This window comes from Marinobacter sp. B-12, from assembly GCF_056857915.1.
This window is the reverse complement of record NZ_JBSXOB010000063.1, coordinates 1-57671: the sequence shown is the minus strand read 5'-3', so window position 1 is coordinate 57671 and position 57671 is coordinate 1. Positions and strand designations below refer to the sequence as shown.

Genomic DNA, 57671 nt, shown 5'->3' with positions numbered 1-57671 from the left:
GCAGAGAGCACATTGGCACAGCTCTACAAGGTACGTGATGGCAAGGGACAGTACCGGGGTGGTCCGGCGGTCTATATAACCAAGGGCCTGAAGGCGCCCTGGGCAGGCAGTGTTTTTGCCGTCTGCCTGATCCTGTCCTTCGGACTGGTCTTCAACGCTGTTCAGGCAAATTCCATTGCCGATGCCATGCAGGGTGCCTTTGGGGTGCCCAAGTTGTGGGTTGGCATCGTGATCGCCGTTCTCGCGGGCACCGTCATCTTTGGAGGCCTGCGCTCCATCGTCCGATTCGCGGAACTGGTGGTGCCGCTGATGGCAGGTATCTATGTGCTGATTGCCCTGGTGATAATGGCCATTCACATCACCGAAGTGCCGGGCGTGCTGATCACTATCGTAAAGAGCGCCTTCGGGCTGGAAGAAGCCGCCGGCGGCGCGGCGGGCTCCATTACCGCCGCCATGCTCAACGGCATAAAGCGCGGGCTGTTCTCAAATGAGGCCGGTATGGGCTCGGCACCCAATATTGCTGCAACTGCCACACCAGCGCCTCACCACCCGTCATCCCAGGGATTGGTGCAGGCCTTCGGCGTATTTGTCGACACCATCATTATCTGCACCGCAACAGCTGTGATGATCTTGCTCTCCGGCGTCATGGAACCGGGCTCGGGCATTACCGGAACCCAGCTTACCCAGGATGCCATGCAAAGCCACATTGGTGAGTCCGGCGCCTATTTCATCGCCATTGCCATCCTGTTCTTTGCATTCACGTCCATCGTCGCCAACTACACCTACGCAGAGAACGCCCTGATTCATCTTGGCGGTGACAACAACGCTGCCATTACAATGCTTCGCTCTGCTGTCCTCGGGATGGTTGTCTGGGGTAGTTACGAGGCGGTGGTGACTGTTTTCAACGCCGCCGACGCATCCATGGGTCTGATGGCAACCATCAACCTGATTGCCATTGTCATGCTTTCAGGCACGGTGGTGAAGCTGACAAAAGACTATCTTGCCCAGCGCAAACAGGGCGAGGTACCGCACTTCAAATCAAAGGACTACCCAGAGTTGCACGAAAAAATCGACAGCAACATCTGGCACTAGCCCCTCTTTCGACGCTTACGAAATTTCTACCCGGTCCCTGCCCGCCTCCTTGGCGCGGTACAGGGCCCGGTCAGCAAGTCCCAGTAAGCTGTCTGGGGAATCGCTGCACTCGGGCCAACTGGACACCCCCACCGATATGGTTACATAGCCCAATTCAAAGCCACCATGTTCCACCGGCATGGCACGGACGGCGTGAGCGAGTTCTCGCGCCTTATCGCAAGCGGCCTTTGCGGTGGAGCCGGCCATGATGATGACAAACTCCTCGCCTCCAAAACGACAGACCACATCGCTGTCGCGGAAATGCTGCGCCAGCACACCAGCCACGGCTTTCAGGGCAGAGTCGCCAGCTTCATGACCATGAGTGTCGTTGAAGCGCTTGAAATGATCGATATCCACAATCAGCAGCGACAGCGGCTGGTCACCGCGCAAGGCCACGGCGGATTCGTGCTCCAGAAGCTGATCAAAATAGCGGCGATTCTTCAGGCCGGTGAGCGCATCTTCGTATGAGTACTTCTGTAACTCTTCCCGCAGACTGATGCTCGAAAGCGCGATACCGATTTTCTGCACGCCCTGGCTGAGCGCCTGGAACAATCGGGCCGCACCGTAATCGGTGCCGTCGGCAGCAAACCCTTCCGGCACTTCCACAAACAACAGAGCCATCGTCAATGACCCCTCGGTTGCCGACTGCAAGTTAATCCACAGACACAACGATTCATTCACGCCCTTCTGCCACTCGGACCACGGCTGACCCAAACCCTGGATATGGCGTTCGGGTATCTGGCTATGTAATGGCGGGCCCTCAAGGGTTTCGATGCGGGGCGGTGATTCCGGTTCTCCCGCATACCCCCAGCGTGTCAACAGTTCATAGGCCTTGCCATTGTCCACACGCTGGTAGAGCCTTCCCCGCAGAGGACTGCACAGGTCAGGGAGCCTCCGCGCCAGCACATGGAACGTTTGGTTGAGACTTATGCAATCCTGCAGTTCCGCATTGATGTCGTTCAGAACACGGGTTTTTTCATTCTCGAAGGTGAGCAGCCTCACCCTGGCCTGCTCACGACGTGCCAACGCCTCCGCCTTCTGGGTTCGCTCTGTTACCTGCTGTTCCAGCGACAGATTTAACCGATGGAGTGCCTGCTGGGTTCGTGCATAATGCCAAAGGGAAATCATTACAACCGCCAGCGAAAAGATCAGCGTGCCCCAACTGACCGGCACCCTCCGCCAGGGCAGGACGCCATGGGCAACGGCCATGTCCACCACCAACAAGGTGCAGAACACGGCGTAAGCGGCGAGGATGATCTGTTGCTCAATTTTCAGATGCCTGAACCGCTCTACGACAACGATCGTGATGGTAGCCAGGGACACTAAAAGCAGCGCATCAAACAGCGGGTATGTTGATGACAGGTCAACCAACCCCGACAACGCCAATGTGATCGACGCTACCGCGTAGGCCAGATGGATTTTCCAGACCAGATTGATTAACCAGGGCCTGCGATCACTGAACCACTGTTCCAGCAACAGTGCCATGGCCACCGGCAACATGTAGTAGGAGCCGGCGGCCAGATAGTCCCACATCAATGGCACGTTCCAGAGCAATTGGCTGGCCTGGCTTTCGGACAGAAGCAGAATGGCGGACGACAAAGAGAACAGAGCAATACTCCCGAAACTCTTCTTTTCCGTTTGCAACATGGCGAAAAACATCGCTAGCAGGGCAATGAGGGCGGAGAAACCGGAAATGACCAGTGCTTCCAGGGAGTTTCTTACGATAAACAGGATTAAGGCCGGCCGCTCCACAATGGAGATTTCACCCCAGAGGCCAATGTCGCTGTAATCAGAGAAAATGCGAAAGTAGACCGGCTTGCCCTCAAAATTCTCGGGCAGCGGAACCGCGTGCCAGGGCCAACCTTCGAAACGGCCCCGGCCCAGATCATCGAAGGTGCCGTATTGGTATATGTTCTTGCCATCGAGCCAGACCTGGACAATCAGGTCGACACTGTAGATATACAGGACCGGCTCCTGCCACTCGCCCTCCGGAAGGGTGATCCGATACCATACATGTTCTTGCCCATTGCGATCAGGCGGGTTGGATGGAAAGCCGATGGCGCTCCATTGCCCAGGGTCCTGACCCAGAACCCACTCCGGCACCCCCGCATCGGACAATGGAGAGTCGCCCCACCGATATTCCCAGCCATCATCCAGATCCACTGCCGCATAAGTCGCCGGAGGCACTAAAAAGATCAGAGCGATCAGGAGTATCAGCCTTACGGTATTGAAGAGGTACAGCGTCTGCATACAGTGGCTTGCCTGTCGCCAAAAATTACAGTGATACAATTATAGAACATCTATGAGATTAAATTGGCTCAGGCGGGCAATAAACACAAGCACTAACCATTGCTTTAGACAACGCTTTCAGCGTCTTTCGGGCTGCGCCTGTCACAAAACCATTCAGCACTCCGAATGGGTTCCCGCAAAGGTATCCCAAGCGGTACTCTAGACGGATGATCGATACCCACCCGACATCCTACAAAGGCGTTATCCCAACCCCTACCTGGGCTTTCCGGCAATACGAACGAATCCGGCACTGGCTGCCGGACGGCTTGCCGATGGACCAACGACCGAATCCGCAACTGCTGGACAATCTGCTGCCACTGGCCAACTAGTTCCAGGTATACGTATTCGATGCCTTCGGCGTGCTGAATGCTGGCCCCAGGGCCTTTCCCGCTGCCATTCAACGGTTTCGGGAGCTACAGCGGATGGGCAGGCACGTCCAGATTCTCTCCAACGCGGCGACCGCCAGCCACGCCAAACTGGTGGAGAAATATCGGCACATGGGGTTCGACATCACGCCGGATCAGTTGATCTCAAGCCGTTGGTTGCTGGAACAATCCCTTGCCAATCGCGCCAGGGAGGGCCTCTGGGGTGTGATTGCCCCGGAAAACTCCGAGCCAGGATTCTTCACCCACCGGGCCCGTGAGGCCGGCGGTACCCTACCGCAGTTCTACGGCAAACCCTATGCACCCGCCTTCCAGGCCGTTATTGAGCGCTTCACGGACATACCCCCGGGACAGATACTCATGGTGGGCGACACCCTTCATACGGATATCCTGGGCGGGCAGAACGCCGGCATGAAAACCCTGCTGGTGACGGCCGAGGGATCCCTGCAGGGTATGGATATACCGAACGGCATCGCGCAGTCCGGTATTGCACCCGACTTTATCGCCCCGAAGATCTGATTTCCGGGGCAAATCGGGGCGTTTACAGGTTTACTGCCCGGACTTCAACATTTCCCAGTATCTGGTATAGACCTGCATGGCGTCGTCACCCACGTCCTTCTGGAACTCGGCATTGGTCAGGTCTTCCGGCGTCGGATAGCTGGTACGGTCATTAGCCACTTCGTCACTCAGCAATTCCCGGGCCGCAAGATTCGGCGTGGCATAGCCAATGTCTTCGCTGATCAGCGCAGAGATCTCCGGGCGCATGACAAAGCTGATGAACTGGTGGGCCGCTTCAGCGTTCTCGGCATTTTTGGGAATCACAAAGCTGTCCAACCAGACAATGATGCCTTCCTCCGGGTAGACGTATTCCAGAGATGGCATGTCTTCTTCCCCCATCACCGCTTCGCCATTCCAGATCATGCCAATGTCGGTTTCACCTTCGAGATAGGGCATTCGCGGTGCATCTGAGTTGAAGGTACGCACCGACGGCATCAGTTCCGTGAGTTTCTCGTAAGCCGCCTTAATTTCTTCGGGGTCGGTACTGTTACCGGAGTGGCCGAGCACCCGCAAACCAATGTGGAAGACCTCACGCATGTCGTTGGTGAGCATCACCCGGCCTTCGTACTTGTCATCCCACAGATCTGCCCAGGCCTTCACCTCATTTCCCTCAACATCGCTGGCGTCGTAGGCAAGCCCTGTTGTACCCCAGAGGTAGGGCACGCTGTATTGGTTATCGGGATCGATCTCCAGATTCACCAGGTCCGGGTCCAGCTTTTCGAAGCCTTCCAGTTTCTCGTGGTTGATCTTTTCAAGCAGCCCTTCCTTACGCATTTTGTTGACGTAATAGGTGGAGGGCAGTGCAAGATCGTACTGGCCGCTTTCATCCAGAAGTTTCAGACGCGCATACATGGCCTCATTGCTGTCATAAGTGGTGTAAACCACCTGGATACCGGTTTCTTCCTCAAAGCGGTCCAACACTTCCTGCGGCATGTATTCAGACCAGTTGTAGAGGTTCAGTACCTGCGGCTCTTCCTGCGAGCTGCATCCGGTCAGGGTTGCAGCCAACAGGCCCGCCAGCGCCAGTTTCTTCATCGCTTGCTCCTTGTCAGTATCCATTGGGACAGCATCAACATTGCCAGGGAAAACACCAGTAGCAGAGTGCCCAGGGCATTCACTTCCGGTTTCAGGCCCACCCGCACCATAGAGTAGATGCGCAGTGGCAGAATTTCATAACTGGGACCGCTCACAAAGGTGCTCACCACCACATCGTCCAGCGACAGGGTGAAACCCAACAGCCACCCAGCCAGCAACGCTGGCATGATTACCGGAATCAGTACCGTACGGGTCATGGTGAAATCACTGGCGCCCAGATCCCGCGCCGCTTCCGGCAGGCTTTCATCAAACCCGCTCAATCGCGCCATCACGGTGATGACAACAAATGGCAGGCAGAAGGTTACGTGGGCCAGCAGCAGAGAGATAAAGCCCAGTTGCAAGCCCACCAACAGAAACAACGCCAGCAACGAGATGGCCAATACAATTTCCGGTGACATCATCACCACAAACAGCATGCCCCGCAGCACACGCTTGCCACGAAAGCGATACCGGTGAAGGGCCAATGCTGTCAGCGAGCCAATAATGGTCGATATCGTGGCTGCCGTCAGTGCCAGCCAGAGGGAGTTCCACATGGCCTGTACCATGGCGTGGTTATTGAACAGCGACTCATACCATTGCAGGCTAAGCCCGCCCCAGCGGTAACCGGTACGAGAGCTGTTAAACGAGAACACCACCAGCACCAGGATCGGCAGGTAGAGCAACACATACACCAGGGTAAGATAGGTTTTCGGCAGCCAGCGATTCATGCCCTGGCCTCATCGCCGAGTCGCCGCTGGCTGAGCCGGTGCGCAAACAGCAGGACAGCCATGGCAACCGTCAACAGGATGCTGGCGGCGGCTCCAAAAGGCCAGTCACGGGCATCCAGGAACTGGTTCTTGATGACGTTGCCGACCAGCAAATTGCGGGAACCCCCCAGTATGTCCGCCACGAAAAACAGGCCCATGGCGGGCAACAGCACCAGCATCACGCCAGCCAGCACGCCCGGCAAGGTCAGGGGTATCGTCACGTGCAGAAACGTCGAAAGCTTGCCCGCCCCCAGGTCGTGCGAAGCCATCAACAGTTCTTTCCTCAGGTCATCGAACACGGAGTACAGCGGCAGGATCATGAACGGCAGCAGCAGGTATACCAGCCCGATGACCACAGCACCTTCGGTGTAGAGCATTCTCAGCGACTCGTCGATCAGCCCCAACCCCAAGAGTGCATTGTTGATCAGGCCGTTGGTGGCCAGCAGCAGTTTCAGGGCGTAGGTGCGTACCAGGGAGTTGGTCCAGAACGGCACGATCAACAGGAAAATCAGCAGCGTCTGGCGCTGTTTACCCAGGCCGGACAGTGCCCATGCAAAGGGATACCCAATCAGCAGGCAAAAGACGGTCGTCATGCCGGCCATGTAGAGGGAATTCAGGAACACGTCCAGGTACAGCGGATCGAACAACTGCCGGTAACTGTCCAGGTTCAGCGGCAGCGAGAGGAAGGTGCCGGGGTCACGTGTCATCACGCTGGCACCCACCACCAGCAAGTTCGGGGTGAGCACAAGAAGCAACAACCAGCCCCAGACCAGAATCAGTATCGCGGTTTTGAAGGGCTGCTGTAACACCCTATGCATTCGTACTCAGCCCTTCTTCTGCATCGTTATTGACCGGCTCCAGTTCAACCGGCAATAACCATTCCCAGCCGTCCACCCAACTGACCCGGACCGGCTCGCCCAGCTTGTAGTCAAAGGTAGGGTCGTCTTCATCAAAAAATTCACTGGCCAGCACTTCAGTACCGTCTTCGAGGTGAATCACCGAGTCCAGCGTGCTGCCCTTGTAGTTACGCTCCACGATCCTGCCGGCCAGGCCCCTTTCGTCTTCAGGCGCCAGCACACGAATATCCTCCGGACGCAGCAGCACATTCACCTGCTCACCCTCGCGCAGCGTAAACCCGGGCCTCTGAAGGGTACGGCTCAGACCCAGGATATCCAGGGTAATGCCATCGTTTTCGACAGAGGTCAGGTATCCTGGAAAAAGGTTGGTCTCCCCGACGAAGCGCGCCGTAAAGAGATTTGCGGGCCGCTCATAGATTTCCCGGGGCGTGCCCAGTTGTTGAATCGCGCCGTCTTTCAGGACCACCACCCGGTCCGACATCGACAGGGCTTCTTCCTGATCGTGAGTCACGAATACAAACGTGATGCCCAACTCCCGTTGCAGTCGCTTCAACTCTACCTGCATGGTCCGGCGCAACTTGTAGTCAAGCGCAGACAGAGGCTCATCCAGCAACAGGAGTTGCGGACGTTTGACCACGGCACGGGCAATGGCTACCCGTTGCTGCTGGCCACCCGAAAGCTGATGCGGCTTGCGGCGGGCAAAATCCTGCAACTGCACCATTGCAAGGACATCGTCCACGCGCTGACGAATTTCGGCCCTCGGCCGCTTCTCCATCTTCAGGCCATAGGCGACGTTTTCGTACACCGACATATGGGGAAACAACGCGTAGTTCTGGAACACGGTATTCAGAGGGCGATGCTCTGGGGCGGCATGGGTAATGTCATGGCCAGACAGGCTAACTACCCCGGTGTCTGGCTGCTCAAAACCCGCCATCAGGCGCAGCAGGGTGGTTTTGCCGCAACCCGACGGCCCCAGAAGGGTGATGAACTCGCCGTCCAGGATGTCCAGGTCCAGCGAGTTCAACACGGTTTTGTCATCGAACGCCTTGGAGACGTTCTTCAGGGAGAGAAGGCTCTCGTTCATTCACCCGAAACGCTGTTCAGGTAGGCCTTATCGGAAATGTTGGTCCACTGACGGACCTGTTTCAGATAATCCCGTTGGGAAGTGATGATTTCCCGCGCCAGTTCATCCTTCTCCGCCTCTTCGGCCAACAGCTTCTCTGTGGCATCACGAAGCGCTTCAATGACCTCTGGCGGGAAGGTTTTATGGGTGACGTCCGGATAGTCTTCCTTCATACGATCCCAGGCCACGCCACTTTCATGCATGCTCTGGATATACATGTCGTAGGCGGCGGTGCGCATAGCCACCCGCAGTACTTCCTGAAGTTCTTCGGGAAGCTTGTTCCAGGTTTTCTCGTTAATCAGGAACTGAACTTCAGCGCCTGGCTCCTGCCAGCCGGAGTAGTAATACTTTGCGATCTGATGGAAGCCCATCTGGAAATCCAGTGCCGGGCCTACCCACTCCAGAGCGTCTATCGTGCCTCGCTCCAGCGAACTGTAAAGTTCCCCAGGCGGAATGTTGGTCACCGCAACACCCACTTCGGACATAACTTCGCCGGCAAACCCGGGGGTGCGCATTTTCAAACCCTGGAGGTCCTCAACACTCTTGATTTCCTCGCGGAACCAACCACCCATCTGGTTGCCGGTATTGCCACCGGGGAACGACAGCAAGCCATGGGGGCGGTACACTTTTTCCATCAATTCCATGCCGCCGCCGTAGTAAAACCAGGCGTATTGCTCAGGTGCGATCATCCCGAAGGGAACGGTGGTGAAATACATGGCATTGGGGATCGAGCCTTTGTAGTAATACGAGGCCGTATGCCCCATATCGTACTGGCCCGCCTTCACCATATCGAAAATACCGAATGGCGCCTTATGCTTGTTGGATGAGTCAATCCGGAACTGCAGGCGGCCGCCCGACATTTTCTCGGCCATCGAGGCCATGTGGCGCGTTGTTTCACCCAGAATTGGAGAGTTAGGCCCCCAGGTTTCTGCGAGGCGAAGCGTATAGGTTTCCTGGGCCGATAGCGACGCGCTTGCCAGCGCGAACACCAATGCCAGGACGGTCATAAAAGATTTGTGAATAGTCATAGCGAGGTCAGGTTCCGTTTTTTGTAGTGGTCGAATCAGATCGCCCACATCATAGCTTGCTGGCCGGCTAACGCCAATCATCGACCGGCCAGAAGCAACGGTTCTATACCTTGAACTGACCTACCAGCTCACGCAGACTCTCGCCCAGCCGCGCCAGCTCGTGGCTCGCCTCATTGGTCTGGTTTACGCCTGTATCGCTACGCTGCGCCGCGTCCACGATACGCACCACGTTCTGGTTGATTTCCTCGGCCACCTGGCTCTGCTGTTCCGCCGCTGTGGCAATCTGGGTCACCTGATCATGAATATGGCCCACAGACTTCTCAATGGTGCGCAGGGCGTCGGTGGCGTGGTTGATGCGCTCTACCGTTTCGCTGGAACGTTGGCGGGACGCATCCATCCGCTCCACCGCAGCGCGGGACTCAGTCACGAAGCCGTCAATCATACCGCGAATCTGATCAGCGGATTCCGCACTGCGTTTGGCCAGTTGGCGCACTTCATCGGCAACCACCGAAAAACCGCGGCCATGCTCGCCGGCCCGGGCCGCTTCAATCGCCGCATTGAGGGCCAACAGGTTGGTCTGGTCAGTGACGGCGTGGATGACATCCAGTACCTGGGTAATCTCGTCGGTTTTTTCAGCCAGGTTACTGATGCGGGTAGAACTGGATTCAATCTCCTCCGACAGCTGGTTTACAGAAGCCTGGGCGTTAGCAATGGTCTCGCCGCCATCCCGTGCAAGCCTGTCTGCGTCGGAGGCCGCGCTTTCCACCGAGTTGGCATTGCCGGAAATCTGCTGGATCGTGGCCGCCATTTCGTTAATGGCTGAAGCAATTTGATCCGTTTCGGAACCCTGCTCCTGCACCGAGGCCCGGGTTTCATTGGCAACGCGGCTGAGTTCTTCCGCTGCGGAAGCAACCTGGTCGGTAGTCGCGCCGACATCGCGGATGGTGTCCTGGATTTTCACTACGAAGGCATTGAAACGCCGCCCGAGCTCTGCAAGTTCGTCGCTACCTTCGTCCGGCAGGCGGTGACGGAGATCGCCCTCACCCTCGGCGATGTCCTTCATCATGGCAGTAACGGTGTTCAACGGTTTCGTCACCGTACGACCTACAAACACACCGATGAGCAATGCGATGACGACCACAATCACGGTTACCAGAACAATAAAACCGAGAGTTTCAGCGATCTCAGCTTCAATATCCGCGCGTGCGGCAGAAACTACTTCCGCGATATCGGTGACATACACACCGGTCCCGATCATCCAGCCCCAATCGGGAACAATCGTGGTAAATGACACCTTGGGCTCAACCTCGCCAGAGGCGGGGTTGGGCCAGTCATAACCAAAAAAGCCATCCTTACGTGCCGCTTCAAACAGTGATCGTATCAGCTTCTGAACATCTGGGTTGGTCGTAGGTCCTTCCCGGGAAGGATCCGGCGCGTAGGCCAGGTTTTCCAGATCTTTGGCATACGCAAAAATATAGTTGCCGCCCCCAAATTGGATAGAGCGCAGACGATCCCTTGCCGCTTCGCGGGCCTCGGCATCCGAAAGGTCCGGATCGTTCTTTGCGTCCAGCACCACGGAACGGGCGGTATCCACCAGATTCTTCAATTCTTCCTTGCGGGCACTGAGCAAACTTGCTTCCAGGCGCTCAAGCTCGGCCTCACCACCGCTTTTTATCTGGGCGACCGAAATCCAGGCGAGGGTTGCCGCCGTTATTACCACCGGGACCAGAACGCCCAGCAGAAGACGGGAACGAATGCGTAACCGGCTCAGCAATGTCATTAAGGACTTCTCCGTATGAGATCAAATATTCAGGGCAATTATCCACAACCGTGCACCAGAGTGTGTTCCAGTTTGTAATACCGTGTGTTCGGATTCGGGGTATAAAGCTGCGACACTGCCACAACTCACTCATGCATTTGCATTTATTGTTGAGAGTATCAACGGCTGGTAGGCGATGGACTTGAACCCGCGTTAGACTAAAGGTCTAGGCACAAACGTCCGATTCATCAAATCTGACCCAATAAAACCGGCGTCAAGGGCACGGATGAAACACCTCTATCTGATTCGCCACGCGAAATCCAGCTGGGCCGACGATGGTCTTCGTGATCACGAGCGCCCTCTCAACAACCGCGGGCTGAAACAACTGGAGCCAATGGGCAGGGCAATCCGTGCGGAAGGGGCGCTCGACGGAACGGTATACTGCAGCAATGCCGCCCGCGCCCGACAGACCCTGGAAGGTCTGATCCCGAGTAACCTCCATCACACCGTTAATCTGGCGCCTGTTCTCTACACGTTTAACCATGAGGTCGTGCTGGACTGGTTGCGCGACCGGAGCGAAGACAGCATTACCCTGATTGGCCACAACCCGGCGCTGGAGGATCTGGCATGTCTGCTGTTAAAACACGCACCTGACGCTTTCCCCACTTGCAGTTACATGCACATTGCGCTGCCAATAGAACACTGGCACGAGATCGGCAAAAACAAGGGCCGGCTTGAAAAGTTACTGACGCCAAACGACGTTAGCTACGAGCAGTTTCATCGCAAACGCACGAAAATCCATATCGATGAGCACCTGCCCCTGCCAGGGCATATCCCAGAATCGCTGTTACACCAGTATCAACGCATCAGGGGTCTGGAACCCGGCGTCTTGCACGGATACGACGACGAGTTTCTGCATCAGTACCGCATTGCCATCCGCCGCAGCCGGGCCATTGCTGAAGCGGTTGTCGACATCCGCGGTGACGGCGATTTACGCAAGGCCGTCAAGGTATTGAAGTGGCATGGCCAAGCCACCAGCCGGCTCAGAGACCTTCACGTATTACTGGGTGACCTGGCGCAATGGCCGTTGGAGGAAGATACCCAGTTGGCCCTGGTGAGCTCCGGCGCCCGCAGCCATTTTGCCAACCTGGCAGACGTTGAACACCAGGAACTGACCAAACGCCTGAACAGTCGGCAATACCGCAAAGACATGGATGGGTGGTACCAGCGCCTCACCTCCCGCCACTTGACAAAGGTAACCCGGAAACTGGCCACCGAAGACGTCCGCAAAGCCCTGGAAAAGCACATACACAAGCACAACGACGTGGCGCGGCAACTGAACGAACAGTCCCCGGACGATCACTTTCACGACCTGCGCAAACGACTGAAACGCATACGCTACCTGGCCGAATTGGACAAACCGGCGTTCCGCGACATGCTCAGGCAGTTAAAACATCGACAACAACGGTTCGGTGACTTCCAGGACCTGCACGTGCAGATAGACATGCTATCGGACTTTCGCGATAGCATTGCCACGGAGCCTGACATGCTGGCACCAGTGGCGGGCCTGAACACGCTGATCGCAAACCTTGCCGAGGAGAAAAACCGTCGGCGGGATGACATACTGACCCTTGGTGGCATTGGCTGACACCCCGCTATTTGGGGGCGGGATTCATCCCACGCCCCATCCAGGCCGACCAGGAATAAAGTCCCAGCGCCACCCAGATCATCACGAAGCTCGCCAGCTTCTCCCCACTCATGGGTTCATCAAACACAAACAGCGCGATGAAGAACTGCAGCGTGGGGTTGATGTACATCAGAAAGCCCACGGTCGCCAAGCGTAGCCGGCGGGCAGCACCCGCAAAGAACAACAGGGGGATGGCGGTGACGATACCGCTGGACATCAGAAGCAGCGTGGTCGAGATATTGTCATTGAAGTGGGATTCCCCGACGGAACTCAGCAACCCGAGAGCCAGCAGACCGACGGGCAACAGAAGCAGCGTCTCCACAAACAGGCCCGAAAGGCCATCCAGCTCCACCTGCTTTCGGAGCAGGCCGTAGGTACCGAAACTGAACGCAAGCACCAGGGTGATCCAGGGAACCACGCCCAATAGAAAAAGCTGGTAAAGGATGGCGATGGTCGCCAATGCAACCGCCACAATTTGTAGTCGGGAAATGCTTTCCCGCAACACCAGCATGCCCAGCCCGACATTCACCAGCGGCGTGAGGAAATACCCCAGGCTCGCCTGGAGCACATGCCGGGTTTCCACGGCATAGATATAGACCCCCCAGTTCAGTGCAATGAACACCGCACACCCGAATACGAAGCCAAGCTTCCTGGGGCGAGCCAACGCAGCAGTGATGGGTTTCCAGCGCCCCAGGAAGCTCACCACAATGGCGAGAAAAACACAGGACCAGACGATCCGGTGAACCAGCACTTCGTAGGATGGCACACCCTCGAAAAGGGCGAAATAAATAGGGAAACAGCCCCACAAGGTATAGGCGGACAGGCCGAAACCCACGCCTTTTGCCGCTTCAGGCGTAGCGTGTTTCACAGGCAACAGGCCTTATATTTTCTGCCACTTCCGCAGGGGCAGGATTCGTTCCGGCCAGGCTTGAGGGTCCCTTCGCGGGTATCGCCTGACACGTAGTACCAACGCCCACCGTCGCGAACGAAGCGGGAGTTCTCTTCCAGATACCCCCAGCCACCGTCTGCCCGGTAAAGAGCGCGAAAGTGCACCCTGCCCTCGTGTTCACCTTCATCTGACGACAGTACCTGCAGCGACACCCACTTCGGCGACTCGGTAAGATCAAGGTCTTGGGGCCGGGTGCTGGTGTGCCATGTGGCTTTCAGATAGTCCGTCAGATTCAGTACAAACGCGCAGTAGCGAGATCGCATAAGGGCTTCCGGTGAGGATGCCGGTTTGCCCTGATGGCATGGCTCGCAACAAGTGCTGTACGGTTGGCGGCTGCCACAGGGGCAGTCGTCCGGGGTAATCTCTGGCGCCATCGGGTCGTCCTTATCGCCGGTTAGTGCTGTTCACGGACCCGGCAGACCCAGGACACGTAAATGATTCATTTTAACAGTTTTAGTTGCCCTGCGGCTGTGCTATCAACAATCATCAATTGACCTGATCGAGTAGCCCGATTGTGACTGACCTTTCCCTGCTGCAGATACTACTTGCCAACCTGGCTTTGCTGGCCGGCGCCTGTTTGCAGGGCGTGGCAGGTTACGGCATCGGTACGCTGGCGGCACCATTGCTGTTCCTGATCAGCCCCATGCTGATACCGGCGCCGCTGGTTCTGAACGCCGTGGTGCTGACGATTTTCATGCTGCTGCGGAACCGGGGCGCCTTGCAGGTCCGCGAAGTGCGCTTTGCCATTGGCGGGGGCGTTGGCGGCATGATCCTGGCCGGAATTACGCTGATGCTGATTTCACCCACGGGATTTGAGCTGGCGTTCGGCGTTCTGATCCTGATTGGCGTATTATTGAGCGCAGGTGGTTTGCGACCTGCCCTGAACGCTCGCAACAGTATCCTGGCCGGCGCTGCCTCGACCTACATGGGAACCATTACCGCCGTTGGCGGCCCACCGATTGCACTGATCTACCAGAATCAGAAGGGACCACTGGTGCGGGCCAATATGTCGGCCTTCTTTCTGGTGGCGAGTTTTTTCAGTATTGCCGCCCTGGTGGTTTCCGGCTACCTGGGGCAGCGAGAGCTACAGTTGTTTGCTGTCACCTTTCCGGGGGTTCTCATCGGCTTCTGGCTTTCCGGCAAGCTGGTCAACCGCATGCCTTTTGACGGACTGAGGCCGGTCATTCTCGGCATCGCAGCCGTTGCTGGTGTGGCGGCACTGGTTCGTGGGCTGATGTCGCTCTGACCTCTGAATTACTCAGCCCACAGTCTCGCCCGGAAACGACTCTGTTTCCACAATACCGCGACCCATATCGCATGAAGATTGATCAAAAACGCCAAAACCCATTCGAAGGCGTCGTCTACCTGGCTGTACACCTCTGGCACAACGGCCGTGAGGATAACCGATAGAATACCCACCGCCAGTATCAGCTCACATAGCCACAACAGTCGCCTGCCATTGGCATGCCATCGCGGATGCCCCTTCAGTGCCGAGCTGATCAGCAACTGCGCGATGAACGTCAGCGAAAAATACAGCACGACACCAATCCGGCGAATCAGGTTGAAACCATCCCCTTCGTGACCCAGGGCCAGCGTGTAGGCGGCAAGAGACATACATGCGACAAAGCCCAGCCAGGGGACCCAGGGCCGACCGCGACTGGTGGCACCCAGTTGCAGTAGCCAACGACCGTTGAGAGCCCAGAACAGAATGCCGAGCATCGCCGCCGGCAACATGGTGCCCTTGAAAATGAAATAGCTGGTACCGTATCGGCCAGTGCGGCTGATGCTCGTGCAGCTGTCCCAGTATGGAATACACCAGGAAATGTGCCCTTCCAGTACCGACACCGCGAAAGTCGCGTGAATGGTGATCAGCGGCGTCAACGTGGCGGCCATGGCCAGCCACCACAGGGGGATGCCGTTCTTCACCGAGGTCATAACACTATTCCCTCATTACAAAATGCTCTTATAATCGAGTGCTTGCACATTGTCATCTATACTAGATTAGCAACGTATTACTCATTCGCGATGACATTGCGCGCATCATTCAGTCGCTGCTTTACCTGATTCCGGTCCCACATGATAAGACGACACCCTCTGCTTCAGCTTCTTGCAGTCGCCCTACTGTTGCCCTTCAGTTTTACGACCAATGCCGTGGGCCAACCGCCTAACATCGCGTTCTACTATGGCCATGAAGCTCCGATAGGCAGCCTGATGGCTTACGACTGGGTGGTGTTGCAACAGGACCAGGCCAGCGACGCACGTGTCGACCTGCTGGCCGGGGCCAGCACCGCTCCCATTGCCTACGTCAGTGTCGGAGAAATGGCCCGCAGCCATCGACTGTTCGGAAGCCTGCAGAAAAGCTGGCTGGTCGGCAAGAACCCGGCCTGGTCAAGCGCTGTGCTGGACCTGCGCAACCCCGACGTTCGCACCTTTCTGCTGGACAACCTCATTGACCCGGCCTTCAAGCGCGGCTTCCAGGGGGTGTTTCTCGATACTCTGGACAGCTTTACGCTTGCTGCCAGTGGCGAAGCGCAGACGCAAGCCTTCGCAGAAGCTCAGACACAACTGATTTCGGACATCCGCGCCCGGCACCCGAACGGCAAGATTATCCTCAACCGCGGCTTCCACCTGCCAGACAGCGTTATCGGTCAGGTCGACGGGCTCGCCCTGGAGTCCTGGCGCAATGGCTACAACGCCAAGGAAAAACTTTACTACAAAGTTTCTGAAACAGACCGGCAGTGGCTGGACAAACAGCTACAGCGCTGGCGTGAGGCGCGGCCGGACATGCCCATGATTGCCATCGATTACGTAGCGGACGCCTCCCGGGCCGGGGAACTTGCAGGCCAGCTACGTCGCGACGGTTTTGTGCCCTGGGTGGCCAACCCGGCCCTGGATCGCCTCAGCCCGTCCCAACCCGCACAGGTGAAACGCCACGTCCTGGTGATTCATGACTTGCCAGAATTCAACATGGACCGAAGCGCCGCCCATCGTTTTGGTGGCATTGTGCTGGAGCGTTCCGGATTCATCCCACAGTATCACTCCGCGCTGGAACCTCTGCCAACGGAGCCCACCGAAGACCGGTACGCGGGTATCCTGGTCTGGTGGGAAACCGGGGATCGTCACAGCGGCCTTTGTTCATGGCTTGCCCGGCAGCAGGACAAGGGTGTACCCGTGGTGCTGATGGGGCTGATCCCCGGTAACCCGGCGTGCAGCGGCGTGATGGCCGCTAACCGCACCGCGGTGCCCGCTGCGCCTCTGAGCCATGAGCGCGTACACCCATCGGTGACCCATTACGAAGGTCGGCGGCTGCCCTCCCTGACCACGCAAGCCATGCCGCAAGTAGAAGGGCACACGCCCTGGCTGACCATCACCGACGCGCAGGGCCAGCGGTTTTCGGCCATATACACCCATGGCGGGGGCGGCGTGGCCTCAGCGCCCTTCCTGTTCGAAACCGGGCCCGACGACGAAGCCTACTGGCTGTTCAACCCCTTCGAGTTTATCCAGCAGGCCTATGGTGCACCCGCCATGCCGGTGATTGATACCACCACTGAAAATGGCCGCCGTATACTCACGGCCCACATTGACGGCGATGGTTTCGTCTCCCGGGGGGAGTTTCCCGGCAGCCCGCTGAGCGCCCAGGTCATCCAGGATGAGATTCTGTCGCGGTACGAAGTGCCCCACACCGTTTCGGTCATCGAATCAGAAGTCTCCCCCAAGGGCCTGTACCCGGGTGCCAGCGCGGAAGCAGAACGCATCGCGCGGGCCCTGTTCAGAATGAACTCGGTGGAAGTGGCATCTCATACCTACAGTCATCCGTTCTTCTGGCAATCGATAGAAGGTGGCCCCGCCCCGAGGCTTGAAAACACACTGTATGGCTATTTCATGAACATCCCGGATTACCAGGCGTCGCTTGAACGGGAAATCGAGGGCTCGGTGCGATACATTAATCAACGCCTGGCCCCGGCGGACAAACCCGTATCGGTGTTCCTCTGGACGGGCGACGCCCGGCCCGGCGCCAATGCCCTGAAACGGGTTCGGGAAGCCGGTCTGGTCAACGTCAATGGCGGCAACACCAAGCCACTGCCCTACGCTTCCGAGTTGGCGGAAACCTGGCCTGATGCCCGCCCCGTGGGCGATGAACTGCAGGTGTACGCACCGGTGATGAACGAAAACGTCTACACCAACCACTGGACAGGCCCTTACTATGGGTTCCGCAATGTGACAGACACTTTCCGCATTCTCGAAGACAAAGGCCGGCTGAAGCCCATGGGCATTTACTACCACTCCTATTCGGGCACCAAACCCGAGGCCCTGGGCGCCTTGCATGAGATCTACCAATACGCCCTTGCTCAACCCGTCACGCCGCTCTATCTCAGCGACTACGCCAAGCGTGTGCAAACTCTCTATTACTCGGCGTTGCTCAGAGACGACGACGGTAGCTGGCGTTGGCGTGGTATTGGCCAACCCCATACCGTCACCATTGAGCAGGACCAGTTTCCCGACCTGGAGAGAAGCACTGGCGTCGCCGGTTTCCACGATGTTGCCGGCCACCGCTACGTGCATCTGACCGGTGACTCACCCCAACTGTTCCTGACCGATACCGCTCCGGAAGGCCCCAGTCTGGCCCATGCCAATGGCGTGCTTACCCAATGGCAGCGCCAGCAGGTAGCCGGTAAATGGCGGATAATCCTGGGCTTGCAGAGCCATCAAAACGTGGAATTCACCCTTGCCGGAACCCGGCGATGCACAACCAGCGACAATTCGGCTCGGATATCCCGGACAGGTGAACAGGTGCAAGTTGCTCTCAGCGGCCGGCAAACGGATTCCCTGACGCTGGAGTGCCAATAGCGTTATGCGTCGGAACAGGGAGTCCTTCTTCAGCCTGCCCGCACTCGTCCTTATGGGGGCGCTTATCGCGCTGGCGTTGTATCTGCTGTTTCCCAGGCAGGCGGTGTTCGAGAACCCCGACTACCTTGAAACGCCAGACGCCCTTTCCATCGCCTATCTGGAAGTGTTGCTGCGTTCGGATTCAGACAACACTCCCTTGCGCCTCAGCCTGGCCCGGGCCCTTGGCACAACCGGCCAACTGGAACGCGCAGACCAGGTAATGGCTCCCTTGATGGCGCAACAGACCGTGCCGGAAGAGGCCTTTGCGTATTACCTGGAACTGCAGACACAACGACTGTTCGCCATTCCCGAAGGCCCCAGGAAGGAGGCCCGGAAAGACCAGCTCTTTGCCGACGCCCAGGCGCTGGTCCGCCAACCCTACGAACCGGAGCGCATTCTGGAGCTCTTGAGGCCCGCCTCCAGTTGGCTGAGCCAGCCCCGTTACCTGACATTACTGCAAGGCGTTGAGGACCGGATGACCAACCCCGGCCAGCGGCTTCAACTGGCCCTTGAAATCGCTCGGCTGGAGGAAGCACAGTCCCGGCCCGGCATGGCTGCAGCCACTTTGCGCCCCTATATTGATACGGTCCGCCCCGAGGCCCGCGATGAGTTCATCGACAACATCATTCGCCTGGAGCTTGCCGGCGGCAATCCGAAAGCGGCGCTGGCGCTCTTCAAGCAAAAACTCCCCGACACCAGGATGTCGGAACCAGCACTGACCGAAGGTATCCGGCTGGCAAGACTGGCTGGTTCGGCTTCGGATGAAGCCACCTGGATTCGGCAACGGGCGAACCGGCATCCCGGCGACACAGAGTACCAGCGAGAATTGCTGGCCTTCCAACTCGCCGCCGGGGATCTGAAAGCGGCGCTCAATACCATCCGGAGGCTGCAGAAAACACCGAACGGGCTCACTCACGAAGACCGGCAAACGATGGCTCAAGTGCTGGAATGGAACGACCTGCCTCAGGAAGCACTGCCTGTCTGGGTGTCCCTCTATCAGCAAACCGGTTCTTCGCAGGCCTTCCAACGATCGGTGGACCTGGCGCGCGGGCTTTTCCAATGGGACACACTGCGAATGCTGTTAACCGAGGGGGCCAGGCAGGAGCGTTTGCAGCCGGACGGCTACATCACCCTGGCCGAGGCATTGGTGGGTGCCGGACGCTTCGATGATGCAAGGGAGTGGTTAACGGAAGGCCGATCACGATTTCCCCGGTCCGACACGCTCAGGGAACGGCTGCTGACGCTGCTCGTTAACCTGCGTGATTTCCCCGCCGCCATTGAACTGCTGGAAAACGAGCCACGGTTATCCGACGCCGACCGTATACAACTGGCCTCTCTTTACTGGCGCACACGGCAACCTGAACGAGCCCTGGCACTGTTGGATTTCGAGCCGCAAGACCGGCAACTGGCCGAGACGGTTCAAATCATGCGGATGGACCTGGCGAACAGCCTGGGTAGAACCGACATTCTGGAGCGGGATTATGAAAGTCTCCTGGCCAGAAGCGACAGCGAGCTTACGCTGAATCTGAAGGAGCGCCTGCTTAACCTGGCGGCCCTTTTCGAGGATTACCCAAGAGCCTTATCACTGAGTGAGCACCTGTTCCTCGAAACAGGGCAACCCAGGTTCCTGGCTGCTATTGCTGAATACCAGTTGGCCCTCGGGCAGTGGCAGGAACTGGAGCAAACCCTCGAACGCTGGCAAACGGAACTACCCACTGCCCGCAACAACCCGCGCTACTGGTCACTTCGGGCTTTGATTCACCAACGCAACGACGAGGTCCTGGCAGCAAACGATGCCTACCGCGCCGCGTGGGAGCTGGCACCCGACGACGAGAACCTGATGATCAGTTGGGCCTGGCTGCAACTTGCCAATGCGGAACAGTTCGCCGACACCCTCCAGGCCCTGCTGGCCCGAATCGATGATACACCTTCTCCCGCCGCCTACCCGGTCCTGGCCTATGGTTACAGTGCCCTGGGCCAGCCGAGACAGGCCCTGAACTGGTTTCGTCAGGGCATGAAAACCCGCAGTGATGACATTGAGTGGCTTCTGGACACGGCAAGACTGCTGGAACAGACAGGTGCACCCGGCACCGCAACCGATCTGCGCCAAAAGGCCGCGGTAAGATTACGGGAAGACCCATCCACTCCAGCCAACCGCTTCACGGTGTACAGTGAGGAAGGGTTGCTCAAGCTGGCCTGGCAGACGTTGGCGACCTTTCCCCGCAGCGGCGACGGCGACGACCCTGACCAGAGGGGGTTGCGGGAAACCCTGGCGTATTTCGCGTCCAACCAGGGTGACACACTGGTCGCGGAGGCCCTGCTGCCTGTACCGGACGGTCGAAACGAAGCAGTACGCCAACGCATCGGACAAACGCTCCGGCCCGCGCCAGAAAACCGCGAACAACAGATCGGCCGCTATGTCCGACAGCTTGACCGACTCAATAGCCCAATGACGCCGGAACAGCAGAGAGTGACGATGCAGGACACGGTAAATTTACACCAGACGCTCAACCGTGCCATCCAAGTGGGCAGCCGCTGGCAGAACCTGGGTAACTTTACCGTTCAACGCAGCGGGATAACCGGCCAATTCAGCGAAGACGAGTTTCGCTGGCAACTGTCTGCCAACACCCTCAAGGCGAGCGGTTCCGGGCGCCTGATAAGCACCCCCGGGCGCAGCAGCGAAACGTCTTTCGAGGTGAACAGGCGCTCAGGCAACGGCGCTTGGTCGGTATCGGTCAGCCAGTTGCCGCGCTACCAGCAGGATGACCTGGCCGTCAGCGCCGCCTTCGACCAGCAATGGTCTGACCGCATCGCCCTCGGTGCCGGCTACCATTTTCAGGAGCGCACACCGGACAGCGCCGAAGCCTGGTGGCTGACCCGCCGCGACCGCGCCTACGCCAGCGCCAGCTACACCCCTTTCTCCCGGCTTAACCTGAATGCCCAGATTGAACAATTGACGGTCAACAGCCTGGAGAACGATCAACTGGCGGACGGCTTCGGGCTGGACCTGAATGCCACCTACACCATTTTCCGCAATGACCCGGCCTGGATTATCAGCGCGGGCTATCGCAACCAGCAGCTATCACTGGCCGACACCCTGCCCTCATCCACCCTTGCGGCACTGGATCAGCCACTGGAAACCGCCAGCCTGCTGACCGAGGAGTACGAACGTATCGGTGTCGGCACACGTTGGTTCCATGGCTCACCCCACGCATTGTATCGCTCAACACCCTCACCCCGCGCATTTCTCGGTTTGGACGCCGGTTATGTATTATCCACTTCAACGGCGGAAGTCGGTGTGGAAGTGGGCCTGGGTTGGAGAGTGCTGGGGGATGATGAACTGGCCCTGTCCGGACGCTGGTCGTCGGAAGGGCTGGACGGCAACGGCCGAACTGAATTCAATCTTACATACACGATTTACCCTGGTCGCTGAAGGAGACCGTTATGAAAACACTACGCCATAGCCTCTGGCTCACCCTGTTACTTCTGGCTGGCTGTTCGGTTATCCAGAGTCAGGAAGGCTCGCCGATTCCAGAAGACGGACAGTTTGCGGTGCTGCCGCTGATTAACCTGTCACAGACGCCCCAGGCTGGGGACCAGGCCGCCAGTGTTCTATCCGCAATCCTGAGAGCCAAGGGCAGCGAAAACGTGACGCTTTACCTGCCGGACGACCGCAACCCCCTGCTGTACGAAAGCAGTGAACGACAGCAAACAGCCCTCGCCACGGCCCGCAACGACGGTGCTGATTACCTGTTTACGGGCACCGTGGAGGAGTGGCGCTACAAAAGAGGGCTGGATGGCGAGCCCGCCGTGGGTGTCACCCTGGAAATACGCAGCGCAGATGACAATCGCGTGGTGTGGTCCGGCACCTCCGCCCGCACGGGATGGGGCCGCGAAAGCCTGAGCGTGGCGGCCCACAAGGTTCTGGACGAGCTGGCCAACGCCATGCCAATCACCGAAAGCCAATAACACCGCCTGAGCAACAGGGTTCACTATGGACGAAGCAGAGCAGATAACGGGCGAGAAGGTACGGGTGCCCATTGCCCTGAAGTGGCTGGAAACCCTGCTGATTACCGCGTTTTTCCTGGCTTTCAGCGTTTGGCACCGGCCGGATGATCCGTTCTATCTGACGGGTAACTTTCCCTGGCCAGTGCTGGCACCGCTGCTGGTAGGCCTGAGGTATGGTTTTTTCATGGCGCTGATTTCAGCCCTGATCATCATCGCTGCCCTGGGTTTTCACCTGCGGCTCGAGATCACCGGCGGCGCCCGTGAATTTCCTTACGTTTGGACCATTGGGGTGCTCGGCATCAGCCTGTTGGCGGGCGAGTTTCGGGACTACTGGGGCCGCCAGCAGCAGAAACTGGAAGCAAGCAACGACTACCGCGGCTCCCGTCTGGAAGAGTTCACCCGCAACTACTATTTGCTCAAGGTCTCCCATGACCGACTGGAGCAACAACTGGCCGGCAGCTCCAGCAGTCTGAGAGAGGCCCTTCGACGCCTCTACGCACAGGTTGGTGATGCCGGTCAGACCGGGCTGAATCAGGAGACGGCCTCATTGATGCTCCAGCTACTTGTGCGTTATGGGCAACTGCAGATTGCAGGCATCTATGCCATCAAAAATGGGGTACCCGAGCCGGAACCATTGGCGACGGTCGGTCGCTTTCAAAAAATGGACCTGAAAGACCCCCTTCTGCTGCACGCACTGGCGGAACGGAGACTGGTGTCCGTACAGACCGAGTTCCGCCAGCGTATGGGCGACCTCAACACCGATCTGCTGGCAGCCATTCCCCTGATCGATTCCGAGGATCGCTTTATCGGCCTGTGCGTTATCGAGACCATGCCCTTTTTCAGCTTTGAGGCTCGCTCGTTGCGACTGCTGGCTATCCTGGCCGGGCACATGGCGGACATCGCCCACGAACAAACGGAAGTAAAGGCCGGTGGCTCACCGGAGTGGCGTTACTTCCGTCGCCATCTGGCCCGTGCTGGCCGCGACGCGGAATTTTTCAACCTACCCGCAGCGATGGTGGGCTTGCCACTCGCCGACAGCCGCAATGGCCAGTTGATTGCCGACCACATTCAAAAAGTCCGCCGGGGCCTCGATGTCATTGCCGAACACCGGGCTGGCAATCAGCGCTACATCGTCGTTTTGATGCCGCTCACCGATGAACTGGGCCTGGCCGGCTATCTGCAACGCCTGGACGACGGGCTGAGAGAACAGCTGGGTTTGCACGCCAGTGACCTGGTGACACCGCAAACGCTGCAGGTCCGTAATCGGGCCCAGGCCGATGAGTGGGTACAGTCCTTCCTGTTCGACAGTCACGGGGAGACTAACCATGGCCAATAGCTGGTTTGCGCTGCTAGCCCTGGCGCTGGAAACCGGCGGCGTCACCGGGCTGCTATCACCCACCGCCGGCAACCTTGAGCTCGCCGCTTACCTGATCGCCCATGCCATGGCCTGTGCGCTGCTCACCCTGATCCTGCTGCCGTTGATGCCGTCGCGCTATCGCGGGCAGCCCATTACCACAGGTGTCTTCCTGTTCACCCTGCAGTTTGCCATCCCTTTCATTGGCAGCGTGGGCCTGGTGCTGGGCATGTTACTGGCACTCTATCTGCCACGATCAAGTCGCGACATACCCTGGCAGGAAGTGGACATCCCTGAACTGCCGTTCCAGCCGATCGATATGGACCTGCAGGTGGTATACAGCCAGGGCGGCCTTCGCCAGGTGTTGCGCGAGGCCATTGACACCGACAAACGCCTGAAAGCATTGATGGCCACTCGCCAGATGAACGACCGGGACGCCATTGAAATTCTGCGTGAAGCTCTGAAAGACCCGTCTGACGATGTGCGATTGCTGGCCTATTCCATGCTTGAGCAAAAAGAGAAAACCCTGGCCCAGCGAGCCGGCACTCTCCAGCAGTCACTGCAGAGCGCCGACGACCTGACCAGCGTTTCCCTTCAACGGAGGCTGGCACAGGTCTGGTGGGAGATGGCTTACCTGGGCCTGGCCCAAGGTGGCCTGCGACAGTATTACCTGGACAGTGCCGGTAAACTGCTACGACGACTGGTGGCCCGCCGCTCCCAACACAACGACTGGCGCCTGCTCGGCCGGGTGGAGTTGGCCCTGGGCAACATCGACAACGCCGAGGAGGCCTTCCGTTCGGCTCTTGCTGGCGGCTCGTCACCGGAATTGATCATGCCTTACCTGGGGGAAGTCGCGTACCTGCGCCGGGATTTTGATCAGGTGCGCCAACATCTTTCGGCCTGCCCTCTCGAGCGTTTCCACCCCGCCAACCGACCGGTCATCAAGTCATGGCTATGACATTACCCAAAACCAGCGTAACCCCAAAAGCTGACATCGCCCTGTTGCTGGAAGGCACCTATCCGTTCATCCGGGGCGGGGTGTCCTCCTGGGTGCACCAAGTCATTACAGGCCTGCCGGAATACACCTTCGCCCTCATCTTTCTGGGCGGCGACCGCGCGCACTACGGCGAGCAACAGTATGTTCTCCCGGACAATGTCACTCACCTGGAATGCCACTACCTGATGGACACCGAAGCCGCTGGCAAACCCCGGCCACGGCGGGGTAACAAGGCCGCCTTCGAAGCCCAGAAGTGCCTGCACGAGCAATTTAAGTCCGAAGAATCAGTACCGCCAGACATCCTCCACAAGGTGTTTGCGGACCTGGGCCAGAAGCGGGGCATCAGCCGTGACGACTTCCTCTACAGCGAAGAAAGCTGGGAGATGATTGACGAGAACTACCGCAAATACTGCACGGAACCGTCGTTCGTCGATTATTTCTGGTCCATCCGAATCATGCACGCGCCGTTATTCCAGCTCGCAGAAGTGGCGCGGAAGATGCCGGCCGTACGCATGCTGCATTCCATTTCCACCGGTTACGCGGGCTTGCTCGGCGCCATCGCCAGCGAACAGAGGGGCATTCCCTTTGCACTCAGTGAACATGGTATCTACACCAAGGAGCGCAAGATTGACCTGTCCCAAGCCCAGTGGATTCACGACCCCACGGACCAGGTCAGCGGTACGCTGAATGAGCAGTTGGGGTACATTCGCAGACTCTGGATCCGTTTTTTCGAGGCTTTGGGACGCCTGGCCTACCAGCAGGCAGACCCGATCGTGTCGCTGTACCAGGGCAACCAGCAACGGCAGTTTCAGGACGGTGCACCGCCCGAACGTACCTGCATTATTCCCAATGGTATTGAGCCCACCCGCTTCGACGCCGCCAGGAAGGCTCGCCCTGAAGGCATTCCGAAAGTCCTGGGGCTGGTCGGGCGGGTCGTTCCCATCAAGGATATAAAAACCTTCATCCGCGCCATGCGCTCGGTCAGCGACAGCATTCCCGACGTGGAGGGCTGGATCGTCGGCCCGGAAGACGAGGACGAAACCTATGTACGCGAATGCAAGGAACTGGTGGATAGCCTGGGCCTCAACCAGCGAGTGAAATTCCTGGGGTTCCAGAACGTCAACGACATTCTTCCTCAGCTTGGATTGATGGTACTGACGTCCATTTCCGAGGCATTGCCGCTGGTGATCCTTGAGGCCCACGCCGCGGGCTTGCCCTGCCTGGCCACCGATGTAGGCGCTTGCCGCGAATTACTGGAAGGCGCCAGCGACGAAGATCGGGCACTGGGCGCCAGCGGTGCCGTTGTGCCCATCGCTGACCCGGAAGCGACCGCGCGGGAAGCGGTGCGGCTGCTATCGAACCCCGAACAATGGCAACAGGCGCAAAAAGCGGGACTGGAACGGGTACAGAAGTTCTATACCCTGGAAAGCATGTTCGGGGCCTATCGCTCCATTTACGACAGGGGGTTGAACGGCTAATGGCAGGCATCGGTTTCGAGATACGCCGCATCCTCAAGCGCGACAGCTTCCTGAACCTGTTCGAGGCCTACGGCCTGGCCGGTATCATCAGCTCCGGCCCTTGGGTGCTGTCAGTGCTCGGCGTCATGCTGATCGGGGTGATCAGTTTCACACTGGCGGTATCTGATACCGAGGTAGTTCAGTTCCTGGTATCGGTAACCTACCTGATGGCCGTCTCCCTGACCCTGTCGGGCCTGTTCCAGCACGTCTTCACCCGGTGGGTGGCAGACCGGCTGTACGCCAAGCGCAATGACCTGATCCTGCCCAATCTGATGGGGCTGATCTGGGTTACCACGGTACTGTCCCTGGGCCTGGGGTTGATGGCCATGGTGCTGTTTTTCAGCGACACTTCGGTGCTGTACCGCCTGCTGATGCTGGCCAACTTCGTCGTGCTGTGTAACCTGTGGCCGGTGACGATCTTCCTGTCCAGCATGAAGTCCTATCGTCGCATTGTGGTGGTTTTCGCATTGGGTTACGCCACCGCCGTGGTCAGCTCCATGGTGCTGTCACAATTTGGCCTTGAGGGATTGCTGGCGGGCCTTCTTCTGGGCCACAGCCTGCTGTTCTTCAGCTTCTTCTACACCATTATCCGGCAATATCCAGGCAACCACTTCATCCGCTTTGATTTTACCCGGCGGCGGCAGATTTTTCCGGCACTGATTCTTACCGGTCTGCTGTTCAATGCGGCGGTGTGGGCCGATAAATTTATCTTCTGGTTCCACCCGGACACGTCCCAGCCCATTATTGCCAGCCTGCGCGCCTCGGTGATTTACGACCTGCCCATCTTCCTGGCTTACCTCTCGATCATTCCCGGTATGGCGGTATTCCTGGTCCGCATGGAAACCGACTTTGCAGAGGCCTATGAACGTTTCTACAACGCCGTACGGGAAGGCGATACCCTGGAACGGATCAATCGCTTCCGGGACCAGATGGTCATTGTGGCCCGCAATGGCATCTACGAGATCTTCAAGGTGCAAGGCCTAACCGTCATTGTGATTTTCCTCTGGAGCGAGGAAATCCTGGCGGCTATCGGAATTTCCCCCCTGTATCTGCCATTATTCCACATTGACCTGGTCGCCGTTGGCATCCAACTGCTGCTGCTGGCGATCCAGAACGTGCTGTTCTACCTCGACGCGCGGGGCATCAACGTCACCCTCTGTGCGCTGTTTTTCTTCGGCAATATTGTGTTTACGTTTATCACTATCGAATTGGGGGCGTCGTTCTACGGCTATGGCTTTGCCGCTGCCGCCCTGCTCGCAGTGCTGACCGGCCTGTGGCTGCTGTCACGGAAGTTCGACAAGCTGGAGTACGAAACCTTCATGTTGCAGGGGCGGTAGTACATGCTAGGCTGAAATTACCGGCATGATTTCATTTAGTTACAGCATTTGACATTATTTTAGGATTCAAGTGATACGCGAGCGCAGCGTTCACTCATACTTTAGGAGAAGCGCACAAAGCCTGAACAGAGTTTACTCTGACGATCGTGCCAATCCTGGTTTCGAGACTACTTAACTATGCCAATGGGCCGCGAAGACATCGTAGAGACGGAAATCCCCGTATCCCAGTTGGCGATAGGGATGCATGTCATTCGTCTCGACCGGCCCTGGGAAGACACCGATTTCCTGCTTCAGGGCTTCATTCTTCAGACCGAGGAAGATGTGCTCGCCGTTCAGCAACAGTGCGAAACGGTCATCGTGGAAGGACGTGTACAAGTCGCTCCAACCGCCGAGAGACATCTGCCGGTGAGCAAGCGGAAAACCTCCGTTGGAACTGGCCGGGCCGACGGCTCTCAAGCGCCTTCGGCCATCCCCAAGCGAAAAGTCACTTACGTCAATAAAGTAGACGCCCGCCGGGAAATGGCAACGGCGCGGATGAATTATGCCGATGCCAAAGCTACGGCTAAAAACATCATGTCCAGCCTACGGCTCGGGCGCACCCTGGAGATGAACCAGATCCACCAGGTGGTGGATAACTGCGTCGACAGCGTGCTGCGCAACGACAATGCCCTGTTGCTGCTCACCAAGATCAAGAACAAGGACGAATACACGGCCGAACACTGCATCAATGTATCGATCCTGTCAGCTGCTTTCGCCAAGCACCTGGGGCTTCTGGAGGGGGAGATCCGCACTGTGGCGCTGTGCGGCCTGCTTCACGATGTCGGCAAGATGCGCATCGACGACGAGATCCTGAACAAGCCAGGGGCTCTCACGCCCGAAGAATTCGCGGTGATGAAAAACCACACCACATTTGGTCGCGATGTGCTTGCGGCGCTTCCCCGACTGGCACATGCGGCCGTTGATGTTGCCTATTCACATCACGAACGAATGGATGGTAAGGGCTATCCACGGGGCCTTTCGGGGTACCAGATTCCGCTGTTCGCGAAAATCGTGGGGCTAGTCGACACCTACGACGCCATCACCAGTTCCCGGGTTTACGACAAGGGGCGTGCGTCCATGGAAGCTCTGCAGATCATCCACCGCAATAAAGGCGCCCAGTTCGACGCCGAGCTGGCGGTGGAGTTTATCCGCATGATTGGCGTTTACCCACCCGGTTCCATCGTGGAAATGACTAATGGAGAGGTGGGCATTATCGTGGCGACTCATCCCACCAGCAAACTCAAGCCGCGCGTACTGCTTGTCCGGGACGCGACCAAGCAGTCACTGGACACGTTCCGCGAAGTAAACCTGCTGAAAGAAACACCGGACAGCGCCGGACAACCCTACAAAATTGCCCGGGAAGTGCCGGACGAGAGCTACGGTATCGTGATGAAAAACTTCATCGAACAGGGCATCCTCAGTCGCAAGGCCCCGGAGATATCAGCCCCGGTCGATGACGGCCATGGTGAGTCTTGAGATACAGGTCAGCTTACCCTCCTCGTTTTCCAGCTTTATTTCCCAGACCTGCGTTGTACCGCCGATATGAACCGGGCGGGCCGTACCGTACACCCAGCCACTGGTAACCGACCGAATGTGGTTGGCGTTGATGTCCAGCCCCACCGCAATCTGGTTCTCCTTGCGCAGGCAATAGTTGGCGGCCATGCTGCCCAACGTCTCCGCCAGCACCACTGACGATCCGCCGTGGAGAATGCCAAACGGCTGCACCGTACGCTCGTCGACCGGAATCCGGCCAATCACGTAGTCATCGCCAATTTCCACGTACTCAATACCCATGGTCTCGACAGCGGTGTTTTTACTCGCTTCGGCCATTTGTTCGAGGGTGGGGATACTGCGGGTCCAGATTGCCATCGACTGCTACCTCCTAGTGTTGTGGGCCCTGTAAGCTGAGGGGCGCCAAAGCTCTTTAGTGTATACAGATAGGTAGCGAACGACCATAGGGTGGGTATCCTATAAACGCATCCCACCAGGCAAGACTAACCATACCCTGAATTGTTATTGATAATCGTTTGCATTAGAGATTATTGCTGCTAGTCTTTCAGTGAGTCGAAGCAAACAGGAGAAGGTGTGATGAGCCGAGCAGCAACTCAACTGGCCGGCAACGCCAGCAGCATTTTTCAGGCGTGGCTGGATCTGAAACAGCAGACTGATCGCAACGTACAACTCCATACCAACCGCAGCCCAGAGACAAAGCGCACGGAACAGTCGCAACGTTGATTCAAACAGTTTTTTCAACATCACCCCGCCATGAGTGTTCTGGTGCGATCGCTCGCCCACACGGTTGAATTCCAGCCGGATCACCGCAACAAAGAAGATTATAAGGCAGTTGTCAGAATACATCCCTTGATCAAAAAGGACAGGTTACATGAAAGTACTGATGGTTCTCACCTCGCACGATCAGATGGGAGATACCGGGCACAAGACCGGCTTTTGGCTGGAAGAGTTCACCGCCCCCTATTACGTTTTCAAGGATGCTGGCGCAGACATCACCGTTGCCTCTCCCAAGGGCGGGCAGCCACCCGTCGACCCCAACAGTGAAACTGAGGATGCACTGACGGAAACCACCCGTCGTTTCCAGCAGGACGCCCATGCCAAGGAAGCGCTCGCCAGCACGAAGAAACTGGCGGATGTGGATATGAACGACTATGACGCCCTGTTTTACCCCGGAGGCCATGGCCCATTGTGGGATCTGGTGAACGATGACAAGTCCGTCGCTCTGATCAAGGCAGCCTACGAACAGGACAAGGTCATTGGCGCCGTATGCCATGCCCCGGCGGTCTTCAGAGACGTCGAGATCAAGCCAGGGCAGAACCTCGTCGGCGGTCGCAACGTGACCGGTTTCAGCAACAGTGAGGAAGACACCGTTGGCCTGACCAACGTTGTGCCATTCCTGCTGGAAGACATGCTGAAGGAAAAATCCGCCACCTACACCTGCGGGGATGACTTCACACCGCACATCGTGGTGGACGGTAAGCTGATTACCGGGCAGAACCCGCCCTCCTCGGAAGGCACCGCCAAGGCGGTGATGCAGGCCTTGCAGCAGGGCTGATCAGCGATCCTGAACTTGCTCCCCGGCGTGACTGATCAGCACGCCGGGAGCGCCTTCCTCCAGCGTTTTCCGGATGGCGTCCGGCAGTGGCGTCTTCGTCATTGTCGACGGCTGGATCAACACGTAAGTGATATCAGCCTCTGCCACCAGCAATCCATCACCGTACCGATAAAATTCAAGATGCACCGTGAATGAGGTGTTACCGATACGGCCAGCTCGTATCCTGGCTTCCAACACATCATCAAAGCGCGCCGGTGCCCGATAGTTCACGGTGAGACTCACTACCTGAATGTCCAGATCCTGATCCAGCAGATTCTGGTAATCCCCGAACAGAACGCGGATATATTCATTAACGGAAATGTCCACGTAATCCGCGTAGCGTGCATTGAACACCACACTCTGGGCATCGCATTCACCGTAGCGGACGCGAAACCGAAACCGGAATGGCAGGTCGGTCGATTCAGTCATGGTCACTCAGCCCCAAAATCCGAGAAGCCCCCAGCCTACCCCATCCAGAAATCATTTTCTGCCGGTACTGCCATTAAGAACCAGGTAACAACCATAGCCGATCACAACACCCCAGAACGCAGACGACAGCCCGAACACCGACATGCCAGAGGCCGTCACAATAAAGGTGATCAATGACGCTTCACGATGGCTGGCATCTTCCAGCGCGGCAAACAGGTTGCCCGCAATAGCCCCCAGCAACGCCAGCCCCGCAAGTACCGCAACAAAGGCCGCAGGCAGTGAGGTGAACAGACTGACGATGGTACCGGCAAACAGGCCACCCACCAGATAGAACACGCCGTTAAACACACCGGCAACGTATCGACGGGAGGGGTCTTCGTGGGCATCCTTACCCGTGCAGATGGCGGCGGTGATTGCCGCCACCACCGTGGTGATACCGCCAAAGAACGCCATCGGCAGCGATACCAGGCTGGTCACCCCGATGATCGGCTTGGCCCTGACCGGGTACCCGGCCCCCTGAAGGATTGCCATGCCTGGGAGAAATTGCCCGGTCAGGCTCACCAGTACCAGCGGAATCGCCAGGCTCAACGTTGATCCAAGGTTCCACTCCGGCTCAATGAACTGTGGGACTGCAATACTCCAGCGCACGCCAGACAGTGATGCCCCTTCCAATACCACTGCCAGAATCACACCGGCAATCAACAGCAAAATCAGGGTGTACTTGGGAAACAGACGACGGAACACCACGTAGGAAAGCAGCATGCCAATCGCCAGCGCCGGGGTTGTTTCAATCGCGGTAAACGCCCCCACGCCGAACTGGAACAGGATGCCCGCCATCATGCCCGCGGCAATGCCCTTGGGAATGGCACGAACGAACGTGTCAAAGGTGCCTGAGACACCAATGATAAAAATGATGACCGCCGCCGTAATATAGGCGCCTACGGCCTCATTCAGCGACAGTTCCGGAAACAGCGCCACCAACAACGCGGTGCCGGGCGCCGACCAGGCAGTGACGACCGGCGCCTTGAGCCAGATCGACAGAATGATGCCGGAAACCGCCGCACCCATGGAGATTGCCCAGACCCAGGACGTCATCATCTCGTCGGAAATGCCAGCACTTGCTCCAGCCTGGAACAGGATGGCCAGCGGCCCGGAGTAGGACACCAGAACGGCCAGAAACCCGGCCACAATGGCCGGCAAAGAAAGGTCTTTCAGAAGTCTCGACATAAGCGCAATCCGTTGTTGGTTTTATGATTCTGCTTAACGAAAAAGGGCCCCAGGCGCTTACACGCCGGGGCCAAGGAGGGTCAGACTGACTGTCTACCCTGGGTTGCATCCGCATCCGGCCTACCCCAGATCGCCCCCAGCAACGGGAATAACGGTACCAGTAATATAGCTGGCAGAGTCTGACGCCAGAAACAGAATCGGTTCGGCCTGCTCGTCCAGGGTTCCATAACGATTCATGAAGCTGTTTTCCGTGGTCTGGTCAATCAGCGTCTGATACCAGGCCTTCTCCTGCTCACTCTGCTCTTTTGCATTGCGCGGCGTCAGGCGCGGGGGCGCTTCTGTGCCTCCGGGGGCGGCGGCATTTACCCGGATATTGTGCGGCGCGTATTCATAGGCCAGGTTCACCGTCATCGCATTCACGCCGCCCTTGGCCGCGCCATAGGGCACACGCATCAGCCCGCGCGTTGCCACCGACGATACGTTCACGATGACACCTCCCTTCTGCTGAAGCATATGAGGCAGAACCGCCCGGCAGCACCACAACGTGGTAAACAGTGAACGCTGGATTTCCTTCTCGATCTGCTCCGGGGTGTAGTGTTCAAACGGCTGTGCCCAGATCGTACCGCCGACATTGTTGATCAGAATATCGATGCGACCGTACTGCTTCTGCGCTTCTGCCATAACGCTTTCAGCACCGACCCAGGTTTCCAGATTGGCCTGGACAGCAACGGCATCAGCCCCCTGGTCACGCAACTCCGCGGCAACGCCCTGAACGTAATCCGCAATATCAACCAGAAGCAGCCTGGCGCCCTCGGCGGCGGCCAGCTCGGCCACGCGCTTGCCAATCCCCTGGGCGGCGCCGGTAATCACCATGACCTTGTCGGTGAAGCGGTCTTTCATGCGACCTTCTCCCTGGCCGACGGTGCACTGGGTGTGAACTTCTCGTAGTGGAAGGAGTTCGGTTCAATGCCCTTCTCACGGAAGAACCCGAGCACGGAATCCACCATGGGAGGGGGACCACAAAGGTAGACATCGACGTCGCCGTCGTTCACCGGCGCTTCGTCCATATGCTGGGTGACATACCCCTTGCGCGGATGGTCACTTTCTTCGCCAGAAACAACCGTCACGTAGCTGAAGTTGTCCAGCTCCGCGGCAAAACGGTCCAGAATATCCAGGCACACCAGGTCATCGTCATTGCTGACGCCATACACCAGGTGAGTTGGCTGATCACAGCCATTGGCTTTCAGATACTCCAGCTTTGCCAGCATCGGCGCCAGGCCGGTGCCACCTGCCAGCATCAGTATCGACCGTTCAACGGGACGTAGATAGAAGCTGCCCATCGGGCCGGTCAGGGTCACCTTGTCACCAGTGCGCGCCTCGCCCACGAGCCACGAACTCATCAGCCCGCCCGGCACGTTGCGAATCAGGAAACTGAGATCGCGGCTGCCGGGCGGCGAGCTGAAGGAGTAGGCCCGGGTCTCTTCGGAGCCTGGAACCTGAATGTTCACGTACTGTCCCGGCAGAAAGGCAATGTCTTCATCGGCCGTGATCTTCAGCTCGATCGACGTGGGCGAGATCAGGTTCACCTCGGCCACCGTCCCTGCCACTTCCGCATTGCCGGTCTTGCACATGGTGGAAGCGACTGGCACTTCCACCACACAATCACTGGAGGGCACCATCTGGCAGGTCAGCACCATGCCCTGCTCGGCTTCCTCGTCAGACAGCGCTTCGTCAATGTATTCATCACCCATGTCGAACTCGCCCTGACGGCAGGCACCCTTGCAGGTGCCGCAGACGCCATCGGAGCAGTCCATGGGCAGATTGATCTGCGAACGGTAGGCGGCGTCCAGAACCGTCTCGCCTTCGTTGCAGGACACAAAACGGGTAACGCCGTCTTCAAAGTTAAGCGCGATGTTATAACTCATGATGATGCTCTCCCCATCAATTACAGGTGATAAACGTCCAGCACCTGATTGATGCAATCGTTGTTCAGGACCATCCTCTTCTCCCGGATCAGCGGCTGGTCGCCGGTGACATCCAGGGTGTAGAAAGACGTTCCAAAGAATTCCGCAGTTTTCTTGTAGCGATAGGACTTGGTCAGCCAGTTAAACCGCAGCGTCACTTCACTCTCGTTCTGGGACAGGATCTCCAGATTGCTGGTGAAATGGGTCGTGCGCGGCTCGGGCATGGAACTGGCGCCGGAACGCTCGGTTTTGATCCGGTAGATCCGGTCTTCCAGGCCTTCCTTGTTGGGGTAATAGATGAGCGAGATCTCGCTTTGCGGATCTTCTGTCAGCTCATCGTCATCGTCCCAGGCCGGCATCCAGTAGGTGACGTCCTCGTGGTAGCACTCCAGCCACTTGTCCCACTCCCGGTCGTCCAGAAAACGGGCCTCACGGATGATGAACTGTTCGATATCGTGATAGCTCAGGCTCATGCGGAAGCCTCCTCTGAATCTGTTGAACTCGAAGCCAAAGGAATGAAACGGGCGCGCTCGGCCTCGATGGCGCGAGTCATCTCAACCTGCCAATGTTTGTGGTGATTCACATACAGGCCTTCGTCGTCCGGGCGGGCGCCGCTCATGGTCGGCTTCATGTCGATCTGGTTGGCGTGCTCATCCGGGCCGTCGATCCAGTGGGCGGCACCGCGGCTCATATCGTTCCAACGCATGTCCTGGGCTTCGTAACCGTTCTGGCAGGCACGGAATTCTTCCAGATCGTCCGGAGTGCCCATACCGGTCACGTTGAAGAAATCCTCGTACTGACGGATGCGCTTGGCGCGCAGATCTGCCGGTTCATTCTTCGGGCCAAAGGCATAAATGGTGACTTCCGTCTTGTTGACGTCGATCGGCCGGGTCACACGGATCTGAGTCGAAAACTGGTCCATCAGGTAGACGTTCGGATACAGGCACAGATTCTTGGTGGTACGAACGATGGAATCGGCACGAGCTTCGCCGTAGGTCTTCTCCAGACGTTCCAGCTGGCTGAAGATCGGGCGCACTTCCGGGTTCAGCAAGCGGGTCCACAGCATCATGTGGCCGTTCTCGAAGGAGTAGAAACCACCCTCGGCAGACCAACTCTTGGCATCCACCGCTTCGGTGCCGCCCTTGTCGTAATTACGCTGGCCCATGGTGGAGAGGTAGTTCCAGTGCACGGTGCCCACGTGGTAGCCGTCCGCACCGTTTTCGGCGGTCAGCTTCCAGTTACCTTCATAGGTATAGGTCGAACTGCCCCGCAGGATCTCCAGGCCGTCTTCCGACTGATCCACGATGTTGTCGATGATCTTGGTGGTTTCACCCAGATGCTCTTCGAGCGGAAGCACGTCGGCATTGAGACTGCCGAACAGGAAGCCACGGTAGTTGCCAAACTTGGGCATTTGCTTCAGGTCGTGGGAGCCATCGGTATTGAACTGCTCCGGGTAACCGCCCTTCTTCTGGTCCTTGGCCTTCAAAAGCTGACCGTCGTTGCGGAAAGTCCAGCCGTGGAACGGGCAGGTAAAGGAGGTCTTGTTGCCACGCTTTTTACGGCACAGGGTGGCGCCACGGTGCGAGCAGGTGTTCAGTATGGCCTTGAGCTCGCCATCCTTGGTGCGGGTGATTACTACCGGCTGGCGACCCACGGTCACGGTGAAGTAATCGCCCGGCTCCGGAATCTGGCTTTCGTGGGCGAGGTATACCCAGTTGCCTTCAAAGATGTACTTCATCTCCAGGTCAAACAGTTCCTGGTCGGTGAAGATACCCCGATCACACTGATAACGGCCGGTTTCCGGATCCGCGATCACCGCGTCGCGTACTTTGTCTGCAAGCTTGTCGAGTTTGCTAGTCATGTCGTTCACTCCGTCTTGTTCTTGGGTGGCGCTTAGGCAACGTCGGTTTCCAGGGCGCGACGGCGTGCGTGGCGTTCCTGGAGCTCGGGCTTGTCTGTCGCAACCAGAGTGACGTTGAACTCAACCTCGGTAATCGGTCCGTTCACGCCATGCTGTGCACCTGTTTCCGACTGCTCAACACGATTGGCGGCAACCACCAGTTCTTCGCGGGTGGCAAACGCAAAGTCGTCGTAGGTGTACTCGTCACCGGCAATATTGATCTGTGTGGTCAGGTGCTTGTAGCCCGGCTTGGACACAAAGTAATGAATGTGTGCCGGACGTTGACCGTGACGGCCCAAGTGGTTCAGCAACTGCTGAGTGGAGCCTTCCGGCGGGCAACCGTAACCGGACGGCATGATGCTCTGGGCGGCGTACCGGCCTTCGGCGTCGGTTTTGATACGACGGCGCAGGTTGTACTCGCTCTGCGACTGGTCGAAGTAGGAGTAGGCGCCCTTGGTATCTGCGTGCCAGATATCCACGACCGCGTTCGCCAGCGGCTCACCGTTTTCATCGGTGATTCGGCCCTTGATCAGGATGGCTTCGGCGTCCTTGTCGGAGCCGTCGTCCATGCGATCAAAGCCTTCGCTCATGGGGGCGCCGGCAACGTACAGCGGGCCTTCGATGGTGCGCGGCGTACCGCCGGTCAGGCCGGCCTGCTCGTCTTCGGCGTCCTGGCGAATGTCCAGGTAACGGTCCATACCCAGGCCTGGTGCCAGCAGGGCTGATTCACCATTTGCACCCAGTTCGCCCACGTAATAGACGGCGCTCCAGAACTCCTCGGGCGTGACATCGAAATCTTCCACGATCTGGAAAATATCGTGCATGACGCGATGAACGATCTTCTTCATACGCTCATTGCCACCGTCCTTGTCGAAGCCGGCTACTTTCTCCAGCAGTTCCTTCACATCTGCGGATTGCATGGTCTTAACGGTCATTGTTGGTCTCCTCGGTCTTTTGTTGTTGTTGCTCCAGACATCCCAATCAATTGGCAACAAGTTCTGTGTGGCGCCTGAAAACATTGGGCGCCGGTATTGGCTGATTACGCCCGTTAACGGTCATCCTCGTGAATGGATGACGGGTGACGGCACAGGGGCGCAACGGTGATATCCATGTACGGGAACAGCGGAAGGTTGCCGACCAGGTCCTGCAGCTCGGCGTTGTCCTCCACATCAAAAATACTGACGTTGGCGTAGCTACCCGCCACACGCCACAGGTGTCGCCACTTGCCCTTTTCCTGCAGGTCCTGGGCATAGGCCTTTTCCCGGGCCTTGATGTCCGCCACCACATCGGCGGGCATGTCGTGGGGGATGTTCACCTTCATCTCAACTTTGAACAGCATGTGCTTTCCTCCGTTATTCATTCTTGCGGCGTACTTACGGCCGGCGCCCTATGCGTCTCTGCGATAGACCGCCAGCTTGTCTTCATCAATCTCGACCCCCAGACCCGGGCCCTGCGGCAGGTCCACACCGTTGGTGTGGAAGTTCAGCGGGCGCACCACGATGTCGTCTTTCATCAGTAGCGGGCCGAACATCTCTGTTCCCCAGTGAAGGGTTTCCAGCGTGGACCAGGCGTGCAGGGACGCGGCGGTACCGATGGTGCCTTCCAGCAGGGTGCCGCCGTACAGTCCGAGTCCTGCGGACTGGGCAACCATCGCCTGTTCCAACGCCCGGATCGGGCCGCCAGCCTTGGCAATTTTCATCGCCACCGCACCGGCGAATCCTCCGGCCGCCAGGGCAAACAGGTCCTTGGCGTCGGCTACGGATTCATCGGCCAGAATCGGGATATGGAATTTTTCAGACAGGCGTACCAGGGCGCCAAAATCCTTCATCGGGGTAGGCTGCTCCACCAGATCAATGCCGGCGGCCTGCAACTCAGCCATACCCTTGGCTGCCGTGGCTTCATCCCAGGCCTGATTGACGTCAACACGCACACTGGCCTGCTCACCCACGGCTTCCTTGATAGCCGCCACATGGCGCACATCATCCATCACCGCGCGAGAACCAATTTTCAGCTTGAAATCGCAGTGGCGTTGTTGCGCGATCAGACTGTGCGCCTCATCGATATCTTTGGCGGTATCGCCACTGGCCAACGTCCAGAGCACCGGAATGTGCTGATGCAGAGCGCCGCCGAGCAGATCGGAAACCGGACGATTCAGGCGCTTTCCCTGCAGATCCAGCAGCGCGGTTTCAATGGCGGACTTGGCCAGGTTGTTTCCGCGGGTCGCACGGTTTAGCCTTACCCTAAGAGTATTGATGGCATCCGCTGGCTGATCGATCAGCAGTGGCTTGAAATAGGTGTCGATGGTAAGTTTCACGCTCTCGGGGCTTTCCGGGCCGTAGGCCAGACCACCGATCGTGGTGGCTTCACCCAAACCTTCCAGGCCATCGGAATCCTTCATCCGCACGATCACCATGGTCTGAACCCCCATGGTTGTCATGGATAGTTTGTGCGGCCGGATGGTCGGGATATCGACCAGGATGGCTTCAATGGACTGAATGGTGGCGGACATGTGCTCTCCGAATCGCAAGTTAAAATACCTGTCATTCGGACAGTACGAAGTTTCACGTATGGGAACCAATATTGATTAAGTACGAAGCGATACCCTGGAGGTATGGATGGAGCTGAGACACTTGCGCTACTTCGTGGCGGTGGCAGAGGAACTGAACCTCACCCGTGCTGCGGAAAAGCTGTTTATCGCCCAGCCACCTCTGACCCGTGCCATCAAACAGCTGGAAGAAGAAGTGGGGGTTGCGCTGTTCATCCGGAAGCCCCGGGGGCTGGTATTAACGACCGGCGGTGAATACTTTCTTGAGCAGGCACGGCAGATTCTCGGCAAGATGGCCGCAACCGTCAGCGACACCCGCCGGATCGCCCAACACCGCAAAACCGTTTTTTCCATCGGCTTCGTCCCCTCCGTGTTCTACGGGCAACTGCCACTGATGGTCAGACGCCTGCGGCGCAACAAGAACCTGGAAATCATCCTGCACGAACTGAAAACACGGGAGCAGGTAGATGCGCTGAAATCGGGGAAGATTGATATCGGTTTTGGCCGGGTGCGCATCGAAGACCCGGACGTTGAGCAGGAACTGCTGTTTGACGAACCCATGATTGCCGCCATTCCTGCTGGTAACCCCCTGACCCGGCATCCGCCATCGATGAAGGAGCTGTCGGAATGGCCGATGATCACCTTCCCGTCCGGCCCGGGACCGAACTTCGCCGATCTGACCCAGGGCCTTTTCCACCGCCGAGGCCTGCGAGTCAACGTGATGCAGCAAGTCAACGACGTGCAGACGGCGCTGTCACTGGTGGCTTCGGACATGGGTTTTACCCTGGTGCCGGAGCAGGTCCGGCGGTTGCACCGGGAGGGAGTGGACTATATGCCCCTGGAAGATGACAACATCAGCGTACCGGTCATTGCGTCACGGCGACGGGGAGAAAACCCCAATGCGGTGATGCGGCTGGCGAACACGATTCTGGATGAGCTGGTGGAAAACCGGCTGACGGGCCGGTATCCGTGATTTCAGCGGGTCGTTCGCCGTACCGCCTCGGCCGCCTGCTGCAACCGGGGCAAATACACCCCCATCAGTGTCTCCATATCCACCCGCGCCGCATTGGTACTGATATTGATCGCGCCCAGCAGCTCGCCATTGCCGGCAAACACCGGCACCGCAGCGGAACGAAGGCCTGAGTCGAGCTCCTGATCCACAATCGAATAGCCCTGCTCTCGGACCTTCGCAATGTCTTTCTTCAGGGCATTGGCATTGGTAATGGAAGAAGCGGTATAGGGCTCGAGCTTCACGCGAAGAAGAAACGTCTCCAGCTCCGCTTCCGGCAACTGCGCCAGCAGCACCCGGCCCATAGAGGTATAGGCCGCCGGAAGTCGTGTACCCACCGAGAGGGTAATCGCCATCAGCCGGTGTCGGGCCGAAGAGCGCACCACGTACACCACATCGTCACCGTCCAGCACCGCCAGTGAGGATGACTCACCCAACTCGGCCGTAACGTCCTCAAGGTATTGCTGGATTACCGCCCGGTACTGATTCGACGATTGGTAGGCATAGCCCAGCTGCAAGACGCGAGGGGTCAACTCGAACTGTCGGCCGTTACGTTTTACGAACCCCAGCGCGTGAAGAGTAAGCAGGAAACGACGCGCCTTGGCCCGGTCCATATCCGTCCGTGTCGCCACCTCGCTCAGGGTCATCCGTGGATGCTCAGCGTCAAACGCCTGCAACACCTCCAGCCCTGACGCCAGCGCACCTACATAATCCCGGTCTCCGGGCCTGAGAACCTGATCGTCCATTCCTGCTCCTTACTCGCCTGAACACAGCCTGTTCGAATGGTAACAGCTCGTTCGCTATCCGAACATCCGTGCATTTTTGGTAACTGGTGAAAATTTGTACTTGACGACGACAAAACCTTCGAGTCATTATGTTCGCATATTAAACTTATGTTCGTATATCGAACTTTTCAACAATGCACTGCACTGGAGATTCTGTAATGGCTGAATTTCTCTCTCTCAAGGAAGCCGTGAGCCGCTATATCAGCAATGGCGATACGGTCTGTATGGAAGGCTTTACGCACCTGATCCCCTTCGCCGCGGGCCACGAAATCATTCGCCAGGAAAAGCGCGACCTGACACTCATCCGCATGACACCGGATCTGGTGTACGACCAGATGATCGGTGCGGGTTGCGCCCGGAAACTGATCTTCTCCTGGGGCGGCAACCCAGGCGTGGGCTCGCTGCATCGCCTGCGAGATGCCGTCGAGAAAGGCTGGCCGAATAAACTGGAGATCCTGGAGCACAGCCACGCTGCCATGGCCTGCGCCTATGAAGCCGGTGCTGCCGGCCTGCCACTGGCAGTGCTGCGTGGCTACGTGGGCAGCGATCTGCCAAAGGTGAATGACCAGATCAAATTCATCGAGTGTCCGTTCACCGGAGAGCGCCTGGCCGCCGTGCCATCGGTACGTCCGGACGTTGCTGTGATTCATGCCCAGCGGGCCGACCGCAAAGGCAACGTACTGATAGAAGGCATTGTGGGTATCCAGAAAGAAGTGGTTCTAGCCGCCAAGCGCAGCATCGTTACCGTTGAAGAAGTGGTGGACGATCTGGGCGCTTCGGTGAACGCCTGCGTGTTGCCGTCCTGGGCGGTTACGGCCATTGCTGAGGCCCCGAAAGGCGCCAGCCCGTCCTATGCGCTGGGCTATTACGACCGCGACAACGCTTTCTACAAAGAGTGGGACGGCATCGCCCGGGACCGGGAAACCTTCCAGGGATGGCTGAAAGACAACGTATTTGAAAAAGGAGCTGCGTGATGAGCCTTGAATTTACCTCTTCGGAAATGATGAGCGTCACTGCCGCCCGTGCACTGACCAACGACATGACCTGTTTCGTCGGTATCGGCCTGCCCAGTGAGGCCGCCAATCTGGCACGCCTGACCCACGCGCCCGACGTCACCCTGATTTACGAATCCGGCACCCTGCAGACCAAGCCGGACGTTCTTCCACTGTCCATCGGTGATGGCGAACTGTGCGAATCGGCGTTGACCACCGTCGGCGTTCCGGAGATGTTCCGCTACTGGCTCCAGGGCGGCCACATCAGTGTCGGCTTCCTGGGTACCGCCCAGATCGACCGTTTCGCCAACCTCAACACCACCCTGATTGGAGACTACCGCGAACCGAAAGTGCGGCTGCCAGGCGGTGGCGGTGCCCCTGAGATTGCCACCAACGCGAAGGAAGTGTTCATTACCGTGAAGCATTCCAAACGCACCTTCGTGAAGGACGTGGACTTCGTCACCACCGTTGGCTTTGGACGTGACGGCACCGCACGGGATAATGTCCCTAATATCGGTCGCGGCCCCACGGTGGTGATTACCGATCTGTGCATTCTCAAGCCCGATCCGGACACCAAAGAACTGGTGGTCACATCCTTACACCCGAACGTAACCCGGGAAGAAGTGATCGAAGCGACTGGCTGGGAGATCCGGTTTGCAGAACAGCTGGAAACAACGCCGGAACCCAGTGCCAAAGAGCTGGACATCCTGCGTGACCTGAAAGCGCGCACACATGCACATCATGCCGGCCAACAGTGAGGACTATCATGACTGACGTTTATCTCTGCCACCCCCGCCGTTCGGCCATTGGCCGTTTCGGCGGCACCCTGGCCAGCGTTCGCCCCGATGACCTCGCGGCGCATATCTTCAAGGCTGTACTGGAACAGGCCCCGGAACTCGACCCCGCTGCCATCGACGAGGTGATGATGGGGTCTGCCAACCAGGCCGGTGAAGACAACCGCAATATCGCCCGGATGTCTGCCCTGCTCGCAGGCCTGCCCACCTCCGTGCCCGGCACTACCCTAAACCGCCTGTGTGGCTCCGGCATGGACGCAGTGGGCACCGCCTTTCGTGCCATACGCGCCGGCGAAATGGAGCTGGTGCTGGCCGGCGGCGTGGAATCCATGTCCCGTGCGCCCTATGTGATGGGCAAGGCCGACTCGGCTTTTTCACGGGGTCAGAAGATCGAAGACACCACCATCGGCTGGCGCTTCGTGAACCCGCTGATGAAGAAGCAATACGGCATCGACTCCATGCCGGAAACCGCGGAAAACGTCGCCGAGCAGTACCAGGTGTCGCGGGAAGATCAGGACCTGTTTGCCTTCCGTTCCCAGGGAAAAACCGCCCGGGCACAGAAGGAAGGCCGCTTCGCAGAAGAAATCGTGCCGGTATCCATACCGCGCCGAAAACAGGACCCGCTGGTATTCGATGCCGACGAACACCCCCGTGCAAGCACCCTGGAGAAACTCGCCTCCTTGCCAACCCCTTTCCGGGAAGGCGGAAGCGTGACAGCCGGCAATGCCTCCGGCGTCAACGATGGTGCCGCGGCTATGCTGGTTGCCAGTGAAAACGCGGTAAAAGCCCACGGCCTGAAACCCATGGCCCGCATCCTGGGCATGGCCACGGCCGGCGTGGAACCGCGTATTATGGGCATTGGCCCGGTCCCCGCCGTTCGAAAACTGCTGGAGAAGCAAGGCATCGGCATTGACGACATCGACGTGATCGAACTGAACGAAGCCTTTGCCGCGCAAGGACTGGCCGTACTACGGGAACTGGGCGTTACCGACGACGACCCCCGGGTCAACCCGAACGGCGGCGCCATCGCCCTTGGGCATCCACTGGGCATGTCTGGCGCACGACTGCTGCAAACGGCAGCCCACCAGCTGCAACACACCGGCGGCCGATACGCGCTTTGCACCATGTGTGTGGGCGTCGGCCAGGGTATTGCAACACTTATCGAACGCGTCTGAGGCAAGGAGCTACCATGGCTTTTCTGAAACATAACGGCCGCACTGTCTGTTACCGCCTGCTCGGTGATAGCGCGAAACCGCTGCTGATGCTGGCACACCCCCTGGGCATGACGCAGGCCGTGTGGGACGACATGCTCCCTGCACTGCTGAACAGCTTCCGGGTACTCACCTGGGACTTGCCAGGACATGGCGCCAGCGCGGCCTGGCCAGAGGCCAGTGACCAGATCGCCCCTGAAGATCTGGCACAGGAGGCCCTCGCACTCGCCACTGCCGCCGAGGCACAGCGTTTCCACTTCGCGGGCACGTCCATCGGGGGCGTGATTGGCCAACAGCTCGTCAGCATGCATGCAGACCGATTGCTGTCCGCCACACTCACCAACACCGGAGCCGTCATCGGCACCCCCGACGCCTGGAACACCCGTTCTGCGAGCGTTCTGGAACTGGGCCTGAGCACCATGGCGGTGGATATTGTGCCGCGCTGGTTCGGCCCCGCCGTCTGCGAACAGCAACCAGCGCTGGTGGAAGGCTGGCGCGTGATCATGGGGCGCGGCGATAACCGTAGTTATGCCCTGCTGTGCGAAATGCTGGGGCGGGTCGACTTCCGCAAAATGCTTGGCGAGCAACGCGTACCACTCCGGTTGGTGGGAGGGTCCGACGACGTGGCCACACCGCCAGACACCCTGAGGGCGCTGGCCGACGTCAGCGGCGCGGTGGAGCCGGTCATTCTGGAGCAGGTTGGCCACGTGCCTTCCGTTGAGTGCCCGGACAAGCTAACCCAGATCCTGGTCAACAACCTGGCCTGATCGACATAAAAGCCAGGCCCGTTCGTCTCCCGGCCTGGCTTTTACTCTCGCCAGCACCCAACTTCACTATACGGACACACCTCTGCACTCAGCGGATAGTGGCGCCGCCAAAAAAGCCTTAGCGTTTCAGCACAATCAGAACTATTGCCCTGCGGAAACACCACTATGGCCGACACCCTCGCGTTCGAACAGGAACCGACACACTCCGGAACCTCCAAAACTCCCATCTACGGCGCACTGATCCTGGCGTTAGTGGGCATCGTATTGCTGCTTGCCACGGCAGGCAGCCTCCTTCAGGTTGTTGCCGCAACTCTGACCCTGGGTCTTGTTGCCGCCGCTCTCGCCCTCTGCGTGAAATGGCAGCCAGAGGTTATCACCGTCCGTGAGGAAATACCGGTGCCCGTACCGGAACCTGTCGCAGAGCCGGTGCCGGAAACCAACCTGCAAGAGCAACCGTTAGCCCCCGACCCCATGCTTATCAGCCACCTCGACGATTTGCGCAATAATGTCGAGGTCATCCTGGAAGAAATGGGCGAGGCCGGCAAACTCGCCAAGGCATCGGGCGCCAAGGTCACCCACAGCGCCAGCTGCATTTCCGACTCCGAAGCCTCCATCCGGGAGCTGGCCGACTTCATGGGACGCATTGACGAGGTCTTCACACAACTGGGTACACAGTCCGAGGAAATTGGCACCATCGTCGGCAACATTCAGGATATTGCCAAACAGACCAATCTGCTGGCCCTGAACGCTTCCATTGAAGCCGCCCGGGCGGGGGAACATGGCAGGGGGTTCGCCGTGGTGGCAGACGAAGTGCGCCATCTTGCGGTTCGTGCCAACGAATCCAGCGAAGGCATTCGCGCCATCGCCAACAGCCTGACAACCACGTCGGTGGACGCGGGCAATGGCATGGAGAGAATCCGCGAGTCGTGCAACCAGTGCCTGGGCCAGTCCGGTGAAGCCTTACAGGCAATGAAGGATATTCAGGCCGGGGCCGTGGCCCGAATGGAAGTGGTGCAGGGAATTACCGAGCGCTTGCAGGTGCAGCGCGAGCTTACCGATCAGCTTTATACCGACCTCAGTACTGCACGCTGATCCGTGTTGCCGGGCCCTTCCCTCCGCCGAGTGACAACCACAGACATTAGGGCCCGTTCTCACTGCTGGCTTTGAAGCGGCGATACAGTGTCGCTCGACCAATGCCCAGCCGTTTCGCTGCCCGGCTGACATTGCCTCCCTCAATAGCCAGCGCTTCGTCAATAACATTACGTTCCAGGGACTTGAGGGTACCGCCTCTATTCACCGTACGATTGCTTCCAACGGCCACGGTTGTCGGGGCCGCTATTTCTTCCGGCAAATGGCAAAGTTCCAGCACTTCATCAGGCTCCGCCAGTGCGTCGGCATGGGTCAGAGCGTAAATGAGCTCACGGACATTTCCCGGCCAGTCGTAACGGATCAATCCATCCAGACAGTCTTGTGAGAGCTCGCGACTGCCCTGTGTCAGAGCCCGGCACCGGTCGACAATGAAGTTTTGCAGGTCCGAACGTTCCGCCAGCCTTGGCAAGCGTACTGTCATACCTTTAATGCGATAGAGCAGGTCTTCGCGGAAATCCCCGTTTTGGGCGGCTTCCGATAGGTTCCGATGGGTTGCGCAGATCAACTGAAAACGGACCGGCTTCGGTGTTGCACTTCCGAGACGGGTCACTTCCCGAGTTTCCAACACTCTCAATAACCGCGACTGAAGTCCCAACGGCATGTCACCAATTTCGTCCAGAAACAGGGTGCCACCATCCGCATGCTCAATCTTGCCAGGAGCACCCCCTCGCCGAGCACCCGTGTAGGCACCCTCGGCATGGCCAAACAATTCGCCTTCAATCAGCGACTCCGGGATGGCGGCGCAGTTGATGGCAACGAACGTGCCGGAGGAAGACATGCTGCCACTATGAAGCGATTTCGCCATCACTTCCTTCCCGGTTCCGGTCTCTCCCAGTATCAGCACCGGCAATCCCTTCTCCATCGCTCTGCCTGCAAGGGTGGCCTGACGGCTGATGGCAGGATCACCAAAATCCGTGGAGTCCGGCAAACGCTTCGCCGGAGGATTCGCAGAACTGCGCCTGACGGTTTTTCGAGCATCGGTATTCACCGGGCGAAGCGAAAATGACAGCCCGGAGTGCATCCTGGCCGTCATCGGCTGCTTCCGACCACGAAACCCATCGACCAGCTCATCAAAGCGCAGGTCAAACAGATCCTGAAAGCACAACGTCTCATCCGTTGAGGCCAGCCCCGTCAACTCACGCACACGCGGCGACAGACCCAGCACCTGCCCCTCCTGCCCAAGCGCTACCAGTAGATCACCAGAGGCACGAAGATCATTCTGTTCCCAACCTAGGCTGACCATGAGCCAGGGCGACAACATCCCCATCAACTGGCGTTCGACCCGAGCCGAACACTGTTGCACCAACGAAAGAGCGCTTCCCGGCTCCAGCGGATTACCACGGGTAATATCGATGGCACCTAGTACCCGGCCCATGGGGTCGACAATGGGAGAAGCCGCACAATTGAATACCCGGTTGGCATGCAGGTAGTGCTCAACTCCAGAGACCAGTACAGGACGCCGTTCTGACACGGCACAAGACATCGCAGAAGTGCCGATGGTCGCCTCGGAAAGGTTGACGCCCTGCCGGAACGCACCGTTAATCAGAGTGTTAGCGCATCGCCCCGAACGTCGCGCCGCCAGAGCAACCCCTTTGTCATCCGTCAGTAGGACGGAATAGCCGGCGCCATTAACGGTCTGGCCTAACTGTTCCAACGGCTGGGTGGCCGCCTCCAGCAGGATTTGGTTGCTGTCCATGAGCTCCAACAGACCGCTTCTGGACACAGTGTCGAATTGAACCCGTTCACTGACGTTTTTGCTCGCTGCGGAACAACGCTGCCAGGAATTGACAATAGCATCGTCAATCAAGCCCGTTGGAATCTGACCATGTTCGAAAAACGTTTCACGTGCCTTGGCTCGCCTGTGGTCGGCAGGAATAATGGCGTTCATAATGTTACCTCTCTCGCAGGGCTGATTATCTTCGTTTGATGCGACCCTGCGTTCTGGCCATGTCGGCTCTTGTTGTCATACCCGTGAAACTTTAACACGTTTATTTGTAACGATTGCGTGGAAATTCGTTGGTATGCCACGCACTGTCTCATTATGAGACAGTGTCTCGGTGTTTCTCGGATTGGGACATTCATGACTTCGCCCAGCCCCCTCTCCAAATAGCCACAACCACTTAGACTTATGAATTAAAACATTTTTTCATAAACTTAAATTACTGGCACGATCATCGCTATCCGTTTTCGCGTTGACAAAAACAACACGAAATCTGGAGACCAACCATGCGATCGACCTTAAAGAACATACCATCCAAATCATTTGCCATGGGTTCTGCCCTAGTGTTTGCCACCGGCCTTTTCACCGCCACGACCCAAGCAGCCGAAATTGCCACTGACCCAGGCGACTACACACCGCTGCCAGCAGGCGTGAATCTTGGCATTCTCTATGGACAATATGCCACCCGTGACACCGTCTACGCTGATGGCGACAAGGTGCCCGTGGATGCTGGACTGGATACCACCATCGGTCTCGCCCGTTTCGTTCACTACATGGACATTGGTGGTGTGATTGTGGACCCACAGATCATTGTGCCTTTCGGCAAGGTGGAACTGGAGGAACCGTTTGGCCCACTTCAGCCCACGTCGGAAAGCGGTGTCGGCGACCCTATCGTTGGTGCAACTGCCTGGGTTCTCAATAACCCCGATAATCAGCAATGGGTTGGCCTGTCCGCTTTCGCCTCTGTGCCTATTGGCCAGTACGATGAGAATAAGGGGCCGGTGAACATTGGCGAGAACCGCTGGAAAGGCATTTTTCAGGCGGCCTACGTCAAACATTTGAGCAACAGTGTGGTCCTGGACCTGATCGCGGAGTATTCCGTGTATGGAGACAATGACGATTTCCTGGGCTTCGAACGCGAACAGGAAGATGCCCAAAGCCTGCAGGGTCATCTGCGTTACCTGTTATCCAAGCAAAGCCATGTTGCCCTTTCCTACTACCATTCCTTTGGAGGCGAAACCACCGTTGGCGGACAGGATCAGGACGACCGCGTCAACACCAACCGCTGGTTGGCCACCTATGCCACCTTTGTCGACCCGACCGTGCAACTGCAGGTTCAGGCCGGCCAGGACATTAACGTGGAAAACGGGTTCGAAGAGGATACCCGCGTGAACTTCCGCGTACTGAAGGTATTCTGAGCCCATATTCACAAGAAAGAGCCTGCTAACCCAGGCAATGATTCCGGAGAAGACTATGAGTCAGATGAGCGAAGAGACCAAAGAAGCCATCGACCAAATCAATCGCTTAAGCCGCCGCAGCTTCCTGAAGGCCGCCAGCGGACTTGCGGTGGCGGCCTCCATCGGTACCGGGCTGTTGGGTGCAGCGAATGCGTTCGCGTCCATGCCCGAAGGTATCAAGGTCATGTCCGCCAGCGAATACCAGGTCATGCACCGACTGATGCAGGTGGCGCTGGCGAGCGAGGGCACCGGCCTGGTTCCCGCCAGCGAGATTCCAGTGATGCAGACTCTGGATGCCGCACTGCTGGCCACCATGGAACCCCATATCCTGGAAGGTCTGAAAGGTGGTATCGCTTACTTCAATGACGGCCCCAAAGCCGAGTATGGCAAGCCCTTTGTGGAATTATCCGACAAGCAAGCCGCAGCCTTTTGTGACACCTGGGCCGATTCCGATGAGGTGCCCCACCGGGCACTTGCCATGGGCCTGAAAAAGCTGGTTGGTCTGGCCTACTGGGCGAACCCTCCCACCTGGGAGCCCCTGGGATACGGCGGCCCGGTAACGGATAAATGGAACCTGGAATCGTTGGGCAACGCCCCTCTACCGAAAAGCTGAAGGCGGGAGTAGATCATGCAAGACACAATCAAGGCTAAAAACGTGCCTGCCCACGGTTTGCAGGTAACCCAGGCGTCTGATGTCACCAGTGAGAACATTGAACTCAATGCAGACGCAGTGATCATCGGTTCTGGCGCTGGCGGTGCCATTGCCGCCTATGAGCTGGCGAAGGCGGGCAAAAAAGTGGTGGTTCTGGAAGCCGGCCCCTACGTGCCTTCCGAAAAATTCACCGAAATGATGGCCGTGTCCATGGACCAGCTTTACGCGGACCAAGGCGGCCAGGCCAATTCCGCCGGTGACATCTCGATCCTGCAGGGGGCCTGTGTGGGTGGCTCTACCGTTGTAAATGCCGCACTGTGCTTCCGCACCCCTGACTATTATCTGGACCGGTGGGCAAAAGAGTTCGGGCTGACAAACCTGACTCCCAAGGTCATGCGCCCATACTTCGAGAAAGTCGAGGCCAATCTCGGCATCTCCCCCAACAAGGCCTTTGAAACCAGCCCCGGCGCCCAACTGCTCAAGAGCGGCATGAAGAGACTGAACCTGCCGGAGGGCAATGCCGTACGCAACATCCGCAACTGCGCCATGACCGGCTTCTGTTTCGCCGGCTGCAAGTCGGATCGCAAACAGTCCATGCTCATTACTTACCTGCCCTGGGCCGTGGCCTACGGTGCAACCATCTACTCCGACACCCGGGCCACGCAAATCCTGGCGGAAAATGGAAAGGCAACCGGCGTGCTGGCGGAAATCGTCGACCAACAAAGCAAGACCGTCAAAAGCAAACTCAGGGTTAATGCCCCGATTGTGGTCGGTGCCGCCGGACCGATCCAGATGCCCATCCTGCTGCAGAAAAGCAATCTGGCCAATGGTAACGGCCAGGTTGGCAAGAACTTCGCCTGCCACCCCACCATGTCGGTCACCGGTATGTTCGAGGAGAATGTCGACAACTTTTACGGCGCCACTCATTCGCTGTACATGGACAAGTACACCATGCCGAAGGACGGTGGTTACCTGTTACTGGATGCCATTCAGGACCCGGTAGAGGCCAGCTTCCAGGTGGAGCCGGGCACCGGCAAACCCTACGCGTCCTACATGTCGAAATACCGGAATACCGTTCGCCTTATTACCCTCATCCACGACCAGAACGTGGGGGAGGTGAACTGGAAGAACGGCGTCAAGGAAATCAAATACTTCGTGGACGATGCCGACTTCGAGATTATGAAGGAAGGCCTTAAAACCAATGCCCGGGTGCTGTTTGCCGCCGGCGCCAAGCAACTCTATATCCCCACGTCCCAGAAACTGACCATCGATAGTGCGGATCAGATCGATGCGGTGATCGATAGCCTCGACAATGAACCGGCGCGCTACCGTTACACGTCTTTCCACCCTCAAGGCACCTGCCGCATGGGCGCGGACCCAAAGACCACGGTGGTTTCGCCCATGGGTGAAACCCACGAGGTGAAAAACCTCTACATCGTGGATGCAAGCCTGCTGCCTACATCGATCGGCTACAACCCTTCGGAAACCGTGTACGCACTGGCCCATTACATCAGCGACCAGATCAACCGGGCCCATGCCTGATTACGATAAAAGCGTTTAGGAGCACATACCATGGACATGCCAGTAAACCCTGTGTGGCAACAGCATCTTTTCCTGGGCTCATGGCAGATTGGGGAAGGCGAGCAGGTTGACGTTATGGAACCCGCAACCGGAGACGTCATTTCACAACTGAAAGCGGCCACCCCGGCTGATGTTGACCGGGCCGCCAAGATTGCCAACGAGGCCCAGAAGCAGTGGATGGCCGTTCCGTTTGACCAGAAAGCAGAGATTCTGCGCAGAGCAGCGGCCCTGCTCAAGGAGCGGGCTGACGAGATCAACGGCTGGAACACCCGTGAGTGCGGTTCCATAGGCCCGAAGGCGGACTGGGAGTTGCAGGCCACCTATGAACAGGCCCAGATGGCAGCCGCTCTGCCCATGCAACCCAGTGGCGAAATATTTCCATCCAACATGCCTGGGAAGCGGAATTACTGGAAGCGAGTGCCCATTGGCACCGTGGGCGTTATAGCCCCCTGGAACTTCCCTATCCTTCTTGCCATGCGGTCTGTGTTCCCTGCATTGGCCATGGGTAACTGCGTGATACTGAAGCCCGATCCCAAGAGCAGTATTTGTGGTGGTGTGCTGATGGCACAGGTTCTGGAAGATGCCGGGCTCCCGAAGGGTGTATTTCACGTGTTGCCAGGCGGGCCAGCAGTCGGCCAGGCCTTGGTAGAGCACTCGCTGGTCAAGATGATCTCATTCACCGGCTCAACCGCCGTGGGCAAGAAGATTGGTGAAACCTGTGGCCGAATGCTAAAGAAAGCGGCACTGGAACTCGGCGGCAACAACGCTCAGGTGGTGCTTGAGGACGCGGACCTGGACATCGCCAGCTCCTGTGGGGCCTGGGGCTCGTTCCTGCATCAGGGGCAAATTTGTATGCAGACCGGGCGGCATCTGGTCCACAGCTCGGTGGCTGATGAGTACATTGAACGCCTAGCCTCTCGCGCCGGGAACCTTGCTTACGGTAACCCAGCGCAGGAACAGGTTCACCTCGGCCCCCTGATCAACGAGGTTCAGGCAAAACGTGTCGAGGACATCGTCAACCGCTCAGTCGAGATGGGCGCCAGAATCGTCGTTGGCGGAAAACGTAACGGCAACTATTACGAGGCCACCGTCATTGCAGACGTCACCCCGGACATGCCCGTTTTCTCCGAAGAAGTCTTCGGCCCGGTTGCGCCAGTGATGACCTTCGACTCTGATGAAAGCGCCTGCGCTCTGGTGAACGAATCACCGTATGGTCTGGCGGCTGCCATCCATTCGGGATCAACAGAGCGTGCTCTGAAAATTGCCAATCAAATTCAGGTGGGAATGGTCCACATTAACGATCAAACAGTGAACAACGAATTCCAGGTGCCCTTCGGCGGCATGGGCAGTTCTGGCAACAGCGGCCGTTTTGGCGGACCGGCAAACATTGAAGAGTTCACCACCAGCCAGTGGGTCAGCGTTATGGAAGAAGGCATCCAATACCCTTTCTGATAATCGACCTGAACTCCGCTTTTCCTTGTTGAGTGGCGATCCCTGAGGGGACGATCTGCTCTTGCCCGAGGAGCTCCGCAGCTCTTCGGGCTTTTTTTATGTTTCAAGTGCCTGAACTCCACAATTCAGTGGATCCCTCTGCAAACACCGGACACCTCTGTGCAGAAAACGGATATCTCCGCAGCCCCTTCACGCCTCTAATGACAGAACCCACAACAACAATCTGAGGTGTTGAAATGAGCAGGATCAAAACGCTTGCCGGTGCTGTACTGGCAACCACCCTTACCGCCGGGCTTTCAACGTCTGCCCTGGCGGCCGCTGGCGATCCGGTAAAGGTCGGACTCATGCTTCCGTTCAGCGGCATCTACGCACAACTGGGCGAAGCCGGCCGCGATGGCCTGAAACTGGCCCTGAAAGAACACGCCGAACAGTTACACGGTGCTGACATTGAGTACATCGAGCTGGACACTGAAGCCAAACCTTCACGGGCACCGGAGCTGGCTTCCTCGCTGTTGAATCAGCACGAAGCGGACTTCGTGATTGGCCCGGTTCATTCCGGCGTGGCCATGGGCATGATCAAGATGCTGCGCGGCAAGGACACCATCATGATTATCCCGAATGCCGGATCCGCGGCCGCCACTGGCCCTCTGTGCGCACCAAATATCTTCCGGACATCGTTCTCATCCTGGCAGCCGTCCTACCCCATGGGCAAAGTGGCTCTGGATAAGGGCTACAAGAAAGTTTACGCCATCAGTTGGAACTACGGCATGGGCCGTGAAAGCCTCGACGCCTTTGAAGAATCCTTTACCGCCGGTGGTGGTGAAATTGTCGAGAAGGTGTTGCTGCCGTTCCCGTCTACCAACTTCCAGTCGCACGTCAGCGACATCGCCGCCACCAACCCTGACGCGGTCTTCACTTTCTTTGCCGGTGGTGGCGCCATCAAATTTGTGAAGGACTACGACGCCATGGGCCTGCGCGGCGAGATTCCGCTGCTGGGTTCCGGCTTTCTTACTGAAGGCACCCTGCAGGCCCAGGGCGACGCTGCCGAAGGTGTGATGACCGGCCTTCACTACGCAGAACAACTGGATGTCCCCAAAAACCAGGAGTTCCGCGAAGCCTTCAACACCGAGTACGGCCACTACCCGGACATCTATGCGGTCCAGGGCTACGACGCGGGCCAGGCCATCGCCAACACCATCGACCAGCTTGAGGGTGATATTTCAGACAAGCAGGCCGTGATCAGCACCATGGAAAAGCTGACCATCGATAGCCCGCGTGGAGAATTCACCTTCTCCAAGGCACACAATCCGATTCAGAACATCTACCTGCGGGAAGTGAAAGATGGCGTGAACGTGGTGCAGAGCATCGCCGCCGAAGCGTTGGAAGACCCTGCCCGTGGCTGCAAGCTCTAAGCACGGGCTCTGAATCCCCCGGCGAAAGCCGGGGGCTCATCTGAAGCTCCCTTGCCCACACCTGAACTGACTTATCCGTAAAACCGTTGGGTATCACTATGTCTACCGAACTTTTCTTCGTGCAACTTATTAATGGTCTCCAGTATGGGTTGCTTCTGTTTTTGATCGCCTCCGGCCTGACCCTGGTGTTTGGTGTCATGGGCATCCTTAACCTGGCCCATGGCTCCATGTACATGGTCGGTGCCTATCTGGTGTGGTACTTCGTTGCGGTAACCGGCAGCTTTACGGTATCCGCCATTCTCTCGGCGGTCATCGCCCTCGGCCTGGGCATACTGATCGAACGGGTATTGATACAGCGGTTGTACAACCGCAACCACCTGGACCAGGTACTGCTGACCATCGGCATGATCTTCGTGTTCAACTCGCTGCAAAGCATTCTCTGGGGCAACGACCCTTATGGCGTCGCGGTTCCTGACGCGCTGAGCGGTTCCGTACCCTTCACCGACAACTCCAGTTACCCGGTTTACCGCATCTTTGCGGCATTCATCTGTATCGCCATCGCCGCCGCGCTTTATTTCGTGGTGAGCAAGACCCGCCTGGGCATGCTGATCCGTGCCGGAGAATCCAACCGGGAAATGGTGGAAGCCCTGGGCGTCAATATCAAAAGCCTCTACACCATCGTGTTTGCGATTGGCGTCATGCTGGCCGCGGTGTCTGGCATTATCGCCGCCCCCATGCGCTCCATTGTTCCGGGTATGGGCGAAAGCGTCCTGATTACCTGCTTCGTGGTGGTGGTCATCGGCGGCATGGGTTCGATCAAAGGCGCCTTTGTGGGAGCCCTCCTGGTGGGGGTTATCAGCACATTCGCTGCGGTACTGATGCCCACCATGTCCAACATGATTATCTACATCTTTATGATCCTGGTGCTGCTGGTGAAGCCCCAGGGCCTGTTCGCCAAGTAAGCGGGAGCCGAACATGATTTTCGAGAAACGCACCGAGCGCATTTTTCTGGCGATCTTCCTTGTGATCGCCCTCTGTATTCCTCTGTTCCTTGAGGACAATTCGTTCTTCGTCGGCAAAGCCACCACCATCCTGATTCTGGCGGTGTTCGTGATGTCACTGGATTTTCTGGTAGGGCGTGTTGGCCTGGTGACCTTGGGGCACGCACTCTTCTACGGCTTGGGTGGTTACCTGTTCGTGATCGTTACTCCGGAATACGAAGCCGTCAACTTCTGGCTCTACGCCCTGTACATCATGGGTATCAGCGCTGTGGTCGCTCTGGTTGTCGGTGTTGTGGTGCTGCGAACCTCCGGCATCTATTTCATCATGATCACCCTGGCCATCTCGCAGATGGCCTACTACTTCTTCTTCGACTCGCTGGAATTCGGGGGCAACGACGGCTTGTTCATTTTCATGAAGCCGGAAACCAGCATCTTTGGCCTGAACTTCCTGAACCTGGATAACCCCACGCACTTCTATTACCTGTCGCTGCTGGCGGTGTTGGTCACCCTGCTGGCCATCAAGATCATCCTGCGTTCGCGCTTTGGCCGGATTGTGGAAGCCAGCCGCCTGAATCCGGAACGCACCGAGGCCTTGGGCTATAACATCTTCGCGTTCCGACTGATCAGCTACATCATTGGCAGCACCCTGGCGGCCTACGCCGGTTTGTTATTCGCCCTGCAGTACGGCTACGTCAATCCGCAGTTCATGACCTGGGAAATGTCCGGCACCGCCCTGGTGATGTCCATTCTCGGTGGCATGGGCACCATCTATGGCGCCATCCTTGGCACCATCACTTATGAGGGTCTGCAGTATTTCTTCGAGCACATGAGCGAAGACTGGATGCTGTTCATGGGCGCCGCCATCATCCTGATGGTCCTGCTGCTGCGCAAAGGCCTGGCCGGTTACCTTGAAAAGCTGCTGGAGAAATAATCATGGCCAACGACATCATTCTGGAAACCGAATCCCTCAGCAAACACTGGGGCGGCATCAAGGCACTCAACGACATTTCCCTGCAGTTTCATGACCGACAACTGCACGGCGTGGTCGGTCCCAACGGCGCGGGCAAAAGTACGCTGCTGAATATGCTGTGCGGCACACTGAAACCGACCAGCGGGTGTATTTTCCACAAGGGCGATCAGATTGAGGGCATGAAACCCTGGAAATTTGTGCGCCGGGGCATTGGCCGCAGTTTCCAGAAAACCAACATCTACGCCGATGTCACCTGTCTGGAAAACTGCGCCGTAGCCGCTCAACGCCGCTTCACCGGCAGCTTCAATCTGTTCGCGTCGCGGCATTCCAACAAACTGGTTCGGGAAGCGGCTGAAAAAGCGCTGTGCCAGGTGGGGCTCGATAGCCGCATCCACACCGTCGCAGCGGAAATATCCTACGGTGAGCAACGCCAGCTTGAGTTGGCGATGGTGCTGGCAACCGACCCCTGCATCCTGCTGCTGGATGAGCCTATGGCGGGCATGGGTCACGAGGAGTCCCAGCGCATTATCGAGCTGCTGAACGAACTCAAGCAGACCTACAGCATTGTGCTGGTGGAACACGATATGGATGCCATCTTCGAGCTCTCCGACCAGCTGACCGTACTGGACAACGGCACCCATCTGATCACCGGCACCGTGGATGAAGTACGTAACGAGCCCCGGGTGAAAGAAGCCTACCTGGGCAAGGAAGACGAGGAGGAAGCGGCATGAGCAACAGTCTTCTGGAAGTTAAAAACCTCAACACCCTGTATGGCCGAAGCCACATCCTTCACGATCTGTCGTTCCGGCTGGATAAGGGGCAGTCCATGAGCCTGATGGGGCGTAATGGCATGGGCAAGACCACCACGCTCAAGTCCATTCTTGGCATCGTGCCGCCCCGCAGTGGTCATGTGTATTTCGACGGACAGGACATCAGCAACCTGCCGACCTGGAAGCGGATGCGCCGCGACATAGCCTATGTTCCCGAAGGCCGGGGCATGTTCCACAATCTGACGGTGAAGGAACACCTGCAAATGGCCGCCCGCCCCGACAGCAACGGCAACACCGGCTGGAATTTCGATCGGGTCATGGATACCTTTCCGCGCCTTCAGGAGCGCCTGTCAAACCTGGGTACGGAGTTGTCCGGGGGCGAGCAGCAGATGCTGGCGATCGGTCGCGCGTTGGTCACCAATCCCCGACTGATGATTCTGGACGAGGCAACCGAAGGTCTGGCGCCGCTGATCCGCCAGGACATCTGGAACGTGATTGCCACCATTCGTGAGTCGGGCATTTCCACACTGATCGTGGACAAGAACATCAAGGCGCTGAAAAAGCTCTGTGACCGTCATGTGGTGGTGGTGAAAGGACAGGTTCACTTTGATGGCAGCTCCGAAGAACTGGACCAGAATCTGGAAAAGGTCGAAACCGCACTTAGTGTTTAGATGTACCCCAAACAGCCTGCTGCAGAATCCGATCTAAGGTGGTAGCCGCTCAATTGGTTTGAACCATTGTTCCGCGGACATTCTCAAATGCCCGCGGAACAATGGATAACCCGGACATATTTCCGCCTGCGTTCTTAACGAATCATCGAAGCAGATAGCAATGTTTAAACTGAGACCGCCCCAGGCAGCGCAGAGAAACTCGGTACTTTAAATGCCTTATTACTAGTGTTCCGTTCGGTTAATTCGCTGTCTCATAAAGGTTATAATGGGAACTCATCGATCAGCAAGCATAGGTTTCCATTGTGCCCAAGCCCGCAGCCCCATTTAATCTGACCGTAAACGATCAACTGGAACTCGAAGGCT

At 57.8% G+C, this 57671-nt stretch carries 51 protein-coding genes and 1 pseudogene (1 of these 52 running past the window's edge); 30 read left to right on the top strand and 22 right to left on the bottom strand.

The annotated features are described in order from the left end of the window. Positions 1 to 1092: the 3' portion of an alanine/glycine:cation symporter family protein gene (locus tag AC13D2_RS17980; RefSeq protein ID WP_292046479.1), read on the top strand. The gene continues 321 nt to the left of window position 1, outside the view; only the last 1092 of its 1413 coding nucleotides appear in the window; its start codon lies beyond the left edge, outside the window; it ends in the stop codon at positions 1090 to 1092. Between the two features lie 15 nt (positions 1093 to 1107). Here AC13D2_RS17980 and AC13D2_RS17975 read toward each other — a convergent pair whose 3' ends face one another. Then, a complete protein-coding gene (locus AC13D2_RS17975; protein WP_482938979.1) occupies positions 1108 to 3381 on the bottom strand; it encodes a sensor domain-containing diguanylate cyclase in 2274 nt (757 codons plus the stop codon). A gap of 206 nt (positions 3382 to 3587) precedes the next feature. On the opposite strand from AC13D2_RS17975, the gene AC13D2_RS17970 reads away from it, so the two are divergent. Further along, a complete protein-coding gene (locus tag AC13D2_RS17970; protein ID WP_482938978.1) occupies positions 3588 to 3749 on the top strand; it encodes a hypothetical protein in 162 nt (53 codons plus the stop codon). Between the two features lie 24 nt (positions 3750 to 3773). After that, positions 3774 to 4322: pseudogene (locus AC13D2_RS17965) on the top strand (HAD-IIA family hydrolase); the annotation flags it as partial. A 30-nt stretch (positions 4323 to 4352) separates the two neighbouring features. Here AC13D2_RS17965 and AC13D2_RS17960 read toward each other — a convergent pair. The 6 genes from AC13D2_RS17960 to AC13D2_RS17935 form a co-directional block, all read right to left on the bottom strand. Further along, positions 4353 to 5396, bottom strand: a complete 1044-nt coding sequence (locus AC13D2_RS17960; RefSeq protein ID WP_482938977.1) for an ABC transporter substrate-binding protein — start codon at positions 5394 to 5396, stop codon at positions 4353 to 4355. Continuing rightward, positions 5393 to 6163, bottom strand: a complete 771-nt coding sequence (potC, locus tag AC13D2_RS17955; RefSeq protein WP_482938976.1) for a spermidine/putrescine ABC transporter permease PotC — start codon at positions 6161 to 6163, stop codon at positions 5393 to 5395. Before potC ends, AC13D2_RS17960 begins: the two co-directional genes overlap by 4 nt. Next, positions 6160 to 7020 (bottom strand): spermidine/putrescine ABC transporter permease PotB, encoded by an 861-nt coding sequence (gene potB, locus AC13D2_RS17950; RefSeq protein WP_482938975.1) that lies wholly within the window; start codon positions 7018 to 7020, stop codon positions 6160 to 6162. The genes potC and potB overlap by 4 nt, the downstream gene beginning before the upstream one ends. Then, positions 7013 to 8143: a spermidine/putrescine ABC transporter ATP-binding protein PotA gene (gene potA, locus AC13D2_RS17945; protein ID WP_286749911.1), complete on the bottom strand. Its 1131-nt coding sequence runs from the start codon at positions 8141 to 8143 to the stop codon at positions 7013 to 7015. Before potA ends, potB begins: the two co-directional genes overlap by 8 nt. Continuing rightward, complete coding sequence (locus tag AC13D2_RS17940; protein ID WP_286749913.1) at positions 8140 to 9210, bottom strand: TRAP transporter substrate-binding protein; 1071 nt, start codon at positions 9208 to 9210, stop codon at positions 8140 to 8142. Before AC13D2_RS17940 ends, potA begins: the two co-directional genes overlap by 4 nt. Before the next feature lie 103 nt (positions 9211 to 9313). Next, entirely contained in the window at positions 9314 to 10990 is a 1677-nt protein-coding gene (locus AC13D2_RS17935; protein WP_300493693.1) for a methyl-accepting chemotaxis protein, read from the bottom strand. Positions 10991 to 11255: 265 nt separating this feature from the next. On the opposite strand from AC13D2_RS17935, the gene AC13D2_RS17930 reads away from it, so the two are divergent. Next, positions 11256 to 12617: a CHAD domain-containing protein gene (locus AC13D2_RS17930; RefSeq protein ID WP_482938974.1), complete on the top strand. Its 1362-nt coding sequence runs from the start codon at positions 11256 to 11258 to the stop codon at positions 12615 to 12617. A 7-nt stretch (positions 12618 to 12624) separates the two neighbouring features. Here AC13D2_RS17930 and rarD read toward each other — a convergent pair whose 3' ends face one another. Further along, the gene (gene rarD, locus AC13D2_RS17925) at positions 12625 to 13524 is read right to left on the bottom strand and encodes an EamA family transporter RarD (RefSeq protein WP_292046491.1); all 900 of its coding nucleotides are present in this window, start codon (positions 13522 to 13524) and stop codon (positions 12625 to 12627) included. Continuing rightward, entirely contained in the window at positions 13521 to 13979 is a 459-nt protein-coding gene (locus AC13D2_RS17920) for a YchJ family protein (protein ID WP_286749921.1), read from the bottom strand. The genes rarD and AC13D2_RS17920 overlap by 4 nt, the downstream gene beginning before the upstream one ends. 140 nt (positions 13980 to 14119) lie before the next feature. Here AC13D2_RS17920 and AC13D2_RS17915 point away from each other — a divergent pair, with 140 nt between their 5' ends. Continuing rightward, the gene (locus AC13D2_RS17915; RefSeq protein WP_286749922.1) at positions 14120 to 14851 is read left to right on the top strand and encodes a sulfite exporter TauE/SafE family protein; all 732 of its coding nucleotides are present in this window, start codon (positions 14120 to 14122) and stop codon (positions 14849 to 14851) included. 8 nt (positions 14852 to 14859) lie between these two features. On the opposite strand, the gene AC13D2_RS17910 is transcribed toward AC13D2_RS17915, so the two are convergent. Further along, on the bottom strand, positions 14860 to 15540 hold the full coding sequence (locus AC13D2_RS17910; protein WP_286749923.1) for a hypothetical protein: 681 nt from the start codon (positions 15538 to 15540) through the stop codon (positions 14860 to 14862). A 141-nt stretch (positions 15541 to 15681) separates the two neighbouring features. Between AC13D2_RS17910 and AC13D2_RS17905 the strand changes: the two genes are divergently transcribed. The 8 genes from AC13D2_RS17905 to AC13D2_RS17870 all read left to right on the top strand — a co-directional run bounded on the left by AC13D2_RS17905 (position 15682) and on the right by AC13D2_RS17870 (position 29220). Next, positions 15682 to 18453, top strand: coding sequence for a bifunctional glycoside hydrolase/polysaccharide deacetylase family protein (locus tag AC13D2_RS17905; protein ID WP_292046492.1), 2772 nt, complete (start codon positions 15682 to 15684; stop codon positions 18451 to 18453). Between the two features lie 4 nt (positions 18454 to 18457). Then, positions 18458 to 21925 (top strand): tetratricopeptide repeat protein, encoded by a 3468-nt coding sequence (locus AC13D2_RS17900; RefSeq protein ID WP_482938973.1) that lies wholly within the window; start codon positions 18458 to 18460, stop codon positions 21923 to 21925. An 11-nt stretch (positions 21926 to 21936) separates the two neighbouring features. Next, the gene (locus tag AC13D2_RS17895) at positions 21937 to 22461 is read left to right on the top strand and encodes a hypothetical protein (RefSeq protein WP_482938972.1); all 525 of its coding nucleotides are present in this window, start codon (positions 21937 to 21939) and stop codon (positions 22459 to 22461) included. A gap of 25 nt (positions 22462 to 22486) precedes the next feature. Continuing rightward, complete coding sequence (locus AC13D2_RS17890; protein WP_482938971.1) at positions 22487 to 23836, top strand: PelD GGDEF domain-containing protein; 1350 nt, start codon at positions 22487 to 22489, stop codon at positions 23834 to 23836. Further along, positions 23826 to 24812 carry a HEAT repeat domain-containing protein gene (locus AC13D2_RS17885; RefSeq protein WP_300493673.1) on the top strand — a complete coding sequence of 329 codons (987 nt, stop codon included), beginning with the start codon at positions 23826 to 23828 and terminating at the stop codon, positions 24810 to 24812. Before AC13D2_RS17890 ends, AC13D2_RS17885 begins: the two co-directional genes overlap by 11 nt. Continuing rightward, complete coding sequence (gene pelF, locus AC13D2_RS17880; RefSeq protein ID WP_292046500.1) at positions 24809 to 26329, top strand: GT4 family glycosyltransferase PelF; 1521 nt, start codon at positions 24809 to 24811, stop codon at positions 26327 to 26329. Before AC13D2_RS17885 ends, pelF begins: the two co-directional genes overlap by 4 nt. Beyond that, positions 26329 to 27705 (top strand): exopolysaccharide Pel transporter PelG, encoded by a 1377-nt coding sequence (pelG, locus tag AC13D2_RS17875; protein ID WP_482938970.1) that lies wholly within the window; start codon positions 26329 to 26331, stop codon positions 27703 to 27705. Before pelF ends, pelG begins: the two co-directional genes overlap by 1 nt. A 177-nt stretch (positions 27706 to 27882) precedes the next feature. Continuing rightward, positions 27883 to 29220 (top strand): cyclic di-GMP phosphodiesterase, encoded by a 1338-nt coding sequence (locus AC13D2_RS17870; protein WP_482938969.1) that lies wholly within the window; start codon positions 27883 to 27885, stop codon positions 29218 to 29220. On the opposite strand, the gene AC13D2_RS17865 is transcribed toward AC13D2_RS17870, so the two are convergent. Further along, on the bottom strand, positions 29185 to 29613 hold the full coding sequence (locus AC13D2_RS17865; RefSeq protein ID WP_286749938.1) for a hotdog fold thioesterase: 429 nt from the start codon (positions 29611 to 29613) through the stop codon (positions 29185 to 29187). The genes AC13D2_RS17870 and AC13D2_RS17865 overlap by 36 nt on opposite strands. Positions 29614 to 29832: 219 nt before the next feature. On the opposite strand from AC13D2_RS17865, the gene AC13D2_RS17860 reads away from it, so the two are divergent. After that, a complete protein-coding gene (locus AC13D2_RS17860) occupies positions 29833 to 29979 on the top strand; it encodes a hypothetical protein (protein ID WP_286749939.1) in 147 nt (48 codons plus the stop codon). Between the two features lie 148 nt (positions 29980 to 30127). After that, positions 30128 to 30811 (top strand): type 1 glutamine amidotransferase domain-containing protein, encoded by a 684-nt coding sequence (locus AC13D2_RS17855; RefSeq protein ID WP_286749940.1) that lies wholly within the window; start codon positions 30128 to 30130, stop codon positions 30809 to 30811. Here the strand turns inward: AC13D2_RS17855 and AC13D2_RS17850 are convergent, their stop codons facing one another. From AC13D2_RS17850 to AC13D2_RS17810, 9 genes are all read right to left on the bottom strand, one after another. Continuing rightward, positions 30812 to 31279 (bottom strand): acyl-CoA thioesterase, encoded by a 468-nt coding sequence (locus tag AC13D2_RS17850; protein ID WP_286749941.1) that lies wholly within the window; start codon positions 31277 to 31279, stop codon positions 30812 to 30814. A gap of 51 nt (positions 31280 to 31330) precedes the next feature. Then, positions 31331 to 32506: a benzoate/H(+) symporter BenE family transporter gene (locus AC13D2_RS17845; protein WP_286749942.1), complete on the bottom strand. Its 1176-nt coding sequence runs from the start codon at positions 32504 to 32506 to the stop codon at positions 31331 to 31333. A gap of 120 nt (positions 32507 to 32626) precedes the next feature. Beyond that, complete coding sequence (gene benD / locus AC13D2_RS17840) at positions 32627 to 33406, bottom strand: benzoate diol dehydrogenase BenD (RefSeq protein ID WP_286749943.1); 780 nt, start codon at positions 33404 to 33406, stop codon at positions 32627 to 32629. Continuing rightward, the gene (gene benC, locus AC13D2_RS17835) at positions 33403 to 34431 is read right to left on the bottom strand and encodes a benzoate 1,2-dioxygenase electron transfer component BenC (protein ID WP_075195454.1); all 1029 of its coding nucleotides are present in this window, start codon (positions 34429 to 34431) and stop codon (positions 33403 to 33405) included. Before benC ends, benD begins: the two co-directional genes overlap by 4 nt. Positions 34432 to 34451: 20 nt before the next feature. Further along, on the bottom strand, positions 34452 to 34943 hold the full coding sequence (gene benB, locus AC13D2_RS17830) for a benzoate 1,2-dioxygenase small subunit (RefSeq protein ID WP_075195455.1): 492 nt from the start codon (positions 34941 to 34943) through the stop codon (positions 34452 to 34454). Next, positions 34940 to 36331 (bottom strand): Rieske 2Fe-2S domain-containing protein, encoded by a 1392-nt coding sequence (locus AC13D2_RS17825; RefSeq protein ID WP_278368095.1) that lies wholly within the window; start codon positions 36329 to 36331, stop codon positions 34940 to 34942. The genes benB and AC13D2_RS17825 overlap by 4 nt, the downstream gene beginning before the upstream one ends. A gap of 32 nt (positions 36332 to 36363) precedes the next feature. Next, on the bottom strand, positions 36364 to 37305 hold the full coding sequence (gene catA / locus AC13D2_RS17820) for a catechol 1,2-dioxygenase (protein WP_482938968.1): 942 nt from the start codon (positions 37303 to 37305) through the stop codon (positions 36364 to 36366). Between the two features lie 113 nt (positions 37306 to 37418). Further along, positions 37419 to 37709, bottom strand: a complete 291-nt coding sequence (catC, locus tag AC13D2_RS17815; RefSeq protein ID WP_007152837.1) for a muconolactone Delta-isomerase — start codon at positions 37707 to 37709, stop codon at positions 37419 to 37421. Between the two features lie 48 nt (positions 37710 to 37757). Then, complete coding sequence (locus AC13D2_RS17810) at positions 37758 to 38879, bottom strand: muconate/chloromuconate family cycloisomerase (protein WP_473804380.1); 1122 nt, start codon at positions 38877 to 38879, stop codon at positions 37758 to 37760. Positions 38880 to 38985: 106 nt separating this feature from the next. On the opposite strand from AC13D2_RS17810, the gene AC13D2_RS17805 reads away from it, so the two are divergent. Beyond that, the gene (locus AC13D2_RS17805) at positions 38986 to 39888 is read left to right on the top strand and encodes a LysR family transcriptional regulator (RefSeq protein ID WP_286749950.1); all 903 of its coding nucleotides are present in this window, start codon (positions 38986 to 38988) and stop codon (positions 39886 to 39888) included. 2 nt (positions 39889 to 39890) lie between these two features. Here the strand turns inward: AC13D2_RS17805 and AC13D2_RS17800 are convergent, their stop codons facing one another. Then, positions 39891 to 40670 carry an IclR family transcriptional regulator domain-containing protein gene (locus AC13D2_RS17800; protein ID WP_482938967.1) on the bottom strand — a complete coding sequence of 260 codons (780 nt, stop codon included), beginning with the start codon at positions 40668 to 40670 and terminating at the stop codon, positions 39891 to 39893. A 197-nt stretch (positions 40671 to 40867) separates the two neighbouring features. On the opposite strand from AC13D2_RS17800, the gene AC13D2_RS17795 reads away from it, so the two are divergent. From AC13D2_RS17795 to AC13D2_RS17775, 5 genes are all read left to right on the top strand, one after another. Next, complete coding sequence (locus AC13D2_RS17795) at positions 40868 to 41683, top strand: CoA transferase subunit A (protein ID WP_482938966.1); 816 nt, start codon at positions 40868 to 40870, stop codon at positions 41681 to 41683. Then, positions 41683 to 42459, top strand: coding sequence for a CoA-transferase subunit beta (locus AC13D2_RS17790; RefSeq protein ID WP_286749953.1), 777 nt, complete (start codon positions 41683 to 41685; stop codon positions 42457 to 42459). Before AC13D2_RS17795 ends, AC13D2_RS17790 begins: the two co-directional genes overlap by 1 nt. Positions 42460 to 42467: 8 nt before the next feature. Then, the gene (gene pcaF / locus AC13D2_RS17785; protein ID WP_407070162.1) at positions 42468 to 43670 is read left to right on the top strand and encodes a 3-oxoadipyl-CoA thiolase; all 1203 of its coding nucleotides are present in this window, start codon (positions 42468 to 42470) and stop codon (positions 43668 to 43670) included. A gap of 14 nt (positions 43671 to 43684) precedes the next feature. Continuing rightward, entirely contained in the window at positions 43685 to 44473 is a 789-nt protein-coding gene (locus AC13D2_RS17780) for an alpha/beta fold hydrolase (protein WP_317307192.1), read from the top strand. A gap of 165 nt (positions 44474 to 44638) precedes the next feature. Then, positions 44639 to 45565 carry a methyl-accepting chemotaxis protein gene (locus tag AC13D2_RS17775; RefSeq protein ID WP_317307193.1) on the top strand — a complete coding sequence of 309 codons (927 nt, stop codon included), beginning with the start codon at positions 44639 to 44641 and terminating at the stop codon, positions 45563 to 45565. A 46-nt stretch (positions 45566 to 45611) separates the two neighbouring features. Here AC13D2_RS17775 and AC13D2_RS17770 read toward each other — a convergent pair whose 3' ends face one another. Then, positions 45612 to 47510 (bottom strand): sigma-54-dependent Fis family transcriptional regulator, encoded by a 1899-nt coding sequence (locus AC13D2_RS17770; protein WP_317307194.1) that lies wholly within the window; start codon positions 47508 to 47510, stop codon positions 45612 to 45614. Between the two features lie 338 nt (positions 47511 to 47848). Between AC13D2_RS17770 and AC13D2_RS17765 the strand changes: the two genes are divergently transcribed. From AC13D2_RS17765 to AC13D2_RS17725, 9 genes are all read left to right on the top strand, one after another. After that, positions 47849 to 48760 (top strand): transporter, encoded by a 912-nt coding sequence (locus AC13D2_RS17765; protein WP_482938965.1) that lies wholly within the window; start codon positions 47849 to 47851, stop codon positions 48758 to 48760. Positions 48761 to 48815: 55 nt separating this feature from the next. Continuing rightward, positions 48816 to 49412, top strand: a complete 597-nt coding sequence (locus AC13D2_RS17760) for a gluconate 2-dehydrogenase subunit 3 family protein (protein ID WP_317307196.1) — start codon at positions 48816 to 48818, stop codon at positions 49410 to 49412. A 15-nt stretch (positions 49413 to 49427) separates the two neighbouring features. Beyond that, positions 49428 to 50993, top strand: a complete 1566-nt coding sequence (locus AC13D2_RS17755; protein WP_317307197.1) for a GMC family oxidoreductase — start codon at positions 49428 to 49430, stop codon at positions 50991 to 50993. A 30-nt stretch (positions 50994 to 51023) separates the two neighbouring features. Continuing rightward, a complete protein-coding gene (locus AC13D2_RS17750; protein WP_317307198.1) occupies positions 51024 to 52484 on the top strand; it encodes a benzaldehyde dehydrogenase in 1461 nt (486 codons plus the stop codon). 236 nt (positions 52485 to 52720) lie between these two features. Further along, positions 52721 to 53896: an ABC transporter substrate-binding protein gene (locus tag AC13D2_RS17745; RefSeq protein ID WP_317307199.1), complete on the top strand. Its 1176-nt coding sequence runs from the start codon at positions 52721 to 52723 to the stop codon at positions 53894 to 53896. Positions 53897 to 53994: 98 nt separating this feature from the next. After that, complete coding sequence (locus tag AC13D2_RS17740) at positions 53995 to 54858, top strand: branched-chain amino acid ABC transporter permease (protein ID WP_075195473.1); 864 nt, start codon at positions 53995 to 53997, stop codon at positions 54856 to 54858. 13 nt (positions 54859 to 54871) lie between these two features. Next, positions 54872 to 55828: a branched-chain amino acid ABC transporter permease gene (locus AC13D2_RS17735; RefSeq protein WP_317307200.1), complete on the top strand. Its 957-nt coding sequence runs from the start codon at positions 54872 to 54874 to the stop codon at positions 55826 to 55828. A 2-nt stretch (positions 55829 to 55830) separates the two neighbouring features. Next, the gene (locus AC13D2_RS17730) at positions 55831 to 56598 is read left to right on the top strand and encodes an ABC transporter ATP-binding protein (RefSeq protein WP_482938964.1); all 768 of its coding nucleotides are present in this window, start codon (positions 55831 to 55833) and stop codon (positions 56596 to 56598) included. After that, entirely contained in the window at positions 56595 to 57308 is a 714-nt protein-coding gene (locus AC13D2_RS17725) for an ABC transporter ATP-binding protein (protein WP_075195476.1), read from the top strand. The genes AC13D2_RS17730 and AC13D2_RS17725 overlap by 4 nt, the downstream gene beginning before the upstream one ends. The last annotated feature ends 363 nt before the right edge of the window (positions 57309 to 57671 follow it).

What these genes read in the sequence shown, in the direction of transcription:
- AC13D2_RS17845 (WP_286749942.1), bottom strand. Translation starts at nt 32,506, where the DNA reads ATGTCGAGACTTCTGAAAGACCTTTCTTTGCCGGCCATTGTGGCCGGG.
- AC13D2_RS17750 (WP_317307198.1), top strand. Translation starts at nt 51,024, where the DNA reads ATGGACATGCCAGTAAACCCTGTGTGGCAACAGCATCTTTTCCTGGGC.
- potB (WP_482938975.1), bottom strand. Translation starts at nt 7,020, where the DNA reads ATGCATAGGGTGTTACAGCAGCCCTTCAAAACCGCGATACTGATTCTG.
- AC13D2_RS17780 (WP_317307192.1), top strand. Translation starts at nt 43,685, where the DNA reads ATGGCTTTTCTGAAACATAACGGCCGCACTGTCTGTTACCGCCTGCTC.
- AC13D2_RS17900 (WP_482938973.1), top strand. Translation starts at nt 18,458, where the DNA reads ATGCGTCGGAACAGGGAGTCCTTCTTCAGCCTGCCCGCACTCGTCCTT.
- AC13D2_RS17735 (WP_317307200.1), top strand. Translation starts at nt 54,872, where the DNA reads ATGATTTTCGAGAAACGCACCGAGCGCATTTTTCTGGCGATCTTCCTT.
- AC13D2_RS17725 (WP_075195476.1), top strand. Translation starts at nt 56,595, where the DNA reads ATGAGCAACAGTCTTCTGGAAGTTAAAAACCTCAACACCCTGTATGGC.
- AC13D2_RS17800 (WP_482938967.1), bottom strand. Translation starts at nt 40,670, where the DNA reads ATGGACGATCAGGTTCTCAGGCCCGGAGACCGGGATTATGTAGGTGCG.
- AC13D2_RS17770 (WP_317307194.1), bottom strand. Translation starts at nt 47,510, where the DNA reads ATGAACGCCATTATTCCTGCCGACCACAGGCGAGCCAAGGCACGTGAA.
- AC13D2_RS17765 (WP_482938965.1), top strand. Translation starts at nt 47,849, where the DNA reads ATGCGATCGACCTTAAAGAACATACCATCCAAATCATTTGCCATGGGT.
- AC13D2_RS17810 (WP_473804380.1), bottom strand. Translation starts at nt 38,879, where the DNA reads ATGTCCGCCACCATTCAGTCCATTGAAGCCATCCTGGTCGATATCCCG.
- benC (WP_075195454.1), bottom strand. Translation starts at nt 34,431, where the DNA reads ATGAGTTATAACATCGCGCTTAACTTTGAAGACGGCGTTACCCGTTTT.
- potA (WP_286749911.1), bottom strand. Translation starts at nt 8,143, where the DNA reads ATGAACGAGAGCCTTCTCTCCCTGAAGAACGTCTCCAAGGCGTTCGAT.
- AC13D2_RS17940 (WP_286749913.1), bottom strand. Translation starts at nt 9,210, where the DNA reads ATGACTATTCACAAATCTTTTATGACCGTCCTGGCATTGGTGTTCGCG.
- AC13D2_RS17960 (WP_482938977.1), bottom strand. Translation starts at nt 5,396, where the DNA reads ATGAAGAAACTGGCGCTGGCGGGCCTGTTGGCTGCAACCCTGACCGGA.
- AC13D2_RS17885 (WP_300493673.1), top strand. Translation starts at nt 23,826, where the DNA reads ATGGCCAATAGCTGGTTTGCGCTGCTAGCCCTGGCGCTGGAAACCGGC.
- AC13D2_RS17730 (WP_482938964.1), top strand. Translation starts at nt 55,831, where the DNA reads ATGGCCAACGACATCATTCTGGAAACCGAATCCCTCAGCAAACACTGG.
- AC13D2_RS17870 (WP_482938969.1), top strand. Translation starts at nt 27,883, where the DNA reads ATGCCAATGGGCCGCGAAGACATCGTAGAGACGGAAATCCCCGTATCC.
- AC13D2_RS17860 (WP_286749939.1), top strand. Translation starts at nt 29,833, where the DNA reads ATGAGCCGAGCAGCAACTCAACTGGCCGGCAACGCCAGCAGCATTTTT.
- pelG (WP_482938970.1), top strand. Translation starts at nt 26,329, where the DNA reads ATGGCAGGCATCGGTTTCGAGATACGCCGCATCCTCAAGCGCGACAGC.
- AC13D2_RS17975 (WP_482938979.1), bottom strand. Translation starts at nt 3,381, where the DNA reads ATGCAGACGCTGTACCTCTTCAATACCGTAAGGCTGATACTCCTGATC.
- AC13D2_RS17855 (WP_286749940.1), top strand. Translation starts at nt 30,128, where the DNA reads ATGAAAGTACTGATGGTTCTCACCTCGCACGATCAGATGGGAGATACC.
- AC13D2_RS17755 (WP_317307197.1), top strand. Translation starts at nt 49,428, where the DNA reads ATGCAAGACACAATCAAGGCTAAAAACGTGCCTGCCCACGGTTTGCAG.
- AC13D2_RS17745 (WP_317307199.1), top strand. Translation starts at nt 52,721, where the DNA reads ATGAGCAGGATCAAAACGCTTGCCGGTGCTGTACTGGCAACCACCCTT.
- AC13D2_RS17905 (WP_292046492.1), top strand. Translation starts at nt 15,682, where the DNA reads ATGATAAGACGACACCCTCTGCTTCAGCTTCTTGCAGTCGCCCTACTG.
- AC13D2_RS17930 (WP_482938974.1), top strand. Translation starts at nt 11,256, where the DNA reads ATGAAACACCTCTATCTGATTCGCCACGCGAAATCCAGCTGGGCCGAC.
- benD (WP_286749943.1), bottom strand. Translation starts at nt 33,406, where the DNA reads ATGAAAGACCGCTTCACCGACAAGGTCATGGTGATTACCGGCGCCGCC.
- AC13D2_RS17805 (WP_286749950.1), top strand. Translation starts at nt 38,986, where the DNA reads ATGGAGCTGAGACACTTGCGCTACTTCGTGGCGGTGGCAGAGGAACTG.
- AC13D2_RS17795 (WP_482938966.1), top strand. Translation starts at nt 40,868, where the DNA reads ATGGCTGAATTTCTCTCTCTCAAGGAAGCCGTGAGCCGCTATATCAGC.
- AC13D2_RS17910 (WP_286749923.1), bottom strand. Translation starts at nt 15,540, where the DNA reads ATGACCTCGGTGAAGAACGGCATCCCCCTGTGGTGGCTGGCCATGGCC.
- AC13D2_RS17920 (WP_286749921.1), bottom strand. Translation starts at nt 13,979, where the DNA reads ATGGCGCCAGAGATTACCCCGGACGACTGCCCCTGTGGCAGCCGCCAA.
- AC13D2_RS17775 (WP_317307193.1), top strand. Translation starts at nt 44,639, where the DNA reads ATGGCCGACACCCTCGCGTTCGAACAGGAACCGACACACTCCGGAACC.
- pelF (WP_292046500.1), top strand. Translation starts at nt 24,809, where the DNA reads ATGACATTACCCAAAACCAGCGTAACCCCAAAAGCTGACATCGCCCTG.
- AC13D2_RS17935 (WP_300493693.1), bottom strand. Translation starts at nt 10,990, where the DNA reads ATGACATTGCTGAGCCGGTTACGCATTCGTTCCCGTCTTCTGCTGGGC.
- AC13D2_RS17740 (WP_075195473.1), top strand. Translation starts at nt 53,995, where the DNA reads ATGTCTACCGAACTTTTCTTCGTGCAACTTATTAATGGTCTCCAGTAT.
- AC13D2_RS17825 (WP_278368095.1), bottom strand. Translation starts at nt 36,331, where the DNA reads ATGACTAGCAAACTCGACAAGCTTGCAGACAAAGTACGCGACGCGGTG.
- AC13D2_RS17850 (WP_286749941.1), bottom strand. Translation starts at nt 31,279, where the DNA reads ATGACTGAATCGACCGACCTGCCATTCCGGTTTCGGTTTCGCGTCCGC.
- catC (WP_007152837.1), bottom strand. Translation starts at nt 37,709, where the DNA reads ATGCTGTTCAAAGTTGAGATGAAGGTGAACATCCCCCACGACATGCCC.
- AC13D2_RS17970 (WP_482938978.1), top strand. Translation starts at nt 3,588, where the DNA reads ATGATCGATACCCACCCGACATCCTACAAAGGCGTTATCCCAACCCCT.
- AC13D2_RS17790 (WP_286749953.1), top strand. Translation starts at nt 41,683, where the DNA reads ATGAGCCTTGAATTTACCTCTTCGGAAATGATGAGCGTCACTGCCGCC.
- AC13D2_RS17890 (WP_482938971.1), top strand. Translation starts at nt 22,487, where the DNA reads ATGGACGAAGCAGAGCAGATAACGGGCGAGAAGGTACGGGTGCCCATT.
- potC (WP_482938976.1), bottom strand. Translation starts at nt 6,163, where the DNA reads ATGAATCGCTGGCTGCCGAAAACCTATCTTACCCTGGTGTATGTGTTG.
- AC13D2_RS17865 (WP_286749938.1), bottom strand. Translation starts at nt 29,613, where the DNA reads ATGGCAATCTGGACCCGCAGTATCCCCACCCTCGAACAAATGGCCGAA.
- catA (WP_482938968.1), bottom strand. Translation starts at nt 37,305, where the DNA reads ATGACCGTTAAGACCATGCAATCCGCAGATGTGAAGGAACTGCTGGAG.
- benB (WP_075195455.1), bottom strand. Translation starts at nt 34,943, where the DNA reads ATGAGCCTGAGCTATCACGATATCGAACAGTTCATCATCCGTGAGGCC.
- AC13D2_RS17760 (WP_317307196.1), top strand. Translation starts at nt 48,816, where the DNA reads ATGAGTCAGATGAGCGAAGAGACCAAAGAAGCCATCGACCAAATCAAT.
- pcaF (WP_407070162.1), top strand. Translation starts at nt 42,468, where the DNA reads ATGACTGACGTTTATCTCTGCCACCCCCGCCGTTCGGCCATTGGCCGT.
- AC13D2_RS17895 (WP_482938972.1), top strand. Translation starts at nt 21,937, where the DNA reads ATGAAAACACTACGCCATAGCCTCTGGCTCACCCTGTTACTTCTGGCT.